The organism is Acinetobacter sp. Root1280 (assembly GCF_001425285.1).
GTDB classification, from domain to species: Bacteria; Pseudomonadota; Gammaproteobacteria; order Pseudomonadales; family Moraxellaceae; genus Acinetobacter; species Acinetobacter guillouiae.
In genome coordinates, this window is record NZ_LMED01000001.1 from 691,112 (window position 1) to 748,782 (window position 57,671).

52 protein-coding genes and 1 pseudogene (2 of these 53 running past the window's edge) are annotated in these 57,671 nt (G+C 37.6%); 27 read left to right on the plus strand and 26 right to left on the minus strand.

All coding sequences use genetic code 11. The annotated features are described in order from the left end of the window. The 8 genes from bamA to rimO form a co-directional block, all read right to left on the minus strand. Nucleotides 1-1,663, minus strand: partial view of an outer membrane protein assembly factor BamA gene (gene bamA, locus ASC84_RS03295; protein ID WP_056511703.1) — the 5' portion only. Its footprint begins 866 nt before the window's first position; the window shows 1,663 of its 2,529 coding nt (coding positions 1-1,663); the start codon lies at nt 1,661-1,663; its stop codon lies beyond the left edge, outside the window. A gap of 36 nt (nt 1,664-1,699) precedes the next feature. Further along, complete coding sequence (gene rseP / locus ASC84_RS03300; protein WP_056511704.1) at nt 1,700-3,055, minus strand: RIP metalloprotease RseP; 1,356 nt, start codon at nt 3,053-3,055, stop codon at nt 1,700-1,702. Between the two features lie 2 nt (nt 3,056-3,057). Then, nucleotides 3,058-4,254, minus strand: coding sequence for a 1-deoxy-D-xylulose-5-phosphate reductoisomerase (gene ispC / locus ASC84_RS03305; protein WP_004719735.1), 1,197 nt, complete (start codon nt 4,252-4,254; stop codon nt 3,058-3,060). Then, entirely contained in the window at nt 4,255-5,079 is an 825-nt protein-coding gene (locus ASC84_RS03310; protein ID WP_004719733.1) for a phosphatidate cytidylyltransferase, read from the minus strand. Next, nucleotides 5,079-5,831 (minus strand): polyprenyl diphosphate synthase, encoded by a 753-nt coding sequence (gene uppS, locus ASC84_RS03315; protein WP_056511707.1) that lies wholly within the window; start codon nt 5,829-5,831, stop codon nt 5,079-5,081. Before uppS ends, ASC84_RS03310 begins: the two co-directional genes overlap by 1 nt. Nucleotides 5,832-5,838: 7 nt before the next feature. Continuing rightward, nucleotides 5,839-6,393 (minus strand): ribosome recycling factor, encoded by a 555-nt coding sequence (gene frr, locus ASC84_RS03320; protein WP_056511709.1) that lies wholly within the window; start codon nt 6,391-6,393, stop codon nt 5,839-5,841. A gap of 125 nt (nt 6,394-6,518) precedes the next feature. Then, nucleotides 6,519-7,247: a UMP kinase gene (gene pyrH, locus ASC84_RS03325; protein WP_004719725.1), complete on the minus strand. Its 729-nt coding sequence runs from the start codon at nt 7,245-7,247 to the stop codon at nt 6,519-6,521. A gap of 65 nt (nt 7,248-7,312) precedes the next feature. Further along, a complete protein-coding gene (rimO, locus tag ASC84_RS03330) occupies nt 7,313-8,656 on the minus strand; it encodes a 30S ribosomal protein S12 methylthiotransferase RimO (protein ID WP_004719723.1) in 1,344 nt (447 codons plus the stop codon). A 363-nt stretch (nt 8,657-9,019) separates the two neighbouring features. On the opposite strand from rimO, the gene glnL reads away from it, so the two are divergent. The 3 genes from glnL (at nt 9,020) to ASC84_RS03345 (ending at nt 12,437) form a co-directional block, all read left to right on the plus strand. Continuing rightward, nucleotides 9,020-10,126, plus strand: coding sequence for a nitrogen regulation protein NR(II) (glnL, locus tag ASC84_RS03335; protein WP_034613940.1), 1,107 nt, complete (start codon nt 9,020-9,022; stop codon nt 10,124-10,126). Further along, nucleotides 10,116-11,600: a nitrogen regulation protein NR(I) gene (gene glnG, locus ASC84_RS03340; RefSeq protein WP_004719719.1), complete on the plus strand. Its 1,485-nt coding sequence runs from the start codon at nt 10,116-10,118 to the stop codon at nt 11,598-11,600. The genes glnL and glnG overlap by 11 nt, the downstream gene beginning before the upstream one ends. A 120-nt stretch (nt 11,601-11,720) precedes the next feature. Beyond that, the gene (locus ASC84_RS03345) at nt 11,721-12,437 is read left to right on the plus strand and encodes a hypothetical protein (RefSeq protein WP_056511712.1); all 717 of its coding nucleotides are present in this window, start codon (nt 11,721-11,723) and stop codon (nt 12,435-12,437) included. A 56-nt stretch (nt 12,438-12,493) separates the two neighbouring features. Here the strand turns inward: ASC84_RS03345 and ASC84_RS03350 are convergent, their stop codons facing one another. Further along, the gene (locus ASC84_RS03350) at nt 12,494-13,096 is read right to left on the minus strand and encodes a YidB family protein (protein ID WP_004719714.1); all 603 of its coding nucleotides are present in this window, start codon (nt 13,094-13,096) and stop codon (nt 12,494-12,496) included. A gap of 125 nt (nt 13,097-13,221) precedes the next feature. Then, nucleotides 13,222-13,692 carry a DUF6231 family protein gene (locus tag ASC84_RS03355; protein ID WP_004719712.1) on the minus strand — a complete coding sequence of 157 codons (471 nt, stop codon included), beginning with the start codon at nt 13,690-13,692 and terminating at the stop codon, nt 13,222-13,224. A 32-nt stretch (nt 13,693-13,724) separates the two neighbouring features. Here ASC84_RS03355 and ASC84_RS03360 point away from each other — a divergent pair, with 32 nt between their 5' ends. Then, the gene (locus ASC84_RS03360; protein WP_004719710.1) at nt 13,725-14,597 is read left to right on the plus strand and encodes a DUF2797 domain-containing protein; all 873 of its coding nucleotides are present in this window, start codon (nt 13,725-13,727) and stop codon (nt 14,595-14,597) included. A gap of 161 nt (nt 14,598-14,758) precedes the next feature. Here ASC84_RS03360 and lpxB read toward each other — a convergent pair whose 3' ends face one another. Next, complete coding sequence (gene lpxB / locus ASC84_RS03365) at nt 14,759-15,934, minus strand: lipid-A-disaccharide synthase (RefSeq protein WP_056511715.1); 1,176 nt, start codon at nt 15,932-15,934, stop codon at nt 14,759-14,761. Nucleotides 15,935-16,163: 229 nt separating this feature from the next. On the opposite strand from lpxB, the gene ASC84_RS03370 reads away from it, so the two are divergent. The 5 genes from ASC84_RS03370 (at nt 16,164) to ASC84_RS03390 (ending at nt 22,700) form a co-directional block, all read left to right on the plus strand. Beyond that, the gene (locus ASC84_RS03370; protein ID WP_056511718.1) at nt 16,164-18,323 is read left to right on the plus strand and encodes a TonB-dependent siderophore receptor; all 2,160 of its coding nucleotides are present in this window, start codon (nt 16,164-16,166) and stop codon (nt 18,321-18,323) included. Nucleotides 18,324-18,383: 60 nt separating this feature from the next. Further along, nucleotides 18,384-18,662, plus strand: coding sequence for a hypothetical protein (locus tag ASC84_RS03375; protein ID WP_056511720.1), 279 nt, complete (start codon nt 18,384-18,386; stop codon nt 18,660-18,662). 3 nt (nt 18,663-18,665) lie between these two features. Further along, a complete protein-coding gene (locus tag ASC84_RS03380) occupies nt 18,666-20,228 on the plus strand; it encodes a PepSY domain-containing protein (protein ID WP_056511723.1) in 1,563 nt (520 codons plus the stop codon). Continuing rightward, entirely contained in the window at nt 20,225-20,512 is a 288-nt protein-coding gene (locus ASC84_RS03385) for a hypothetical protein (RefSeq protein ID WP_056511726.1), read from the plus strand. The genes ASC84_RS03380 and ASC84_RS03385 overlap by 4 nt, the downstream gene beginning before the upstream one ends. Before the next feature lie 316 nt (nt 20,513-20,828). Then, nucleotides 20,829-22,700, plus strand: coding sequence for an ABC transporter ATP-binding protein (locus ASC84_RS03390; protein WP_162242518.1), 1,872 nt, complete (start codon nt 20,829-20,831; stop codon nt 22,698-22,700). Nucleotides 22,701-23,108: 408 nt separating this feature from the next. Here ASC84_RS03390 and ASC84_RS03395 read toward each other — a convergent pair whose 3' ends face one another. The 3 genes from ASC84_RS03395 to ASC84_RS03405 all read right to left on the minus strand — a co-directional run bounded on the left by ASC84_RS03395 (nt 23,109) and on the right by ASC84_RS03405 (nt 28,229). Next, nucleotides 23,109-24,257 (minus strand): phospholipase A, encoded by a 1,149-nt coding sequence (locus ASC84_RS03395; RefSeq protein ID WP_004719690.1) that lies wholly within the window; start codon nt 24,255-24,257, stop codon nt 23,109-23,111. A 27-nt stretch (nt 24,258-24,284) separates the two neighbouring features. Next, nucleotides 24,285-27,224, minus strand: a complete 2,940-nt coding sequence (locus tag ASC84_RS03400) for an insulinase family protein (RefSeq protein ID WP_056511732.1) — start codon at nt 27,222-27,224, stop codon at nt 24,285-24,287. A gap of 537 nt (nt 27,225-27,761) precedes the next feature. Next, the gene (locus tag ASC84_RS03405; RefSeq protein WP_056511734.1) at nt 27,762-28,229 is read right to left on the minus strand and encodes a GNAT family N-acetyltransferase; all 468 of its coding nucleotides are present in this window, start codon (nt 28,227-28,229) and stop codon (nt 27,762-27,764) included. Nucleotides 28,230-28,542: 313 nt separating this feature from the next. On the opposite strand from ASC84_RS03405, the gene ASC84_RS03410 reads away from it, so the two are divergent. Genes ASC84_RS03410 through ASC84_RS03420 form a run of 3 tightly spaced genes read left to right on the plus strand, consistent with a single transcriptional unit; the run spans nt 28,543 to nt 30,506 of the window. Further along, a complete protein-coding gene (locus tag ASC84_RS03410) occupies nt 28,543-29,547 on the plus strand; it encodes an adenosine kinase (RefSeq protein WP_056511736.1) in 1,005 nt (334 codons plus the stop codon). An 18-nt stretch (nt 29,548-29,565) separates the two neighbouring features. Next, nucleotides 29,566-29,877: a Rieske (2Fe-2S) protein gene (locus ASC84_RS03415; protein ID WP_162242519.1), complete on the plus strand. Its 312-nt coding sequence runs from the start codon at nt 29,566-29,568 to the stop codon at nt 29,875-29,877. A gap of 14 nt (nt 29,878-29,891) precedes the next feature. Beyond that, complete coding sequence (locus ASC84_RS03420; protein ID WP_056511924.1) at nt 29,892-30,506, plus strand: OB-fold-containig protein; 615 nt, start codon at nt 29,892-29,894, stop codon at nt 30,504-30,506. Between the two features lie 71 nt (nt 30,507-30,577). On the opposite strand, the gene ASC84_RS03425 is transcribed toward ASC84_RS03420, so the two are convergent. Further along, nucleotides 30,578-31,174: an NAD(P)H-dependent oxidoreductase gene (locus ASC84_RS03425; RefSeq protein WP_056511738.1), complete on the minus strand. Its 597-nt coding sequence runs from the start codon at nt 31,172-31,174 to the stop codon at nt 30,578-30,580. A 546-nt stretch (nt 31,175-31,720) separates the two neighbouring features. Between ASC84_RS03425 and cydP the strand changes: the two genes are divergently transcribed. The 5 genes from cydP to ASC84_RS03450 are packed head-to-tail and all read left to right on the plus strand — an operon-like array spanning nt 31,721 to nt 35,072. After that, the gene (gene cydP / locus ASC84_RS03430) at nt 31,721-31,912 is read left to right on the plus strand and encodes a cytochrome oxidase putative small subunit CydP (protein WP_056511741.1); all 192 of its coding nucleotides are present in this window, start codon (nt 31,721-31,723) and stop codon (nt 31,910-31,912) included. Beyond that, complete coding sequence (locus ASC84_RS03435; protein ID WP_004719676.1) at nt 31,912-33,498, plus strand: cytochrome ubiquinol oxidase subunit I; 1,587 nt, start codon at nt 31,912-31,914, stop codon at nt 33,496-33,498. The genes cydP and ASC84_RS03435 overlap by 1 nt, the downstream gene beginning before the upstream one ends. Beyond that, complete coding sequence (gene cydB / locus ASC84_RS03440; protein WP_004719675.1) at nt 33,495-34,640, plus strand: cytochrome d ubiquinol oxidase subunit II; 1,146 nt, start codon at nt 33,495-33,497, stop codon at nt 34,638-34,640. Before ASC84_RS03435 ends, cydB begins: the two co-directional genes overlap by 4 nt. A gap of 30 nt (nt 34,641-34,670) precedes the next feature. Beyond that, on the plus strand, nt 34,671-34,772 hold the full coding sequence (gene cydX, locus ASC84_RS03445) for a cytochrome bd-I oxidase subunit CydX (protein WP_002120988.1): 102 nt from the start codon (nt 34,671-34,673) through the stop codon (nt 34,770-34,772). A 3-nt stretch (nt 34,773-34,775) separates the two neighbouring features. Further along, nucleotides 34,776-35,072, plus strand: a complete 297-nt coding sequence (locus tag ASC84_RS03450) for a cyd operon YbgE family protein (RefSeq protein WP_056511744.1) — start codon at nt 34,776-34,778, stop codon at nt 35,070-35,072. 47 nt (nt 35,073-35,119) lie between these two features. Here the strand turns inward: ASC84_RS03450 and ASC84_RS03455 are convergent. The 3 genes and pseudogenes from ASC84_RS03455 to ASC84_RS03465 all read right to left on the minus strand — a co-directional run bounded on the left by ASC84_RS03455 (nt 35,120) and on the right by ASC84_RS03465 (nt 36,771). Beyond that, nucleotides 35,120-35,668: pseudogene (locus tag ASC84_RS03455) on the minus strand (GNAT family N-acetyltransferase). Beyond that, nucleotides 35,658-36,044, minus strand: a complete 387-nt coding sequence (locus ASC84_RS03460; protein ID WP_162242515.1) for a hypothetical protein — start codon at nt 36,042-36,044, stop codon at nt 35,658-35,660. Before ASC84_RS03460 ends, ASC84_RS03455 begins: the two are co-directional and overlap by 11 nt. A 61-nt stretch (nt 36,045-36,105) precedes the next feature. Continuing rightward, nucleotides 36,106-36,771 (minus strand): DUF2057 domain-containing protein, encoded by a 666-nt coding sequence (locus ASC84_RS03465; RefSeq protein ID WP_056511748.1) that lies wholly within the window; start codon nt 36,769-36,771, stop codon nt 36,106-36,108. A gap of 279 nt (nt 36,772-37,050) precedes the next feature. On the opposite strand from ASC84_RS03465, the gene ASC84_RS03470 reads away from it, so the two are divergent. Together ASC84_RS03470 and ASC84_RS03475 are read left to right on the plus strand one after the other, a co-directional pair. Further along, nucleotides 37,051-38,244 (plus strand): hypothetical protein, encoded by a 1,194-nt coding sequence (locus ASC84_RS03470; RefSeq protein ID WP_056511751.1) that lies wholly within the window; start codon nt 37,051-37,053, stop codon nt 38,242-38,244. 128 nt (nt 38,245-38,372) lie between these two features. Further along, on the plus strand, nt 38,373-38,636 hold the full coding sequence (locus ASC84_RS03475) for a hypothetical protein (RefSeq protein ID WP_004719666.1): 264 nt from the start codon (nt 38,373-38,375) through the stop codon (nt 38,634-38,636). 137 nt (nt 38,637-38,773) lie between these two features. On the opposite strand, the gene ASC84_RS03480 is transcribed toward ASC84_RS03475, so the two are convergent. After that, nucleotides 38,774-39,034, minus strand: a complete 261-nt coding sequence (locus tag ASC84_RS03480) for a DUF6678 family protein (protein WP_081409309.1) — start codon at nt 39,032-39,034, stop codon at nt 38,774-38,776. A gap of 170 nt (nt 39,035-39,204) precedes the next feature. Here ASC84_RS03480 and ASC84_RS03485 point away from each other — a divergent pair, with 170 nt between their 5' ends. The 3 genes from ASC84_RS03485 (at nt 39,205) to ASC84_RS03495 (ending at nt 41,917) form a co-directional block, all read left to right on the plus strand. Further along, on the plus strand, nt 39,205-40,359 hold the full coding sequence (locus ASC84_RS03485) for a hypothetical protein (RefSeq protein ID WP_004719663.1): 1,155 nt from the start codon (nt 39,205-39,207) through the stop codon (nt 40,357-40,359). 9 nt (nt 40,360-40,368) lie between these two features. Then, nucleotides 40,369-41,235, plus strand: a complete 867-nt coding sequence (gene thiM / locus ASC84_RS03490; protein WP_056511754.1) for a hydroxyethylthiazole kinase — start codon at nt 40,369-40,371, stop codon at nt 41,233-41,235. A gap of 61 nt (nt 41,236-41,296) precedes the next feature. Further along, a complete protein-coding gene (locus ASC84_RS03495; RefSeq protein ID WP_056511758.1) occupies nt 41,297-41,917 on the plus strand; it encodes a DUF4240 domain-containing protein in 621 nt (206 codons plus the stop codon). Between the two features lie 38 nt (nt 41,918-41,955). Here the strand turns inward: ASC84_RS03495 and ASC84_RS03500 are convergent, their stop codons facing one another. The 6 genes from ASC84_RS03500 to aceI form a co-directional block, all read right to left on the minus strand. Then, on the minus strand, nt 41,956-42,339 hold the full coding sequence (locus tag ASC84_RS03500; RefSeq protein WP_056511760.1) for a 5-carboxymethyl-2-hydroxymuconate Delta-isomerase: 384 nt from the start codon (nt 42,337-42,339) through the stop codon (nt 41,956-41,958). Nucleotides 42,340-42,886: 547 nt separating this feature from the next. Then, nucleotides 42,887-44,341: a SulP family inorganic anion transporter gene (locus ASC84_RS03510; protein WP_056511767.1), complete on the minus strand. Its 1,455-nt coding sequence runs from the start codon at nt 44,339-44,341 to the stop codon at nt 42,887-42,889. 397 nt (nt 44,342-44,738) lie between these two features. Further along, nucleotides 44,739-45,152, minus strand: coding sequence for a hypothetical protein (locus ASC84_RS22600; RefSeq protein WP_105712450.1), 414 nt, complete (start codon nt 45,150-45,152; stop codon nt 44,739-44,741). Between the two features lie 23 nt (nt 45,153-45,175). Further along, entirely contained in the window at nt 45,176-46,891 is a 1,716-nt protein-coding gene (locus ASC84_RS03520; protein WP_004822190.1) for an AAA family ATPase, read from the minus strand. Nucleotides 46,892-47,022: 131 nt separating this feature from the next. After that, entirely contained in the window at nt 47,023-49,092 is a 2,070-nt protein-coding gene (locus tag ASC84_RS03525; protein WP_056511770.1) for a hypothetical protein, read from the minus strand. Between the two features lie 886 nt (nt 49,093-49,978). Then, entirely contained in the window at nt 49,979-50,404 is a 426-nt protein-coding gene (gene aceI, locus ASC84_RS03530) for a chlorhexidine efflux PACE transporter AceI (RefSeq protein ID WP_004822192.1), read from the minus strand. A 147-nt stretch (nt 50,405-50,551) separates the two neighbouring features. Here aceI and ASC84_RS03535 point away from each other — a divergent pair, with 147 nt between their 5' ends. The 4 genes from ASC84_RS03535 (at nt 50,552) to ASC84_RS03550 (ending at nt 55,208) form a co-directional block, all read left to right on the plus strand. Beyond that, nucleotides 50,552-51,442 carry a LysR family transcriptional regulator gene (locus ASC84_RS03535; RefSeq protein WP_034618362.1) on the plus strand — a complete coding sequence of 297 codons (891 nt, stop codon included), beginning with the start codon at nt 50,552-50,554 and terminating at the stop codon, nt 51,440-51,442. Nucleotides 51,443-51,530: 88 nt separating this feature from the next. Then, complete coding sequence (tal, locus tag ASC84_RS03540; RefSeq protein WP_056511773.1) at nt 51,531-52,514, plus strand: transaldolase; 984 nt, start codon at nt 51,531-51,533, stop codon at nt 52,512-52,514. A 149-nt stretch (nt 52,515-52,663) separates the two neighbouring features. Beyond that, on the plus strand, nt 52,664-53,317 hold the full coding sequence (gene leuE / locus ASC84_RS03545; RefSeq protein ID WP_056511776.1) for a leucine efflux protein LeuE: 654 nt from the start codon (nt 52,664-52,666) through the stop codon (nt 53,315-53,317). Nucleotides 53,318-54,035: 718 nt separating this feature from the next. After that, the gene (locus ASC84_RS03550; RefSeq protein WP_056511779.1) at nt 54,036-55,208 is read left to right on the plus strand and encodes a benzoate/H(+) symporter BenE family transporter; all 1,173 of its coding nucleotides are present in this window, start codon (nt 54,036-54,038) and stop codon (nt 55,206-55,208) included. Nucleotides 55,209-55,557: 349 nt separating this feature from the next. Here ASC84_RS03550 and map read toward each other — a convergent pair whose 3' ends face one another. Further along, a complete protein-coding gene (map, locus tag ASC84_RS03555; RefSeq protein WP_056511782.1) occupies nt 55,558-56,352 on the minus strand; it encodes a type I methionyl aminopeptidase in 795 nt (264 codons plus the stop codon). A gap of 335 nt (nt 56,353-56,687) precedes the next feature. On the opposite strand from map, the gene brnQ reads away from it, so the two are divergent. Then, on the plus strand, nt 56,688-57,671 hold the 5' portion of the coding sequence (gene brnQ / locus ASC84_RS03560; protein WP_056511784.1) for a branched-chain amino acid transport system II carrier protein. 309 nt of this gene lie beyond the right edge of the window; only the first 984 of its 1,293 coding nucleotides appear in the window; it begins with the start codon at nt 56,688-56,690; its stop codon lies beyond the right edge, outside the window.

Genomic DNA, 57,671 nt, shown 5'->3' on the forward strand with positions numbered 1-57,671 from the left:
AATAGTCACGCACATAAGTTGAAACATAAGCACCGGTGGTTACTTTAGTTTGGTCAACGTTTAGACCCGCACTAATATTTTGATTTTCATCAATTGGATAACCAAATGTAACACCACCACCGATACTGTCCGTCACATAGTTGTTAACGTTATAATCATCATTTAACTTGGTCTTACGGTAGTACATGTTATAACCGCGGCTGACACCATCAATGGTAAAGTATGGGTCAGTCACACTTAAGTTATAATAATCTTGGGTTTCTGAACGAGACAAATCGATAGCAACACGATTACCTGTCCCCATAAAGTTGGTTTGACTTAAACCCGCTTGGAATGTGATACCACCATTCTGAGAGTAACCCACTGCCAATGTACTGGTACCAGAATGCTGTTCTTCAACATCAATATTCAAGTCCATTTGATCTGGCAAGTTCGGTACGCGAACAGGTTTAACATCAACTTTACTAAAGAAACCAGTACGTTCTAAACGAACTTTAGACAAGTCAATTTTTTCGTTACTTGCTAAAGCACCTTCCATTTGGCGCATTTCACGACGTAATACTTCATCCGCAGTTTTAGTATTACCGGTAAAGTTAATACGACGCACAGTCACTTGTTGACCAGGATTAATATAGTAATTTAAGTCAACAATATGGGTTTCATTATTGATTTCAGGGACTACATTTACTTCTGCATAGTAGTAACCTGCATTACCATATTTACGGAGTAGTAACTGCTTTACAGCATTGACTTTTTCTTGAGAATACGTTGTGCCATCTTTATAGATTTGCAGTGCTTTTAAATCTTCAGTTTTATAAAGGGCATCGCCTAAAAATTTAGATTCGCCAAATTTAAATTGCTCGCCTTCATTGACTGAAACTTCAATAAAGATATGTTTTTTATCTTCACTAAGATTTAAATTTGAACTGTTAATATCAAAATTGATATAACCTTTATTGAGATATAGCGCACGCAATGATTCTAGACTTGCTGACATTTTTTCACGTGCATAACGGTCATTTCGAGAAATAACAGATAACCAGCCACTTTCTTTTACCGCAAACGCCTGTTTAATGTCGTCTTCTTTAAATACGGTATTACCAATAATATTGATATCAAAAACCTTTGCAGGCTTACCTTCATTAAAATTGATATTCAATTCAACGCGGTTATTTGGTTGAGCAACTTGTTCAACTTTAATATCTGCATCATAACGGCCTTGTTGAGCATATTGCTGCTCTAACTCAGTTTCTAAAGTTTGTAAGGCAGATTTTTTAAGCACTTCGCCTTCGGCCAAGCCCATTTTCTTTAAACCATCCGCCAAAGCTTCTTTCGGAATTAGTTTATTGCCTTTAAAATTAATTTTTGAAATTACTGGACGTTCAATCACTTTAAACACCAAGACACCGTCTTGGTTCGATGCTTGTATATCATCAAAAAGATTTGAAGCATATAAAGCACGAATTGAATCCGCAATTGCAGGATCATTGACACGGTCACCACTATTTATTGGTAAAAGTGCAAGAACATTTTGTTGCGTTAAACGAACCAAGCCATCCACACGGATATCACGTGCAATGAACTCATCTGCCGCTTGTACTTGCTGTACAGCTGCCATCGCACTAACGAGCGCTAATGGCATAAATAAATGTGAGTGCTGCATGCCTATTATTTTCCAGTAAGTTAATCCACAATTGCGTTATAAACGCATAAAATCATTAAATATTGCAAGAAGCATCATGCTACCAAGCAGTACCATACCAATTTTCAACCCAACCAATTGTATTTGTTCAGAAACAGGCTTACCACGAATTGCTTCAATAATGTAATAAACCAAATGACCGCCATCTAACATCGGGATAGGCAATAAATTTAAAATCCCCAAACTCACACTCATCAAAGCCATAAATGAAATGAATGTCTGCCACCCCATTTCAGCACTTTGACCGGCGACTTTTGCAATAGTAATTGGACCTGATAAATTATCTAAGCCAATTAAACCACGCACCATCTTCACCATCGAATTCAAAATCATTGCTGAAAGTTGCCCGGTCTTTTCAACAGCAACAACAAAAGCTTCAGCAGGATTATATTGAATTGTTTGTTTATATTCAGTAGGAATTGTCAGTTTATCAGTCTGTGCTTGCACACCCAACATACCTGTTACATTTCCCATATTGTCACGTTTACCTTGCGGCATTACTTGTAAATGTACAATCTGCCCTTGGCGCAACACATCAACTTTAAGTAATTTTTCAGGTGATTTTTGTACCACATCCACCACATCAAACCAATCTTTCATTTTCACCTGATTGATTGAAATGATTTGATCACCTTCTTTCATCCCTTGACGAATCGCAGCGCCATCACTACTTAACTTATAAACAGTTGCAGGAATCTGTGGACGATATGGGGTAAAACCTAGCACATCAAATGGTGACTGACTTTGGTCTTTTAAGAAATTCTTGATCGGTAAAGCAAAACTCTGCGGCTGACCATTGCGCTCAACTTGAACATCGATATGACCTGTTTCACCAACACGATCAACAATGGCATAGTTGAGTTTTTCCCAAGTGCTGACATCTGTTCCATCTACAGCAACAATTTTATCGCCAATCTGCATTTGAGCTGTTGCAGCAGGTGTATTGGGTAGAATTACACCAACACGAGTATTTAATTGCTCTTGTGCAGGAAGAAATAGAATCCAAAATAGGACTATTGCAAAAATCAAATTGATCAATGGACCTGCAGCAACAATCGCAATACGCTTCCATGGGGCCTGACGGTTAAATGCAAACGGTAAATCTTCAGCACTAACATTCCCCTCACGCTCATCCAACATTTTGACATAACCACCCAGTGGTAATGCTGAAAGTTGATATTGGATGCCTGATTTTTTCGATGTCCACTTCAACAAAGTTGGACCAAAACCAATCGAATAGACCAGTACTCTTACACCGAGTTTACGTGCAACCCAATAATGTCCAAATTCATGAATCGCAATCAGGGGACCAAGTAAGAATATGGCAGCAACAATGATAAATAGAACACTCATGATCAGCTTCCCAATTGTGTAATGCGTTGTGAAGCAACTTGGCGCGCAAGTTGATCTGTCTGCAAAATCGTGTCAATCGAATCTGCCAAACCATTTTGAACGTGATTTAAGGTATGTTCAACCACTTGTGAAATTTCTAAAAATGCAATTTTTTGCTGTAAAAAAGCACTCACAGCAATTTCATTGGCAGCATTGAGAATAGACGGTGCCAATCCACCCGCCTGCATAGCATTTCGAGCCAGTTTAAGCGATGGAAAACGCGTAATATCTGGCGCTTGAAAATCGAGTTGTGAATGGACAAATAAATCCAGAGGCGGGACATGAGTTTGAATCCGCTCAGGCCATGCAAGTGCATGCGCAATCGGCGTACACATATCAGGATTACCCATTTGAGCCAAAGTTGAACCATCCACATATTGAACCATTGAATGAATGATACTTTGTGGATGAACAACAACTGTAACAAATTGTTCTTTAATTGAAAATAAATGACATGCTTCGATCAATTCTAAACCTTTATTCATCAGGGTTGCAGAATCTACCGAGATTTTTTGTCCCATCGACCAATTTGGATGTTTACAGGCTTGTGCAGGTGTTACGGTTTTTAATTGTTCTAAACTAAAATTTAAAAATGGGCCGCCTGAAGCAGTCAACAAAACTTGCTTGACCCCCAATTGAGGCTCACCATTGGATTGAATCTGTAAATAATTTTGAGGAAGACATTGAAAAATAGCATTATGTTCAGAGTCGACAGGCAGTAACAAAGCATGATGATCTTTAGCTGCTTGAAGCATAATATCGCCAGACATCACCAAGGCTTCTTTGTTGGCAAGTAAAACGCGCTTACCTGCTTTCACTGCGGCTAAAGTAGGCAACAATCCTGCTGCACCAACAATTGCTGCCATCACTACATCTACATCAGGATGTTCCGATACGGTGATAAGCCCTGCTTCATCTGTGAGGATTTCGATATCAAAAATATGATGTATAGCAAGTAGCTGTTGTAACTCATCTACTTTATCCGATGGTACAACAACACATTTCGGTCGATATTGTTTGCATATTTCACTGAGTTCTTTGATTCGACTAAATCCAGTCACTGCAAAAACTGAATACTGGTCCGAATGCTGTTGTAAAATTTTTAAAGTACTGCGCCCAATAGAACCTGTAACACCTAATATACAAACAGATTGTGACATCTATAAATCTACACCAATAAGTTTTAAAACATACATGCCAGCTGCAAAAAACGGAGCCGCAGCAAGCAATGAATCTATACGATCAAGCACCCCACCATGTCCTGGAAGGATACGACCTGAGTCTTTAATTCCTGCACGACGTTTAATCATAGATTCAAACAAGTCGCCAAGCACAGAGCTAAACACAGTCACAATAGACAAAACTAGGAAAAGAATATGTTGTGGAAGCGTTAAATGTAGATAAATCGATTGAACCACAATGATCACAATCGCAACAGTGACAATCCCACCAATTAAGCCTTCGATTGATTTGTTTGGACTCACATCTGGCGCAAGTTTACGCTTACCAAATTTACGCCCAACAAAATATGCACCACTGTCCGCGCCCCAAACCAACAGGAACAGATACATCAACCACCAAGGTGAGCTTTTCCAAACTTCAAAAATAGCGGTAACTGCTGCACTGATTAAGACCAAGCCAACAATATTTAAAGTGATATTGTACCAGCCATCATATTCAGGATAATGTTTTACCCAGTACAGACTACACAACCAAGTGAGAATAGAGGCACTCCAAAGAATAAGCGCCAAATCATTAAAATATAATGCTAACCCTGAAAAAAAAGCGGTCAATACACCGAATCCAGCAGCTTTTATTTTCTTCACATGGTCAGATTCATGTGGCATGAGTTTAAACCACTCATAACCTGCTGCCCCAGCTGCGATAATCATTAACACTAACATTGGATATTGAGATTTTGTTGCAAACATACAACTCAGTACAACTGCCACCAATACCAATGCGGTTATAATCCGCTCTAACATTATAAATTCTCTATATGTTCTTGTTGAATTTGTTCAGAGGTTTTTCCGAAACGTCTTTCACGCCCTGAAAAAATATTGAACGCATGATCCAACTCTTGCACTGTAAATTCTGGCCATAATGTCTCAGTAAAATATAACTCAGCGTATGCAGCCTGCCACAGTAAGAAATTAGACAGTCGGTAATCACCGCCTGTACGAATCAATAAATCCACGGGTGGCAAATCCCCCAAACTTATTTGTTGTGCAAATAACTCAGTATTGATTTGATTCACATCAATTTGTTGATCTTTAACCTGTTGCGCAAGTTTACGTGCAGTATCTGTGATATCCCACATACCACCATAGCTAATTGCAATTGTTAAAGTCATATTACTGAACTTAGCAGTCCTTTGTTCAGCATGCAACATTAATTCACGTAGCTCTGGAGAAAGCCGACTACGATCACCAATAAATCTCAACGAAATTTCGAATTTTTCCATCCGTGGAATTTGCTCATGAATTGTGTCTTCCAACAATTTCATTAACAAATCAACTTCATACTGTGGTCGATTCCAGTTTTCACTTGAAAAAGCAAACACAGTAAGCGCCTGAACGCCAACTTTACGACAATGCTCTACAATCGGATCAAGGACATTTTTACCTTCACGGTGTCCGTCACCTTTTTGCAGTTGTTTCTTTTTTGCAAAACGATTGTTGCCATCCATGATGATGGCAACATGTTTTGGAAGATGGTTGTCTTCAGATGTGGTCATTTAAATCTTAGACCTTCATCAATTCAGCTTCTTTCGCAGCAAGACGTCTGTCCACTTCAGCAACAAATTTATCGGTGATTTTTTGGATATCATCGCCTGCACGACGCTCATCATCTTCAGAAATTTCTTTATCTTTTAATAATGATTTGATATCACCTAAAACATCACGACGAATATTACGAATCGCAACTTTGGCATTTTCTGCTTCATTACGTGCAACTTTCTGCATATCTTTACGTGTTTCTTCTGTCAAAGCTGCCATTGGTACACGAATCGCATCAGCAGTTACTGGGTTTAAGCCCAAATCTGATTCACGGATTGCTTTATCAATTGCAGAAACCATTGAACGTTCAAATGGTTGCACCAACAAAGTACGTGAATCTTCAACACCCACGTTAGCCACTTGGTTTAACGGCACGTCAGAACCATAGTAAGGAACCATAACTCCATTTAGGATCGATGGATGCGCACGACCTGTACGAACCTTTGCAAAACCATGTTCCAAAGACTCCAATGACTTATTCATACGGTCTTCTGCGTCTTTTTTAAGATCGTTAATCATATGATCTTCCTTACTTATTTATCTAAATGTGTATGGGGTCTAGTGACATTTCATAAACAGGCGAAGTGTCAATACACCCTAATCTAAAATTGCAGTAGTATAAAGAGCTTTACTACCCACGTACATTAGTTTGTAACGTGAGTGCCCTCTTTTTCGCCCATTACCACAGAAAGCAAAGCACCAGACTTGTTCATATCAAATACTTGAAGTGGCACATTGTGATCGCGGCATAAGCAAATTGCAGTTAAATCCATGACACCAAGTTTCTCATCTAAAACTTCATCAAAACTTAAATGGTCATATTTAACAGCATCATCATATTTGCTTGGGTCTTTATTGTAGACACCATCAACTTTAGTGGCTTTTAAAATAAGGTTTGCTTCAATTTCAATACCACGTAAGCATGCTGCTGTATCCGTTGTAAAGAACGGATTACCTGTTCCAGCAACAAATACGCACACTTCACCTTGAGTTAAGTGGCGAATTGCATCACGGCTTGAATATGCTTCAACTACTGCACCAATTGGCAATGCTGACATTAAACGCGTTTTGATGTTACGGCGAACCAAAGCATCACGTAATGCCAAACCATTCATTACCGTAGCAAGCATACCCATTTGATCACCCGTTACACGGCCAACCAAACCATCTTTTTGTAATTGACTACCACGGTATAAGTTACCACCACCCACCACGATACCCACTTGCACACCCAAACCAACCAAGTGAGCAATAGATAAAGACATTTGATCTAAGACTTGGGCATCAATCCCCATGTCTTTATTACCCGCAAGCGCTTCACCCGAAAGTTTCAGCAAAATTCGCTCATAGCGTGGCTTTTTAGAATCTAACATCACAAAACTCCAATACTTATATCTACAATTTTATTCGTATTTAATCAAATCGAAATCGGCAACACTTAAGCTGATTTAACGCGAATCAACTTGGCAAACAAATCGTATTCATCTGCATCTGTAATTTCGACTTCAAGTAAATCACCAGCTTTAATCACTGACTTATCAATATCTTCAACAAAAACATTACCATCAATCTCAGGTGCATCTGCATAAGAGCGTGCAACTGCGACTGGGAATTCTTCTTCAAGATCATCCACTAAAACAGTCATAGTTTGACCAATACGACTTTGCAGTTTTTCAGCAGAAATTGCTTGTTGAACTTCCATAAAACGTTCATAGCGTTGTTGCTTAATTTCTTCAGGAACATGATCAGGCAAATCGTTGGCTGTTGCGCCTTCTACAGGTGAGTAGGTAAAGCAACCCACACGATCAAGTTTCGCCTCTTGTAACCAGTCCAATAACATTTGAAAATCTTCTTCAGTTTCACCAGGGAAACCCACGACAAATGTTGAACGAATAACCAATTCAGGACATTTTTCACGCCATAATTTTAGACGTTCCAAGGTATTTTCACTATGAGCTGGTCGCTTCATCAATTTTAAGATGCGCGGACTGGCGTGTTGAAAAGGAATGTCTAAATATGGAAGAATTTTACCCTGTGCCATTAAGTCAATCACCGCATCCACATGTGGATATGGATAAACATAATGTAATCGCACCCAAATCCCTAACTGACCGAGTGCTTCGCACATGTCATAGAATTTGGTTTTAACAGGCTGACCATTCCAGAAATCCAGCTTATATTTGGTATCTACACCATAAGCGGAGGTGTCTTGAGAAATCACCAAGACCTCTTTTACACCCGCTTTCTTTAACGCCTGTGCTTCATTTAATACAGAGCCAACAGGACGTGACACAAGATCACCACGCATGCTTGGAATAATGCAGAATGTGCAACGATGGTTACAGCCTTCTGATATTTTTAAATAAGCATAATGTTTAGGTGTTAAACGAATACCTTGTTCAGGTACAAGATCTACAAAAGGATTGTGTTTTGGTGGTTCTGGAACATACTGATGGACTGCTTCCATCACATCTTGATACGCCGCCGCACCTGTCACTTTTAAGACATTTGGATGCATCTGGCGAATTTTATCTTCATCTTTACCCAAACAGCCTGTGACAATCACACGACCATTGGCGCTCATGGCTTCACCAATTGCGTCTAAAGACTCTTGTACTGCAGATTCAATAAAACCACAGGTGTTCACAACAACTAAATCAGCACCTTCATAATCTGATGCAACATCATAACCTTCAGTCTTTAACTGCGTTAAAATGCGTTCAGAATCTACCAATGCCTTAGGACAACCTAAAGATACAAAACCGACTTTGGGGGACTTCATGAATCTGCGCTCCACTATAATCCGCGTATTGTATGACTTTTCAAAAGATAAAAACAGGTGGAAACTGCACTCTTTGTATAATGCACCAAAATACATCCAATCAAATAATTAAATTACTACAATGCACCATTTTGGAACAATATAATGATAGCGTAATATGAATGCTGGTTTTTACACTTGAATAAAGCGCAGTAAATGCGCAATTTTTATCATTCATGTAAGAAAACTGCGCAGTATATAAAAGTTGGCGTGCATCTTGCTTTATATCAGGACGATTTAACCGATTCAATCACCCATGTTCGGGAAAATAGAAAACGAGGTGCAGATGCCATTGCGCTATTTAAAGACAGGAAAGCTCTGCTAATGGATCAATACCCAACAATTGATTATAGATTGCTGGTGGATAATTTAACCACTGCAATTCTTTTGGTCGATTGTAATTTAAATATTTTTTATCTTAATTCATCATGCGAAGCATTGTTTGATATTAGCTTGCTTCGTGCGGCAGGTCAGCCAGTGATTAATATTTTACATGCACCAAATGATAGCTTTAATACCTTGGAAGCATTAAACAACTCAATAAAAACAGGTCAAGCTTATACACGCCGTGAAGCGATTATCAATGTTAACTTTAAAGACATGCATGTTGATTATTCCGTGTCGCAGTTAAATACAGGAAGACCCTATCACCCATTACTATTAATTGAATTAAATCCGATTGATCGGATGCTTAAAATTTCTAAAGAAGAAAACCTGATTCAACAACATCAAGTTGCACGTCAACTAATTCGAGGTGTTGCACATGAAATCAAAAACCCATTAGGTGGAATTCGTGGTGCAACTCAACTGCTTGCTCGTAGTTTAAATGATCCACAGTATGCAGAGTTCACCGATATTATTATTAGTGAAGTCGATCGTTTAAGAAACCTTGCTGATACTATGCTGGGTTCGCGTCAACTCCCGAGCTACGAATTGGTCAACGTGCATGAACCGCTTGAACGTGTTCGCTCTTTAATTGTCAATCAGACCAAGAAAAAAATTAAAATCACACGAGACTATGACCTTTCATTGCCTGATGTCAAAGCAGATCGCGATCAACTAATTCAAGTGATGCTCAATATTAGTGTCAATGCGGTACAGGCGATGACTGAGAATCGTGAGTTTTTTATTGATCATCAACCTGAACTGATGTTGCGTACACGCATTCAACGTTTGGTTACGATTAATGGCGTACTGAATAAATCAGCCATTCGTATTGATATTGAGGACAATGGCCCTGGTGTTCCTGAAGAAATTTTAGAATCCGTGTTTTATCCGCTTGTGACTGGCCGTGCCAAAGGAACAGGTCTTGGCTTAAGCATCGCACAAAATATCATGCATCAACACAACGGAATGATTGAATGCCAATCCGTTCCTGGAAAAACAGTATTTAGCTTATATCTACCTTGGGAGTCTAACCATGTCGCATAATAAAATTTGGGTGATCGATGACGACCGTGCTATGCGTTGGGTCTTGGAAAAAACATTTAAAGAAGAAGGCTTCGATGTCACCAGTTTTGAAGAAGCACAATCTGCTTTAGATCAGCTTCCAAGCAATGCGCCAGATGTCATTCTCACTGATATTCGTATGCCCGGCATTGATGGTTTAACCTTCCTAGGAAAAGTCAAAGGAAGTTATCCTGATCTGCCTGTGATTATTATGACAGCACACTCAGATTTAGAATCTGCAGTATCGAGCTATCAAACAGGTGCTTTTGAATATCTACCAAAACCTTTTGATATTGATGAAGCACTTGCGTTGGTGAATCGTGCCATTTTGCACATCAACAAGCTACAACAACAAGAATCTGCCAAAGTCACCCCAATTCAATCTACTGAGATTATTGGTGAATCCCCTGCAATGCAGGAAGTTTTCCGTGCCATTGGACGTTTATCTCAATCGCATATTACCGTATTGATCAACGGGGAGTCTGGAACAGGTAAAGAGTTAGTTGCACATGCTTTACATCGCCACTCACCAAGAAGCAGTAAACCATTTATAGCTTTAAACATGGCCGCTATTCCAAAAGATTTGATTGAAACTGAATTATTTGGCCATGAAAAAGGTGCATTTACTGGTGCCAATACTCAACGCCAAGGTCGTTTTGAACAAGCCAATGGTGGAACCTTATTCTTAGATGAAATTGGTGATATGCCCTTTGAAACCCAAACACGTCTACTTCGTGTTTTGGCAGATGGTGAGTTCTACCGTGTTGGTGGTCATATTCCAGTTCGTGTTGATGTTCGTATCGTGGCAGCAACACATCAAGATTTAGAAAAGTTGGTCAATGATGGCCGTTTCCGTGAAGACTTATATCACCGTCTAAATGTCATTCGTATTCATATTCCTAAACTTGCCCATCGTTCTGAAGATATTCCGATGTTGGCACAACACTTCTTGGCACGCGCGGGTAAAGAACTTGGGGTTAGTCCAAAAATTTTACGCCCAGAAACGCAAGAGTATATTCAAAAACTGCCTTGGCCTGGCAATGTACGTCAACTAGAAAATACCTGCCGCTGGTTAACTGTGATGATCACAGGCCGTGAAGTTTATCCAGAAGACTTACCGTCAGAATTAAAACAAATTCCAATCAATAAATCTGATGATCAGGGTCAAGCGCAAGCTGGTATCGACCGTGTTGCATTACATCATTGGGATGAGTTACTGGCGCAATGGGCGATTCAAAAGCTTAAAAATGGTGAAATGAAAATTTTAGACATTGCTACCCCAATGTTTGAACGTACTTTGATCATCGCAGCACTTCAACAAACCCGTGGTCGTAAACGTCATGCTGCTGAACTCTTAGGTTGGGGGCGTAACACTTTAACGCGCAAACTCAAAGAATTAGGCATGGATTCTGCTGAAGATGATGAAGAGGAAGACAAAACTGTTTTAGCCGAATAATAAGCCATTCATAAATATAAAGTTTACTCCAACCATATTTCGTAAGAATATGGTTGTTTTTTATTGGCTCATGGTGAAAAATAGCCTCGTGAAATTTAAACTTTATCGTCTAGGATAAAAATGAACAAAACTGTTGTTTTACTTAGCTTACTTTCTATTTTTAGTGTTGCTTGTTCTAAAAACAAACCGCATGACAGTTCTGAACATCAAGCAGAAGCACCAGTGGTTAAAAAAGTACATAAAGCAGCCAATTCAGATAATTGCTTTAAGTTAGAACCCAACAAACAGTTTACTCTAAACAACAATGAAGAGACAGAAATCCAGATTGTTCCCACAACCTTTAACAATCAGAATGCGATAGCAATCGTTAGACAAGGCGCAGGTGTGCGCACAGATTATATCTACGATTTAACTGGCCGTACCATGCTTGCAAACTTAGACTATGGTATTGCTGCGCTCGGATCAAATCCTAATGATGTGCTGGTAAAAACCACCTATCAAGCCCCGCTTCCAACATTCCCATCCAATCTTAAACCACAGCAAAAGTTCCAAATGACGTATAACGCAGTCATTGAGTCGCAAATGGATAACAATGATAAGTCTGAAAACAATAAGACGATTGACTTAGTATTTGTAGGGTTTGAGGATCTGACTTTAATTGACAATGATGACAATACCTTAAAGTTCGATAATGCATGTCATTTCATTTCTCAAATCGGAGATGAAACATTGGATGAATGGTATGCTGAAGGATATGGGCAAATTAAATATGTTAAAAAGAAACAGAATGGCGACGTAAAAAGTAGCGAAGCAATTGGGGATGACCCACAGCCTTAATTTAAATCAGCCAGTCAACATCTATTGACTGGCTTTGATCATTTTTATGTTCGATTTTACTTTAAAAAGCCTGATACCAAATTCATCACATTTTGAATATCACCATTGGCTTCAGTGTGATCTGTTGCATCACCTTGTGGTGTGAGTGAATCAATAATTTGCGGTAATACTGTAGAGATTGCACCATACACTTCATTGGTCGGAACATTGGCTTGTTGAGCAACTTGCTCGACTTGCTGACCACCAAATAAACTCTGGATTTGCTCAACATTTACAGCACCATTACCTTGTGACGGATCGACCCAACTTTGAACCTGCCCACCTAAGCCTGCACCTTGCAATTTAGCCAAAGCACCCTGTAGGCCACCATTTTGTTGAATCCAACCCAAGACTAATGGCACAACTGCAATCAATAAAGAAGAAGCATTAAAACCACCCGCTTGTGGTGCTTGTTGTTGTTGTCCACCTGTCAAACCACCTAAAACTGAACCGAGTACGCCACCCAATCCACCTTGTGATTGTTGTTGCTGCCCACCCAAGCCACCGAGTACTGAACCAAGTACCCCGCCCAATCCACCACCAAGCCCACCTTGTGATTGTTGTTGTCCGCCAAGTGCTTGTTTTGCCAGAATTTCCACAATATTGGTTAAATCTGTCATGAGTTTTCCTTTTTTAAGTTTTATGAGACAAGTACAGCATACTTGGCTTTAACCTATTCACCAAAATTGGAATTGTTAAATTTTGCAATAGCTTAAGGCTGATTTTTATAACCAAAATAAAACCATTACCAACGAAATTTATTCCAGTTTTCTGGGTTGGCCCAGAACTTAGAATTAAACCAATCTGGTACATGTTTATAGGTCAAAATATTAAACTGCCAAAGTGCAAAATCATTTTGATGTAAGGTTTTATCAATCAGTTGAGTAAAACCAAGCGATCTGAGCAACTGTTCATCTTTTAACTGACATGCCACGACGATTCGTTTTGCCAGTAAATCACGCAACTTAACCAATAACTGGGATTTCTGCAAATCAGTCACCCCAGACATTTCATCTGTATCTAAAAGTACAAATCCTAAATCATATCGTTGCGTAAAAGGCAGACTTAAAAACTCAGATACGTTAAAATAGGACCATTGAATTGAATAATTTGTAGGGTATTGCGCCAAATTTTGCCCAATACACAATGCAGTTTGAATTGGCTGTTCTTGCGATAAATCGTCTAGCATTGAAGTGATGACATTTTGCTCAGCCATAACTGCACCTTTTTTGAAGCGAGTAATTAAACATGGAACTACAAGGCATTTGTCATAAAATGCATGCAGGTCTTAAAGACCTTAGTGTAACTGATCAACAAACACATAAGGCAAATGTTGAATATAAATTTATATTAGATCGCTCAGAAACCGAGCTACCATTTAGTTTAGGCCAGGAAATTGAGATTGAAGCGACAGGAAATATTTATTGTGTTTCTTGTGGCGCAAAAACACCGAAGTCTTATTCGCAAGGCCACTGCTTTAAATGTATGAAAACCAAGGCGTCTTGCGACATGTGTATCATGAAGCCTGAAACTTGCCATTATCATTTAGGTACTTGCCGTGAAGATGATTTTGCTCATGAAGTTTGCTTTCAACCGCATATTGTCTATCTAGCAAATTCAAGTGCTTTAAAAGTGGGGATTACCCGTCTAGGTCAAATGCCAACACGCTGGTTAGACCAAGGTGCGACCCAAGCACTGCCTATTTTAAAAGTCGGTTCGCGCCGTCTTTCAGGTCAACTTGAAGTCATGTTTGGAACACAGGTTGCAGATAAAACGGATTGGCGAAAGTTACTTAAAGGTGAAGCTGAACCGATTGATCTGATTGAAATTCGTAATGAATTGGTTCAAGAATTTTCCCCTAAGATTCAAAGCATTCGCGATGAGTTTGCGCAAAATCTTGAATTTAATGAAACGGTTGAATTGTTAGAAAATGAATTACCTCGTGAATTCATCTACCCTGTCGATATTTACCCTGAAAAAGTTAAATCGCACAATTTAGATAAAACCCCAATCATTCGGGGCAAGCTACAAGGAATCAAAGGTCAATACTTGATTATGGATACGGGTGTCATCAATATTCGTAAATATACAGGTTATGAACTTAAAGTTCGGGCGGAATAATTTTTCACACCCAAACCCAGAAATTGATTTATACATACTCCTCTTTATCTTAGATTTAGAGGAGTTTTTATTGGTTAAATTTTTTCTAAACTGATTACAAGGTTTTCCAGCAGCTCGATAAGCAAACGAATATTTGCTTAATCAGTTGCTAGCGTTAAAAATCAAGCTGTTAAAATTGCTAAAATCGCCTGAACCGGATCTTCACTATTTCCAGCCAAAAGTTGCTTGTGCATGGTGATCAATTGCATCACCTGAATTTGTGCAGTTTCAATATTCATTAATTTTTCAATTTGATTGGCCAAATTTTCTGCTGTGGCATCTTGTTGAATAAGCTCTTGAATCACTTTTTTACCCGCAATAATATTCGGCAATGAATAATACGGAATTTTCACTAAAAATTTAGCAATCACATAAGTTAACCAATTCAACTTATAAAAAGTCACCATTGGGCGATGTAACAATAATGCTTCAAGTGTCGCTGTCCCCGATGCCAAAGCCACAATATTGGCAGCATTCATGACCTGACGACCAATTTTTGATTCTTTATCAGTATTTTCCAGTAAATGAATTTTTGCAACCAAATCACTTGGATAATGCTTTAATAATTCCTGAATTTGCTGTTTGCGTAAATCATTAATGGCAGGAATCAGGAACTGATAATCTGGATATTTTTGATAAAGAATTTTTGCTGCATCCAACACCAACGGCCCAAGTCGTTCAATCTCACCACGTCGACTCCCCGGTAACAAGGCAATATGCTTTTGACTGATATCTAAACCAAGCTCTTGCTTGGCATCCAAAATTGGATTTTGTAATGGCAATTGACTTGCCAGTGGATGCCCAACAAAGGCTGCTGGTACGTCATACCGTTGATAAAAGCCTTTTTCAAAAGGAAATAGACAAAGCACTAAATCAACACTGGCTTTGATGCCATGCACCCGTCCTTGTCGCCAAGCCCATACAGATGGACTGACATATTGCACCGTTTTAATAGGCAAGTTTTTCTGTTTTATACTTTTTGAAAGGCGTAAGTTAAAGTCTGGCGCATCAATACCGATAAAAACATCTACGGGATTGGCAGACCATCTCTCGACCAGACCATCACGTACTGCAAATAATTTTTTTAAATCTTTAAGCACTTCAACAATCCCCATCACAGATAAAATATCCATTGAATAAAAACTGTTAAATCCTTCTGCAATCATTTGAGGACCACCAATCCCCTCAAATTCAGCATCAATACCCTGTTCACGAAAACGACGAATAAGTTTTGCGCCTAAAGTATCCCCCGATACCTCACCTACGACAATTCCAATTTTAAGCTTTCGATTTTGCAAGATATTCTTCCTGATCAGCACTATAAGTGCATGATAGCATATTCATAAGATTTAATTGTGAATAGTCAAAACAGGATACTGGTATGGCAAATGCGTGAATTTATATAACAATTCATCTAATTTTCTATCGTTATTTTATTTTCTATTTATATTTTCAATTGCACGACTATTGTAAGCTCATGCTACTAACAATAAACTAAGCGATAATTATTATCATTTAAGATAAGCAATGCTGAATTCTCTCCCACACAGTTTTAAGTTCTCTATTCTTAGTTTAGCGGTACTCAGTGCTCAGCAGAGTTTTGCTGCAGATATTGAAAATCTACCCACGATTTCAGTTCAAGCCACAGCTGATCAAACTGAATTAAGCTCTGAACAATCAAAATCTTATATCGTTAAAAAATCTGCAAGCGCTGCCAAGCTGAATATTCCAGTCAAAGAAACACCACAAACAGTGAATGTTGTGACACGTCAGCAATTAAATGATTTTGCACTCAATAGTGCACGTGAGGCTCTAAGTAATACACCTGGTATTACTGTCAGCAGTCAAGAAACCGAACGTTCAACCTACACTGCTCGTGGTTTTGAAATCTCAAATATTTTAACTGATGGCGTCGGCTTCCCTTCTAGCAGCTACAATTATAATAATACCAACCCTGATACATATTTTTATGATCGTATTGATGTGATTAAAGGTGCAGATGCCTTAACCAATGCTTTTGGTGATCCAAGCGCAACAATCGATTATATCCGTAAGCGTCCTACCCAAGAATTTCAAGCCAATGCTGGGCTAAGTTATGGCTCTTGGAATACCCAACGCTATGAAGCAGATGTTTCAGGTGCATTAAACAAAGAAGGCAGCATCCGCGGACGTTTGATGGGTTATGAACAAACTGGAGATTCTTATCTAGATCGCTATTCATCCGAGAAAAATGGATTTTCTGGCATCATTGATGCGGATTTAAGTGATAGCACATTATTGACAGTCGGTTATAGCCAACAACAAAACAAACCTAATGCAAATAATTGGGGGGCTTTACCACTTCTCGGTGCAGATGGGAAGCAACTTTCTTATAACCGAAATTATAATCCCAATCCAGATTGGGCCTATTGGGACAATAAATCACAAAATGCTTTTGCTGAGCTAAAGCAAAAAATTAATGATAAATGGACAGCAAAGCTGAGCTATAACTACACCCAAACCGACCACAACAGTAACTTACTCTATTATTTTGGTTACCCTGATCAAAATGGAGCGGATGTAGCCCTTACCGCTTGGGGCGGAAAAGAAAGCCTAAAAAGACATTTTGCTGACTTAAATCTACAAGGCTCTTATTCATTATTTGGCCGAGAACACGAAGCGACACTGGGTTATAGTTATCTACAAAGTAAACAGTTTGATCAACAAACTTCAGGTATGATCAATGATATTAATATCTACAATGATTATTCCCAAGGTTATTTACGTCAGCTCACCACAAACTGGGCAAGCTGGACACCCCAATCAGTAACTTGGTCTGCTTTTAGTGATGCTGCAAACTATACTCAAAAGCTCAATTCTGTATATGCTGCAACACGCCTACACTTAAACGATGATTTAAAACTTTTACTCGGTTTAAATTATGTTCAAGCTAAAAGTGAAGGTGAAAGTTATGGTTCATCAATGGCCTATGATGAAAACAAAGTATCTCCTTATGCTGGCATTACCTATAACTTTAACCCTGAATACACGGGTTATCTAAGCTATACCTCTATTTTCCGCCCACAATCTGGATTAGGTACTGATAATAAAGCACTCAAACCAGTTGAAGGCGAAAGCTATGAGGCAGGTATTAAAAGTTCATGGCTAGATGACAAACTCACTGGAACTTTGGCGGTGTTTCGTACAGAACAAAGTAATTACCCATTACGTAACTCTGACGGAAACCCTCTCAATCGAAAAGTTGAAACCAGTGACTTACGTTCTCAAGGGGTAGAAGTTGGACTGGCTGGACAATTAACAGATCATTTAAATCTGGCATTCGGTTATAGCCAATTTAGTTTAAAAGATTTAAAAAATGGTGGAGAGGCACGTACTTACAACCCTAACCAAACCATTAATCTTTTAACCACCTATACTATTCCAGCTATACCTAAACTGAAAATTGGCGCAGCGTTACAATGGCAAGATGCGACCAAGCTGTATGACTCTTCTGTAAAGAGTACAATTACCCAAGATGCTTATGCTTTAGTGAATTTGATGGGTAGCTATGACTTGAATAAGCATATTTCGCTACAGGCAAATGCAAACAATGTGACAGACAAAAAATATTTATATAGCTTCCCAGATGGTCAGGCTTTTTATGGCCCATCTGCAAACTATAGTGTTGCTGTAAAATTTAAATACTAATCTGAATTCGCCTTAATCTTTTAAGATTAAGGCGTTTTCAATTGCAAGAAAGTGATCGTTATGCAGATTGTGCTCTACCCTTTATCAGTGCTCTATCGTTTTATACTGGCTTTTGGTATGGGCTATGTGTGCAGTTATTTAGTATCCTTAGCTTTAATTGATGTGTTTTATCCTTATTTTGCCAAAGCTGAATCTATTTACTTGGCGGCATTTAGCGCACTTATTTTTTACATTATTTTTGTGATTCTAAGCTTTTGTATACATTCTTTAAAAAAACTTACGCTGATCAGCCTAGCTCTGGTTGCTACTTTTTTCCTATTTTCCAAGTTTATAGGTTAACTCATGCATAAATCTGTTCGTCAATCTATGGCATGGTTACACTCTTGGATCGGGCTTACCTTCGGCTGGCTGTTATTTGCAATTTTTTTGACGGGTTCTGCAACATATTATCGCCATGAAATTAGTATGTGGATGCAACCACAATTCGCGAGTATGCAAATCAAACAGGAATCCGCTATACAGTCTGCGTTTACTTATTTGCAAAAAAATGCGCCAGATGCAAAAAGTTGGTATATCGGTGTTGCAAACCAGAATACCCCTGCAAATAAAATTTATTGGCAAAAAGCAGATGGTGGTTATGAAAGTAAAACTTTAGATGCCAATACAGGTAAAGAATTGAGTCTTTCTGCCACACAAGGCGGTGATTTCTTTTATGGATTTCATTATCAGCTTTATGGAATGCCTTATTCGATTGGGCGTTTGATAGTCACCTTTGCAGCGTTAATTATGTTTATAGCCTTGATTTCAGGCATTATTACCCATAAAAAGATATTTACCGATTTCTTTACCTTAAGAGCATTTAAAGGTCAGCGTTCATATTTAGATTTTCATAATGTAAGTTCGGTAATCGCATTGCCCTTTTTCTTAACCATTACATTTACCGGCTTAGCGATCTTTTTCTATCTGCTTTTCCCCGCAGGGATGAAAAAAGCCTATCCAGATAATCCATATCAGTATTTTGATGAAATTCGTCATGTTTCAACTGCAAACAAGGTTCAACAAGCACAGCCGAAGAATATGTTATCTATTCAACATTTCCTGCAACAAACCCAACAGCAATGGGGAAAAACTAATATTGATAACATTACCTTAGATCAACCAAATACACAGCTTGCCAAGCTCACGATTACTGCCTTAGAAGATCATTCGATTACACGTAATCAAGCACAACTTAGCTTTAATGGCGCTACTGGTGCTTTAATTGGGAATACTCGTAATAACAGTGCAATTGCAACATTAAATGCCAGTATGTATGGGCTGCATATGGCGAATTTCGCCCAACCTTTATTACGTTTAGGCTTGTTTTTCTCTGGTCTTCTGGGCTGTGCAATGATTGCTTCGGGCTTATTGCTCTGGAGTTTAAAACGACAATTACAAAAGAAAAATGATCATTTTCACTTTGGGCATTATCTGGTAAATCGACTCAATACCACGATGATTATTGGTTTACCTATTGCGATGTTGGGTTATTTATATGCCAATCGTTTTGTGCAACTTCAAGCAGATACACCGAATTATGAAGTCTATACATTTTTCACTTTATGGTTATTCAGTTTTATAATTGCGCTCTGCACAAAACAACAATATCTCTGGAAAACTCAGCTCAAATTACTGATTGCCATGACATTAGCCTTGCCTATTTTAAATGCCTACTATCTGATTTCTAATCAATATATTCATTCATTACAGGACTATTGGTTATTTTTACGTGTGGACTTAATGATCTGGTTATTTGCCATTTTAGCGATTTTTTTACATCAAAGAATCACACCGATTCAAAACAAAGCTGTGGCGAAGATCAAGAAAAAGCTGGAACAAAAACAAGCGCAGGAGTCTGTGTCATGATATTGGCATTTGCATTTCTCCTGATCCTGATTGCCAGTTATAGCTTGTATTTGGTCAGCTCAAAGCAGATCACCAAGACTCAGAAAAGTAAATTGTCTGTTTTAGCGCAACATGTGAAACTGGTAAAAGTTATCGCATTTGCGTTAATCATCTCGGCTTTATTTTTATTCAGTGTAAATTATGGCAATAGCATCTCTTTTGTGGCCTTATGCATACTGAGTAGTCCAATACTGTTTGGATTGATACTCTTTGTAAATGATTTAAAACCCAAAATAAAAAAGTAGACATTTAGCGTTTTAACACTGTGCTAAGTAAATTTGATCAGTTTTTTAGGATGCTCAATGGCTAATCTATATTCATTGGGCAATCCTGATTGAATCGATAAGTTTTTTTAAAAAGCTTTAAGCACAGTATAAATCGTTTTTATTCGATATAAATAACTGGTGTAATTTCCACGAAAACTATACAATCTACATTACCCCACTATTCTCCCAATTTCTGCTGAATTTGCCTTAAAATAATTTAAGCTGTTCAGGTTGTAACTTCATTTCAATATTTTACAATTTAATCAATCTATAAAATTTCCACGAGGATTTTATGTTGCTGCAATGGTTTGAAAAGTTAGTAGATCCATATCCGTCGAAAGGTTTAAACGAACCATTACCCACCAAGTTCTTTCCATTTGTTTGGCAAGCTGCGACTGGTGTTAAGCGTTATTTATTGATTTTAATATTATTCACTGCTGCAACAGCTAGTTTTGAAGCTTTATTTTTTTCACAAATCGGACATTTAGTCGATTGGTTGACACAGTCTAAACCTCAAGACTTTTTAGTAAAGCATCGTGAAAATTTGATCTTTTTAAGTTGTATTTTATTGGCAAATATCTTTTTTGCCAGTATGCAATCCATTATCAGACATCAGATTTTATACAGTAGTTTTCCAATGCGTTTACGTTGGAGATTTCATAATCTAATGCTACGCCAAGGCTTAGACTTCTTCCATAATGATTTTGCTGGACGTTTATCAGCCAAAGTCATGCAGACGGCGCTAGCGGTACGTGAGTTTTGGGTGATTTTGGGCGACATGGTGACTTATGTTGTCATCTATTTCATCACCATCAGCATTGTATTGGGATCAATTTCTCCTATTTTATTGATTCCACTTTTATTATGGTTGGCGTTGTTTGTTAGTGCAGCGTTATATTACATTCCAAGATTAGGACGAATTTCCAAAGAACAAGCCGATGCGCGTGCGGTGATGACTGGGCGTGTAACCGATGCCTATACCAACATTCAGACAGTAAAACTTTTTGCACATGCAGGACGCGAAAGCCAGTATGCAAAAGAGTCAATGAAAGAGTTTATGCGTACAGTGTTCAAACAAATGCGTTTAGGCACTGCATATGAACTTTGCATCAATTTGCTGACAGCCGTTTTATTCTTTGGGGTTTTAGGTACTGCCGTTTGGTTATGGTTACAGGGTCAAGCAGCGATTGGTGTGATTGCAGCAACAACAGCCATGATTCTTAAACTTAACAGTATGGCTGAGTTTATGATGTGGCAAACCTCTGCCCTATTTGAAAATGTCGGAACAATTCAAGATGGTATGCAAACTTTAGGTCGTCAGATCAATATCCAAGACAAAGAAGATGCCAAACCACTTGTTGTGACTCAAGGTAATATTAAATTTAGCGATGTCACATTTGCTTATAACAGCAAAAAAGTCATTGATCACTTTAATTTAAACATTCAACCGGGTGAAAAAATTGGGATTGTTGGACGTTCAGGCGCTGGAAAATCTACATTAATTCAATTACTTTTACATTTTTACACCATCAATAATGGAAAAATTACCATTGATGGTCAAAATATTGAAGAAGTCACTCAAGACAGTTTAAGAAAAAATATTGCGCTTGTGACCCAAGATACCTCTTTATTACATCGTACAGTTGCGGAAAATATCAAATATGGTCGTCCTGATGCGACTGATGAAGAAATGTATGAAGCAGTAAGAAAAGCCAAAGCAGATGAGTTTATTCCGCAACTTTCAGACTTAAGAGGTCGTACTGGCTATGATGCTTATGTTGGTGAGCGTGGGGTAAAACTTTCTGGTGGTCAACGTCAACGTATTGCCATTGCACGTGTATTTTTAAAAGATGCGCCTATTTTAATCTTGGATGAAGCAACCAGTGCTTTAGACTCCGAAGTTGAAGCTGCAATTCAATCGAGCTTAGATGAGTTAATGCAAAATAAAACTGTGATCGCGATTGCTCACCGTCTTTCAACCATTGCTCAAATGGATCGTTTGATTGTGTTAGATCAAGGTCAAATTGCAGAACAAGGTACTCACGAGGAACTGATCGCACAAAATGGTATTTATGCACACTTATGGCATAGACAGACAGGTGGTTTTTTGGTTGAACCTGAACAAAAAGCCTCAGAGGATGAAGATTCAACAGTCAGCACTTCGTAAATAAAGCCTTTAAATAGCTAAATTATAAAAAACCACGTTAAAAATAGCGTGGTTTTTTATTGCGTCTATTCTATTGATTAAGCGCTTATTTCATCAAGCATAGCTTTATCTGGATATATTTTAGGTACTGTATACAGTTCTATGATTATATTTATTGAAACAAGAATTAGTCGGCTTCATGAGGCAATAGAAGTGGTTGTTTCGCTACAATTAAGTGCCCTCCATCATTCGTACTTAGATTGTTGCCATACTTAATCTAGTATAAAAATAGTGCTATAGGATCTCCCTTTATTTACCCAAATAAAACTACAGCTACTCCCTATAACTCAATAATCAGAAGCAAAAAAGCTGCCTTGTATAAAGACAGCTTCTTATTTAAATCTAGCCAATCAACGCTATTTTAAATGATTAATACCAATTCATTAACGAAACACCTAGACCAACATAGGTCGCACGGTGATTATAATCAATCAAGCTTTCACCATAACCATCAAACAATTGAAAATGCCCACGTAACTTGCCCTTAATTGGAAATGCCCAATCAAATTGCATTGCACCATGCGAGTCATCCCCACCTTTTAAAGAGTGACGTAGCATCAAAGAAAAATCATTGTCATTCCAGCGATAGAATGCGGTCAAATCACCACGACCGATATAATTTTTAATATCAGGGTTATTGTCATCCTGAAAATCTTCTTCAATGCGATACCACGGACGTACCATTAAGGCAAAATTATCTTTTTCAAAACCAAGATTTAAAATGACCCTATTCCAACTACGTGATAGCGGATCAGAACGTCCGTTTGACTGATGATTCAAAGTCAGACCCAGTAAGCGACCATTTAAACCTAATAAATTATAATTGGTTCTAAAAATCAAACTCGCTTCAGGTTCGTAATTTGTTTCACGAAATGGACGAGACTCTTCACTGTTATAAACTTGCCAGCGAGAAGATTGGGTATAACCGACCCAAACATCACCATTGTTCCCAAACAGATTTTCGGCAGCTTTGGTTTTTAAAGAAATCTGGAATTTCGCTTCCATCGACTTTAAATTTTGATCTTCATCCACGGTGTTTTGAGGATTTGGACTCTGTGGAAATTCATTTTTCTTACTGGTCCAAAATGCGGGAAGTAAATATACAGGTTGGTTCGCTCGAATATTCCACGTACCTAATTTACTGTCTTGAGAAAGCTCCCAACGTCGATCAAGTAATGAGGTATTCGGATCAATTTTATCGCCATGAATCGCAAATAAATTTTCTGCTTTCTGGGTGATTTTATCTTTGAGGGTTTCAGGTTCAACATCGGCTTTTTGAATATCTAAGGCAGCACGTTGCTCTGACACCAAAACTTGCGGAGCAACTGTAGGTATTTTAAATATTTTATCGTAACAAGCCAAACGGTCAGCATTAGATTCGAGTGCAACACAGGCTTGCGTACTTGCAGGATTCACTTGTGCAGTATCATCTGCATGAGCAATGGTCACCAAACCAAAACTGAGCATCATTAAGATGCTCAGATTCAATGGTGTACGTTCAAAATTTTTGAACGACATAGAATTCTCCAGAAAGAATTTATAGGGTTAATTTACTTTCTTAATTTCAAAACCTAATTGTTCCAACACTTCTTTTTTGGCAACTGGAGCGACTACAGCTCTTACAGGCTTTTGCTCAAGTAAATAAGTTTGTGTGACACGCTTAAGGTCGTCAATAGTAACGTTTAATAAGCGCTCGCGTAATTGCTTTCTAAACGCAGGTGTGCGTCCATGAAGCAATGCATAGCATGCAGTAATGGCTTCACCTGCTGGTGAACCAGGTTTATCCATACTGGAAACCAGACCGAGAATAGCTTCTTCAAGCTGATAATCATGCTGCTCTTTGTTTAACAACCAATCTAAACTTGCTTCAAAGTCTTGGAAAGTTTCTGCAAGGCGTGGATCACGATAACTATAGAATCGGAACGAACAAGCATTGCCATCATAACTTGCGCCCCCACCATATGCACCACCCTTTTCACGAATAGCACTATGTAGGAAACCATTGCGTAAATAGCCTGCAAGCACCATCAACGGCGCTGCATCTGGATGGGCAACATCTACAGCTTGGTAAGCAGAAGCACAAAATTGAACATTGGCTTGAATTAACCAAGCTTGATCTGCATTGCTCTCATCCATAGCCACTTGCGTTAAATAGACAGGAGATTGATCAACTGCAAGTTTATCCCAAACCGTTTGCACTTCTTCAACTAAACGCTCTGAATGATGCTCTTCACACACCAATAAAAATTGTTTTGGTGCAAGCATTAAGCCTTTATGAATTGATTTTAACTCATCTATAAACGCATCATATGCCGCATCATCTTTTTCAATTTTTGCGATCAAATCACCTAGCCAATTCAATGCGCCTAGGCCTGTATTGTCATAATCGCGTTTTGCCAACGCACTCATATGACGTGAGGCAATTTGCATTGCATAACTATGTCCAGAACCCGATAAACGAGAAGCCCAACGTGTTTTACGTTGTTGTAAAAGTTCGATAATACGATCTTTTTCATCAAAACGTAGTTGCTCAAAAGCCAATTTAAGCAACTGAATTGCATCAAACTTATCCGTTAAAGATTTGGTTGTTAAGGTCAACCATGCACTAATTTGACCTTTGTCATCGGTTTTAGAACGAAGTGAAGCGCCCATTCCCAAACCGCCACTGACTGCCGTCTGTAACTGTTGAAGTTCAAGATAATCATATTCTCCCGCACCGACTTCTCCCATGAGAACAGACAGTAAGTTAAAATAAGGCGATTTTACAATTTGATCTGGTATTTGAATCAATACTTGTTGGTAGTAAATTCCATTTGTACCTGCATGGTACAGATTTAATGGTGTATCTACCCCATTGCAAATCACTTCACGCAATTGGCCTTGAACAATGGCCAATTCAGCTGGAATGTCTTCCAAACCAACTTTAGGTAATAAGCTCAAATCATCTGGTGTTTCTTGACGAATTTTTAAAGCTTCTGTCTGGGCGATAATTTCAGCTTTATCTGCTTCTGACAAAGCCTCACCAATTTTCGCCAAACGTGCTTTTTCATCTTCTGCTTCTTGAGCAGATTTATTTGCATCTGGAACTAAAGTCATTTGTACACGATGCGGGTTATCCAATAAATGAACTTGAATCAAGTTGGATAACCACATCGGATCTTTGAGTTCTTCTTTTACTTCTGCAATGGCAGTATCTACATCCCAAGCATGGATTGGATCATTATGATGAATTGCATTGCCCAAACCATTGAGGATCAGTGTTAAACCATACGGCGTACCATCACCACTGATTTCACGTTGATGTAATTCAATTTGATGCAAAATTGCATCAACCATGTCTTTATCGATAGGCTTAGAAGCAACATCTTGAAGAATATTAAGCACGCCATTTTTAAATTCTTCAGTATGCTCAGGATTTGAACCTTGAACTCCACAATAGAACGTCATTTCATAGTTAGAATCATCTACACCCATGATTGGACCTGTAGACTGTGCATAACCACATGTTTCTAAATAATGGCGCAACGGCGAAGCAGAGTTTTCTAAAAGAATGCCTTCAACCAAACGCATACCCAAGCGAAGTTTAACATCACTGGTTTTTGGCAATAACCAAGACAAAATATGATAGGTCTTGTCTGTTAAATCTTCTGCATCAACAGCATAGGTTTCTTGTACTTCAATCGGAGCTGTTAGTCTTTGCTCTTCTTTAGAGTAAATCGTTTCACCTTTGCTGAATTTAGACAGCGCCAACTTTTCAAATTGTTCTTGCAGTTTATAAGCAGGCTCATCACCAAAAGTCATAAATACTGCATTACTCGGATGATAATGTGATTTGTAAAACGCCACTAACTCATCATAAGTTAGGTCAGGAATATCCTTCGGATCACCACCAGAATTATAATGATAGGTTGTTTTCGGGAACAAATGATGCGCAAGCTGATGATAAAGCTGATCTGACGGTGAACTCATTGCCCCTTTCATTTCATTAAATACCACGCCTTTATAAACAGGCTCACCATTTTCCAGCTCAATACGAATACCTTCTTGAGCAAAATCCAATGGATTTAAATTGGCCGCAAAAGCCGCGTCCAAATAGACTTCCAAAAGGTTTTGGAAATCCTTTTTATTTTGGGTTGCAAATGGATAAGCGGTCCAATCAGCTGCTGTAAACGCATTCATAAAAGTATTTAATGAACGACGAATCATCAAAAAGAATGGATCACGTACTGGGAATTTCTCTGAACCACACAATGCTGTATGTTCAAGAATATGTGCCTCACCTTTGGAATCCATCGGTTGAGTACGGAAAGCAACAAGGAACACATTTTCGTCATGATCTGTTGCTAAATGGTAGTGCATTGCACCAGTCACTTTATGTTTATATTCAGACACTAAAATGTCTAAAGCTTCTACATGGTGTTGACGTACCAGCTGAAACGCAGGATGAACAGTTTGAGATAAGGTTTCAGTGACATCTACAGTCATGCGATCTCCAATATTAAATGTTTATCTATACGTTTAAGTATAACCGAAACTTTAATAAATGCGATTCATTCCTAACACTAATTCTTAGTAAATCAATCAGGATTCATCACGACTTGCTGTTCAAATATCAAGAATCAGCAATGAGCTAAATAAAAAAGTGATGATCAAAAGATTCCATCATCACTGTAAAACTTAACTTTTTTTAACTCAATATTTTAATTAGTGATGCTTCGAGCCTTTTTAGGCTAATGTTTTCTATGTATTCCGATAATGAGTAAAGGTTGTGAACCAATCTAAATAGGCTTTCCCTGAAAATGATTAAACAAGTGTTATCTGTATTAAGAGCTTTTTATAGAAAAGAATTGCTTAGGCTATTTTTAGTATGTTTACCAAGAAAACTTTTTTGGAGATCAACATGGATTCATCTCCAAAAATAAGAAGTATCTTAAAGCCTATAGCTATAAACCAGCAGCACCATTTTCAAATTATGCTGTTGCTCAGAGTTAAGCGCTATAGAGCAAGGGATTTCCAAACTCACTAAATTAAATATTTGAAGTAATTATAATTTGGGTGATTTGAGACAAAAACATAATTTTGCTTTTGATAAAATGGCGCTGCATCTTTTTCACTACTTAAGCACAAGGCAGAAAAATTAGATTTTGCTCTTTTTTCAAGTTCGAGCAATAAACTTTTACCCAATCCAGTTTTTCGGTATTCAGGCAACACATAGAAACGGCGTACCCGACCAATTTTATGCTGAGTTTCAAGGTTCTGCTTTGTTTCACCATCTTCACTGATTTGAATATTTAAACCACCGCATGCAACCAGTTTATCTCCATCAAACGCAACCAATAAAAATTCACCATGTCGATTAAATTTATTGCTGCCTTGCTGAAACTCATCAACCAAACGTTGAATAAAATGAAACCCTTCTTTTTCAGCAACTACGGCTAAATCTTGAATTTGCGCAGGCAATTGATCTACCTGTTGAATTAAAATATTCACTCAACCTCCAATATATTTAGGGTCTGTAGACAGTTTTAACTTTATGCCTATGTTTATTTCTAAACAAAACCTAACCCAGCGATCTCAATCAATCACCGTGAAACAATCTAATTTAATCACGCACACTGATCAACACAATGGCTTAAATTACGCAATAATCATCTCAAAAACAGGTTTTGTTCAGTACACCATCAAGTTATAAAATTCCAACAAACCATATTTGACAAATGTAATTGAAATTTTTTCAACAAACTACTGTAAAGCTGAGCATTCGTGTAAACTTTATGTTTTTAACATTGATGTGATGAAGAACATGGCTATAGTTGACCTTTTTGCAATTGGTAACGCGCTCATTGACCAAGAATTTAAAGTATCAGATCTCTTTTTAGCTGAACAAAATTTGCAAAAAGGCACCATGCAACTCGCAGATGGTGAGTCTCAAACTCAGCTATACAATAATTTAAAAGCCAGCCAAAATTATAAAGGTCAAGCATCTGGCGGTTCAGCTGCCAATACCACAGTGGCATTCAGTGCATTAGGTTCTTCAGCATTTTATGCGTGCCGTGTTGGAAATGATGATCTAGGCACAATTTATCTCGACGGCTTAAATGAAGCAGGCATCAAAACTTCGAAAAAATCGATCAGTGAAGGTGTTACGGGTACATGTATGGTTCTGGTCAGTGAAGATTCAGAACGTACGATGCAAACTTATCTCGGCATTACTGCAGAACTTTCAGATCTACAAATGGATTTTGAACCTTTAAAAACAGCGCAATGGTTATATATCGAAGGTTACTTGTCTACAAGTGATTCAGCACGCGCAGCCGTAAAACAAGCACGTCAAATTGCCCGTGATCACAAGGTTAAAATCGCATTGACCCTATCTGACCCGGCAATGGTGCAATATGCACGCCAAGGTCTAAATGAACTAATCGATGATGGTGTGGATCTAATTTTCTGTAATGAACAAGAAGCCATGATGTATACAGAAACTGACTCTGTTGAAGCAGCGCTGAATAAATTAAAAACACTAAGTACTGATGTGGTGATTACACTAAGTGAAAAAGGTGCATTAGTCGCAGATCAAAAACAGCATTTTTATGTTCAAGGTCGTAAAGTAAATGCAGTAGATGCAAATGGTGCTGGTGATGCATTCTCAGGTGCTTTCTTATATGCTTTAAATAATGGTGAAAATTTACAAACTGCGGCACAACTTGCTATTCTTATTTCAAGTGAAGTGGTGTCTAAGTTTGGACCACGCCTAGACGTTGCAGAATACGCAAATCTACTCGAAACGTTCAAAAAGGAATGTGCATAAATGTCTGAAAAAATTGCAATGACCGATGAAATTGAAGAGCGTAAGGCACGTGCGTTTGACACAATGACTGGCGACACCATTTTTATCACTCAACGTGATGGTGCATTTTATGCCTACCAAAATGTCTGCCCTCACCTACAAACTGAACTAGAATTTCTTGAAAATCAGTTTTTAGACCAAGACGGCGAATATATTCAATGCTCTACGCATGGTGCTTTGTTTGAAGTTGAAACAGGTGAATGTATTTCAGGGCCATGTCTGGGTGATAAACTTGAAAAAGTAAATATTTCAGTCCATTCAGATGGTGGTATTTACATCGAGGACGAATAAGGTTGGAAACTGCCATGCTTGGATTCTTATTTGAACATGAATTAATGCCCTTTCACCTCAGTGTCTTGGCTTTAATTCTGCTGAGTATGGCAGAAACTTTTGGCTACTATATTGGCTTACGGCCAAGTACCTTTCTGAAAAAAATTTCACCAGATTGGCTCATTGAGTCGCCCCTGTTACAAGTCAAATTTTCTAAAGTACTTATTTTTGTTTTTTTATTATTGAATTTTAGTTTTGCAGGCTATTTTTTACAGCTCTCTATCTTTGCAAGCAAACAAGTATTTGCCGCTTGGTATTATGTGGTTTTACCCGCATTGGTGATTGCAATCTTCTTTACCGTGTTTATGATTCATTGTTTGGATCAGGTGATAAAACCTAAAGTTACGTTGAATCAAGTTGACTTGCTTGGACGATTGGCTACAGTCTCTAGTGGTAATGCACGACCAGGATTTTCAGCTCAAGCACGGGTCCGTGATGAAAATGGACAACTGCACTATATCCAAGTCGAACCAGAATTTGGTGAGTTAGAATTTCAATCTCAAATCATCTTAATACGTTTTAGAAAATCACATTATATTGCCAAGAAAATTTCGACCTCAAATCACCTATTTAGTTCAGATCAGTATTAAAAGTCTAACTCGGTGTTAGCACATCCAATACCTTTATTACTTCACTACCTTAAGTCAATCATAACTTGCCCTCATTTTGGCCAAGTTGCAATTTTAGCTTCAATCCGTGCACAAAATGACGCAATTTGAACTTGAGTAACTGATTCAGCTTTATACAGTGACAACATTTGAAAATGGCATTTTGGTGCGCAGGTACTCAATAATGCGATTTTCAATATGCGTTTTACTGGTTGCCAAAGTACCAAACGATCTACCCACCAAGCTGAACCCAATGAAGTAATCGCCAATGTGTATTTTAGGTTGTCGAGTTTAGGTTGAATTGCACCCAAATCGTTTGCATGATCATAAGCAACTCCAGGAGCCCAAATACGATCAAACCAGCCTTTCAGCATTGCAGGAAAACCAAACCACCAAGTCGGAAAGACCAGTATTAAAGCTTCTGTGGAAAGTAAATCATCTATATTCTCTTTGACAACAGTTTGATCAAATGTAGGACTGTAATAACTTTGACGTTCCTCATCTGTCAGTGCGGGTGAAAAACCAGAAGCGTACAGATCTTCAATCACAACTTCATGACCATTGGCAATTAAAGTCGCTATTGCGGTCTTCGCCAAGCTTTGACAAAGACTATCAGTTACAGGGTGAGCAATAACAACTAAACATTTCATGGTGATTTCCTTTCAGCTCAACCAGTTATAATTTATTAGATAAAATGAACAGGAATTTAAATCATTGAACTTCAGCAAAAATCCAAATATAGATGAAGTTGTACATAATCAAATAAATACCCAACTATCAAAATAGAAACATCTTTCAACTTTTAATTATGACTAAAATTTAAGCATAAATCACGATTATTGTTCCCCCCATATTTGTTACTCAATTGGATTTTTTCTAAAATAATAAACTCAGCAAAAATTTAAACCAACCATTTTAATCGGAATATTTTCTCACCAAACTTAATTCAAACCAATTTAGTTGGTTTAATAAAATCTAAACAATACTATTTTACTAGGTTTTATTTTTATTAATTACAAGTGTTTTAATCAACTTTAAAATCAATAAAAATTAGTATATTTTTTAACAACACAAATTTTTAAGTAATTGTTTAATTTATATTTAATAATATATTTTTATTTTAACTGTTTTATCTATTTATTTCTTGTTGCGTTTTGTTTAATAATATAAGCATATTTAAATAATAGGCTTAACGCATGAGCTTAAAACCTAACGATTTAAACCGGCGGCTTGTCAGGGAAATTGCAATCATATTAATAATTAAGATTGCACTTTTAATGACGATCAAACATATCTGGTTTGATGCGCCGACTATTCCTAAAAATTTTGATAACCAAGTTGCTGAGCGTATTGCTGGCAGTCCTTCCCAAATCAAGGAGACACGTTGATGATTTCTGAAAGCGTGGTCGATCTTTCGCGGTTCCAATTTGCAATGACCGCGATGTATCACTTTATATTTGTACCACTTACTCTAGGTCTGGCTTTTATTCTTGCCATTATGGAAACCACTTATGTGATTTCTGGTAAAGAAATTTATAAAGACATGACCAAATTCTGGGGCAAACTTTTCGGTATTAACTTTGCTTTAGGTGTAACCACTGGTCTGACCATGGAATTCCAGTTCGGTACAAACTGGGCGTACTACTCTCACTATGTGGGTGATATTTTTGGTGCGCCACTTGCCATTGAAGGATTGATGGCATTCTTTCTAGAATCAACTTTTATTGGTTTATTCTTCTTTGGCTGGGATCGCCTTTCAAAAGTTCAACATTTAAGTGTGACATGGTTAGTTGCGCTGGGTTCGAATTTATCAGCATTATGGATTTTAGTTGCCAATGGTTGGATGCAAAATCCTGTCGGTTCAGAATTTAATTTTGAAACCATGCGTATGGAACTTGTCGACTTTGGTGCTTTGATTTTTAACCCAGTTGCTCAAGTGAAATTTGTTCACACGGTGTCTGCAGGTTATGTGACTGGTGCAATCTTTGTTCTCGCCATTTCAAGTTATTACTTATTGAAAAAACGTGATTTACCATTTGCGCGTCGCTCTTTCGCCATCGCTGCAATCTTTGGTTTAGCGTCTACACTTTCAGTCATCTTATTGGGTGATGAATCTGGTTATGAGCTTGGTGATGTTCAAAAAACCAAGCTGGCTGCAATTGAGTCTGAGTGGGAAACACATCCAGCACCTGCGCCATTTACTTTATTTGGTATTCCAAATCAGGAAGAACAACGTACTGACTATGCCATAAAAATCCCGTATGCGATGGGTATTATTGCCACACGTTCACTCGATAAAGAAGTCACCGGGCTTAAAGATTTGATGGTTCAACATGAGGCACGTATCCGTAATGGTATGGTGGCATATAGCGAACTTGAAAAACTTCGTGCTGGTGACCGTTCGCCTGAACTTATGGCATCGTTCAAAGAAAACCAAAAAGATTTAGGTTATGGCTTACTTCTTAAAAAATATACTGAAAATGTAACAGATGCTTCTGAAGCACATATTCAAGCAGCAACAAAAGATACCATTCCAAATGTAACTGCATTGTTCTTCTCTTTCCGTGCAATGGTCGCTTCTGGTTTCTTGATGCTACTTCTGTTTATTCTTGCAACATTTGCTGTGGCAAAACGTAATGCAGAAAATAAACCATGGTTACTTAAATTTGCATTGTTTGCACTGCCATTACCTTGGATTGCAGCACAAACAGGTTGGTATGTAGCTGAAGGTGGTCGTCAACCATGGACCATTGGTGAAGTGTTGCCTACACATCTCTCTGCATCGAGTTTAAGCACTGGCGATGTATGGGGATCAATCATTGCATTAGCCGCGTTCTATACGGTGTTATTGATTATCGAAATGTATTTAATGATCAAATTCTCACGCTTAGGACCAAGCTCTTTACACACAGGTAAATATCACTTCGAGAAACTTGAAGCTCAGCAAGCTCAAACTGGGGAGAATCAATCATGATCGAATATGAACTTCTCAAAATTATCTGGTGGGTTTTAGTCGGTGTTCTACTGATTGGCTTCGCCCTCACAGATGGTTTCGATATGGGCTCAATGGCACTGATGCCATTTGTAGGTAAAACTGATGATGAACGCCGTGCAGCAATCAATACCATTGCACCGCATTGGGAAGGCAACCAAGTGTGGTTCGTGACTGCGGGTGGCGCACTATTTGCTGCTTGGCCTATGGTTTATGCAACGGCTTTCTCAGGTATGTATTGGGCGCTCTTGCTGGTCTTATTTGCACTCTTCCTTAGACCTGTTGGCTTTGACTATCGCTCTAAACTGCAAAATACCCAATGGCGTAATTCTTGGGATTGGGGCTTATGTATCGGTGGTGCTGTACCCGCGCTGGTTTTCGGTGTTGCATTTGGTAATATGTTCTTGGGTGTACCGTTTACTTTAGATGAGACTGTACGTTCGACTTATACAGGTAGCTTCTTTGCCCTACTCAATCCATTTGCACTGGTTTGCGGAATTGTAAGTTTGTCGATGCTGTGTGCACATGGTGGCGCATGGTTAATGCTACGTACAGATGGTGTATTACGTCAACGTTCTGCTAAAGCAACACAATTGATGGGTATACTCTTCTTAGTCACTTTCTTGGGCGTGGGTGCTTGGTTATATTTTGGTGGCATCGAAGGATATACTTTGGTACAGCCATTTAATACCAATGCTGTTGCCAATCCGCTTGCGAAAGAAGTATTAACAACAGGTAACCATGGTTGGATGAATAACTATTCAATTTACCCAATCACCATGCTTGCACCTATTTCTGCAATCCTTGGCGCAATCCTGATTATCTTTGGTGCTGGTAAAAACAAAGCTGGCGTGAGCTTTACAGGTTCTACCTTAGCGGTGACTGGATCAATTTTAACTGCTGGTTTTGCACTGTTCCCATTCCTAATGCCATCAAGTATCAACCCAACTGTAAGTTTAACCATGTGGGATGCGGTTTCAAGTAAGAATACATTGACAGTAATGACTGTGGTTGCTTCTATATTTGTGCCAATTATTTTAATCTATACCACATGGTGTTATTACAAAATGTGGGGCGTTATCACCAACAAACATGTTCAAGACAACTCACACAGCCTATACTAAGGCTGTGTCTAAGCAAATAGGAGAATATTTATGTGGTATTTCGCTTGGATTCTTGGGATCTTGATGGCGTGTTTTGCAGGTGTTTTAAGTGCACTCTATATTGAACATCATCAAGATTTGGATGAGGAATAAACCATGACAGAGATCGCAATGACAACAAAAGAAAGAAAGCCGAATAAGTTTGCAATGGCCATTTCGTTTTTGATGGCATTGCCTCTTGCTGCGGTATTGTTGATTCACCCTGGGGCAATGCTTGATGCCAATGGTCACTATAACCATAGTGCGCTCATGATGGTAATGATTGGTATTTCAGGTGGCTTTATACATGGGGTAGGATTTCTGCCACAGTTTTGGTTATGGAAATGGTTATTTAGTCCCTATGTCGCATGGCCACTCATGCTATGGGGCTATTACACTTGGTTCTTTAGCTAAGTCCTAAATTTGAAAAAATAAGACCCTGATTTATTCAGGGTTTTATTTTAATTGGATGAAACTTTACTGGGCACCCTCTTTCTCATTTCAATTAAATGCAAATCTACAACAGGTATGCCTACATTTGCATTTAAAGGATAATCCGCCACTACACCCGTTTGTACATAGCCACGGCGTTGATAATAAGCAATCAATTCATGACGTACACTTAAAACCCACATAACGAAATGCGTGGAATGACAATGGTTAGATAGGACTTTTTCATGCAGATACTGTTCAGCAAAATCTAAAACATATTTGCCAATACCTTGATTTTGGAATTTAGCTGCAATACAAAATGTGCCGATTTCCACATCATGCTGGATAAAAGTCAGACCAATACATGCGACAATTTGCTCATCTAATTCAGCAACAAATAACTGAAAATTATTCTGAGCCAATGTTTGTTTTAATTACTTGGCATTTATGCGATCACCTGTGACAATTTGTGACTCACTTGTCCAACTACGACCTTCTTGCTGTCGATAAGCAGAATTAATCAAATCAACTAAATTTGTAATGTCGGATATTCGTGCTGTTCTAAAATTAAGCTGCATACAGTTTGCTTTTTAAAAACTTGAAGATAAATAAGACCAATTCAAAAATGACCAGTGATAAAGCAACCTCCAAGAGAATCAGCAATTCTCCACTTCGACTACCCGAACAATGCATTTGGGCAGTGCCGGCAATACATTTAAAGATTAGCTTATAAAATGAGCTTGACCAGATATATAAAATACCTAAACTAGCAAAGAAAGCCAGAAAATGGAAAATATTAGATTTATTCTGAAAGAGTTGCGCTGTAATACAATAAGCTCGATATGGAATCCAGCTAAAAGCAAATAAGCCAATAGCGGTAAAAATGATCGCTACTGTATAAAGAAAATCATCTGACATCAAAAAACTTTCAAACATTTTTATTCTTTTTTTCAAAAATACACTTTGTTATAACACAAAAAAGACCATCGAAATGGTCTTTTACATGTACTTCAAATTATTGCTCAGCTAACCAAGTCATAAACTTCTGACGTTCCGCCTTGCTTGCATTTTGCCAGATTTGAATCAATTGGCGATCTGCCGAATTGGCATCACTCACGGTTTGAGTAGTCTTAGCAACTGAGGTTGTTGCTGGCGATTGGCTTGTCGTTGTTGCATATACAGCTGCTGGTTGATTTACTGGCGCTTTCTTACTTGAAGTTAAATCAATCACTTTGCCGAATAAACCAGAACCTAACCAAGGCTTCGCTTCAGTATTCACACCAGTCTGTTGCACCACGAGACGGTTTTTATTGTCATAAATCGCAATCGTTGGTTGTTCTGCATATTTTTTTGCATCTTCAAAACGCTGAGGTGGATTTACCAAAGCAATTTTATAAGTTTGACCATCTTTTAAATCTGGCGCTGTCACTGTGACCACACCCGATTTTAAAATGTCGTGTTCACCATTTAAATGTTCAAAATATTGTTGATAACGAACACTTACTGCAACTTGACCAGCATCGACTTTATATTCATTCTTTTTACGGATTAAACCTGAATTCACTTCTTGATCGTTCACCGCCAATACTACAATTTCTTCTGGCGCAGATAAGGTGACTGCTGCAAAAACTGATCCGCTTAGCATTAAAGCTAATGCAGCAACGCCGTATTTAAATGCCATATTGCTCTACTCTTATGTCAAATATATGTAAAATTTATTGCACTATGCAATGTCGTGATGACAGTTTTATGACAATGGCGATTTGTTCTGATTTTTATAATGAAACCATTTTCATTTTACTTGTCACATAATTTTGTCATTTACTGGAAAAACCATTCATCTGCTTGTCCTGAACGCACATTTTAAAATTATTTTTTCTTATTTATAACTACAGCATTTGAATAGCACACATTCAAAATAAGCATAATTCTAAAAAAACAAATTAACAGGATGTTCCCCATGAATAAGAAAACCATATCCAGATTTAAAGCAATATTAACGAGATGTATCATCGGTATTACAGCTGTTTTGGTCGTACCTTATGCCACACAAACAATGGCAGCAACCAGCTATGCCACTCAAGCGAGCCCAGCACAACTCTCAAAACTTGCCTACAATATGAATGCCAATATGGTACAACGTAACCTCAACACATCTGAAAAAAACCTGTACCAGCAACTTTACAACATAGCCAATAATCAAACCTCTTTATACAACCCGTCTATCACCTCCACCATTCAACAATACGAAAATATTCGTAGCAAAATTCGTCAACAATTTTCCACAGTTACGCAGCTTGCTATAAATACTTATGGCAACCAGTCACAACAAAAAATATTACTTGCAACTAATGCTTTTATTTTAATGTATTACGATGCACTCAGTCGTAACAATCCAAAATTCTTCTGGCCAAATCTGGGTATTTTTGTAGCCAATGATGTCCGTTCTACGTATGCATTAACCTTCTCATTGTCCAATGCTTTAGATCCCTTAAATGTCACCAATGGTCAAAGTGTTATTATTGCAGGGATGAATGTACCCACATTACAGTCCACCATTGCTCAAGCCAATAATGAATTAATTAATGGGCAAGCCAATGTGATGGCAGATATTGGTGGACTCAGTATTATGCATCAACACTATGATGCTTTGGTGTTAGCACAACAACTGACTGGCTATGGATCTACCCTGACACAAGCGTTTCAATTACAAAAAATCGCGGATGAAGAAGCGCTTAGATCAGGTATTTATTCATCAAAATTTAAAAAGTTGGCTACAGATGCAGCTATCAGCTTTGGTATTCATGAACAGGAAAAAATTCTACAGCCGATGTGGGATAAGCCAATAATGCGTGATTTTGCTAAAATTAATAATTTTATGCTCTCGCTGAGTTTAGAGAATTTAGGCTTACGTGGTGATATCTTTGTGGGCATCAATAAATTTAAATTAATTTTCACCCCCTATCTGATTATACGCGCACCATTCACAGCAACCAATCTGGCCAATGTACAACATCGTATCGCAATTGCACGTAACGGTTTTAATGTGCTAAATGAATGGAAACAAAATATATTCTTCGCACCATGGATTCCAATCTATCAATCACATATTGGTAAGGGTAATGGATTGTACCAACCTGTAGGTGCGCGATAAATCATTAAACACCTCGATGCACAACATTACACTTTTTTCAAAGCGACTACATTTTGAGCACAGTTCTTGCTTGTTTAATATTGTGTATATCGCACAATAAAAATACTCAACAAAAAATGAGGTGCAACATGATTTTTAAAGACCATATAGTCCGTGTTGAAAACATTAAAACGATGCAAATGCTGGATAAAGCGAAGTTAGATCATCAGGTTATTGCGATGTTTATGACTTGTGAAGGCATTCCTTTAAAAACCAGTGAAGTGACTGCGCTTTTAAAACAATATGAAATGCTAGGACAGCACAAAGTTCCAGCTAAAAAAGCCAAGGCATTGCTTCAGGCTAAAATGGAGCATTTTGAGGATTCTGAATTACCGTGCCCTGCTGCTTACTAAGGCAGCTAAGCGTTAGGATTATTGTTTAAATCACCTTTTATCGGTAAATAGAATCAATAGATACGTTCTATTTACCGCATTTAAACCATATAAACTGCTAAACCATACAAGCTTCATTTCCCCAAAGCCCCACATTGTTATTTTTGCAAAGGAATTACGAATATTTGCTTTTCAAAATGATAATGTAAACCAGACTGCGCTATTTTATCCTGCAATAATTCTGAATGGTCAATATGTTTTGACGCAACGAAGCGCCCCATATAACGGTTCTCAATCGGATCAATTTGAATGTTTTTAAGTGCTTTGAGCAAGAAAATACCATAACGGCATTCTACGTACAGTCCAGATGAAAAGATTAAAAAATGATCCCATTCCGAAACATCTAAACTTGCACTCAACTGGATTCAATCGTTGAGATTTAGTCTTTGAATATCATTGAATAATCATACAATGGGTTCAATCATCATCGAATATGTATATTTTATAAAACATTCATTTTAAGCAATCAGCTTTCATCTATATAGATGTGTATAATGAAAAGTCCTTAATAATTTATATATTTATCTCTATGCTTCAAATTCTGCAAAAACAGCTGGATGAAAGTACATTTTGCCCACTTTGTCAGGCAAGTATGTATTATGTTGAAGCTGAAGAATTTGAGAAAGAAGTCAGTTTTCACCAATGTAGCCATTGCAATCATCAAGTTTTTCAAAACAATCAACGCAACTGTCATTGTGAAACATGCCAAAGCAAACGGCGTAAGCTGATTAAAGAAACTCGCTTGCAAGAAACCCGTAAGCTAAAGAAAAAAGATAATTTTGAATTAGGTTTAGACCAGCTCAGTTTTTTACATAAATTATTTTTACTGAGTATTTTAGACAATCAGGTGCATGAAAATACCAACCATCAAGAGTTTATTGATTGGGAAGTGATTAAATATCATCCCATTACCCCCAATTACTATTTTCAAAGTCAACTTCTCAATCAACTGATTAAAGACAATGTTTTTGTTGCCAAAGATTTTAGTGATGATGCACACCAATACTATATCAATGTCCGTTTGGATGGTTATTCCGAACCGAGTATGTTTAGTATCGCAACACAACTACGCCATTGGTTCTATGAAAATCTAAGCCAAGGTATCCCATTTAAAACATCCGAAGAAGTGAAAAATGCACTCTATGTTGTGCTGTATCAAGAAATTGTACAGTTTACCCAACATTATTGTCGCACGTGGGGTATCCAGATTTCGGGCAATAAAAACTTCCAAATCTTCTGTTATCACCTACTCGACACATTGGCCGTTGGGCAAATTTTCTATCTAATTCAAACTGCGCTTGAATATTTATATCAAAAAAAGGCGCTACAAGTTCGTAACGAAAACTTTATTAATACCAATATTCTCAAAAAAACAGTGCAACAATATCGAGAACGCGCAATTGCAGAAAAATGGGAAACCTCAACCCTGCCACGTCCACCGAATATTCCATTAAGTAGGATGAGTGAAATACTGTTTTATCGATTTTTAGGCTACGATGAAGGTATCTTCTTTCAACCTGTGTGGAAATCTTGGAAAAAGATTGAACCACGCTTAAATTTCTATTCGCAAAAGCGCTGTATGTATTGTGGCTCAAACGAATTAACGGTTGAGTATGATGCACAAAATTATGTGACATTATTTTGTCGCAGTTGCAAACACCAAGACCACTACTTTACTCAGTAAGGAGCATTTATGAATCATCCTGAAAATATTACACATTCTCAAACGGATCAACTTCATACCCACACTGATGTCATTTTACAAAAAGTTGTGGATGCTTTGACTGAGTTGCAAACTCAACAGCCCTTAGTCCAGTGCATCACCAACAGTGTTGCAGCAAATTATGCCGCCAACGTCTTATTGGCTGCTGGGGCTTCCCCTGCAATGATTGATAACCCATTTGAGGCTGAAAGCTTTGCTTCTATTGCTGCGGCATTAAGTATCAATGTGGGAACACCAACCTCTGAACAAATGCAGGCCATGCAAATTTCAGCGCAAACTGTAGCAAGTAAAAATACACCGTGGGTGCTCGACCCTGTTGGTTATGGTGCATTTCTCAAATGGCGCAGTGAAATGGTTGATCAATTGGTTTTGCTTAAACCAAATGTTATTCGTGGCAATGCTTCAGAGATCAGTGCACTTGCCGGAAATCAGGTTGAATCGAAAGGTGTAGACAGTACTGTGTCAAGCAATGAAGTGTATTTACAGGCTTTAGCACTTTTAACTCATACCGAATGTGTTGCAATTTCTGGTGAATCTGACTTTATTCTATCTAAAGAATTTAATAGTGTGATTCAGGTCAATGGCGGAAGCTTTTTACAGCCGAAAGTCACGGCAACAGGTTGCGCTTTAGGGGCATTAATTGCAGCTTATAGTGCAGTCACAACAGCCACGATCGCAACAATCTCTGCACATATCCATTTTGCGATTGCAGGAAAACTGGCTTTTGAAAAAGCCCAATCTGTTGGGAGCTTTAATGTCGCATTTTTAGATGAAATATATCAAATGAGTGCAGATAAAATTTGGCAATATGCTGATATAGAAGTCTTAAGTCTTTAAACTAAACAGATAGACTTGCTTTTTAGCATTAAAATTAAGCTTAAACCTTATGGAATCACTTATGTCATTACGAGAAGAAGAAAAATTATTTTGGGACGCAATAGACCAGTCGAACCACAACAAAAATGCTCACTGGTCTGATTATGATATTGACCAGCATTTACAAGATCTTGTGCAATATTTATCTCAATTAGATAAACAACAACTGATTACTTTTGAAAAAACACTTCAGCTCAAACTATCACAACTCTATAGTGCTGAAATCACAGAACTCTCGACAATTCTAGAATCTGATTTCACTGAAAAAGATGGTATTTTCAATTTCGATGCCTATTTATCAGATGATGGTTTTATTTATTTTAGATGTTGGTTAATCCTCAAAGGCAAGGAATTCTTTGATGACATACAAGAAGATATTCAAAACTTTGTTAGCGGGAAATATAGTTTTGATATAGGCGACACTTGGGCTGAGGGTCTACTCTATGTTGCTGATGAAGCATATAGCGTCCATCATGAAAATGAAGAAGAGTCTGAGATTCGTGATGCGGTATATTTACAACATCCAGAACATCACTATGATTTTGCGGCGGGCGAGATTGAAAGAGATTTACTCAATGGTGTTGAGTTACAAGCGCGATATCCAAAACTGGTTAAAGCAATATGCGAACTCAGAAATGAATAAGTAAAAGATTGGGGCCTATCTTTTAAGCCCCAAGTTGATTATTTTTGCACGAAAACTTTTTTATAAATTTCTCGTGGCATTTCAGCAAACTCTACACAGAGCTGAATTTCTAAACCCTGTGCAGAATAATCTTCAAATGACTGTAAAAATTGCGATAAATTTTCAGTCATTAAGTCTTTTTGTGGTTCAGTACGTCCACTTAGACCTTGTAAACGTACAAAAATAAATGCTTGATTACTCTGCTCGCCACTTTCATCTCCAAAGCCAATTAAATAATCCGAAACTGATTGAATACGGGATTTAATATCATGCGCGTGCCCCACTAAACCTGTATCAAACAGTGCATGATTTAAGCCCAACATCAATTTCTTTTTATCTAAATTCTGAATATTGTCAGAATAATCAATAAACATTTGTGGCATGGTATTAACCGTTTGAAAGTACTGGATATTGGTCAGAATTATAGCATTAACATATAAAAAAACTGTAAAATTAACGCGAAATTAGCATTTTAGCGCTTAGATTTATGAGAACTGTAAAAGAAAAAGCAAGTCGTAGAGGTGTTATTTTTTTTAGCTTACTTTTAGCTCTACAGATTTACTTCCAAATACTAAATTTTCTAAATGATAAGGAATTCGAGATAAATCAAATACTAATCTATATTTCGTTGATTTTAATCTGTAAATATTACTTTAAGTTTGAATCTTTTTTAAAAGCTAGACATTGGGCTTAAGTTAGCATCTTAATTATTTCAAACATTTTATTTTTTTACACTACATTGATTGTATTTTTCAGCTGTATCAATATTTCACAAGCTAAAACTATTGTCCCTCTCTTGCTGATTTTAGTTTTAGCATTTGTGGCATATATCCCATAAATGAATCTTAGCTAATTCATATTACGAAGTACTTGCATAATTAAGATTATACCGATTTTAGAGACTCTACATAAATATAGAGTCTCATTAATTTAAATTCTGGCATGTGTGCCATACTTATCGATCATAATTGAACTCGCTTCATTTAAACCACGTACTGTGACGTTGATTCCATTCTTACGAAATTTGCTTACAACAGAATCCAACATCGCAACAGATGTGACATCCCAAATATGGGAGTGAGTCAAATCGATAATTACATTTGAAATTTTCTCATTGAAGTCAAAACTTTGCATAAATTTTTCAGAAGAGCTAAAGAAAATCTGACCGCTTAAATCATATAAACGTGCTGAACCTTCAAAAGTAGACTTCACCTGAATATCATCTTCTAATTTAATGGCAAGAAATAGCGCTGAAAGCAAAACGCCACTGAGTACACCTAATGCGAGGTTATGAGTAGCCACGACCACTATGACGGTCACGATCATCACAGCATTACTACTTTTAGGATTTGCTTTAAAGCTAGTTAGAGAACGCCATTCAAAGGTACTAATAGAGACCATAATCATTACAGCAACCAATGCAGCCATCGGAATCACTTTGAGCCAGTCACTAATAAATACAACAAGAATAAGAAGAAAAATACCCGCTGAAAATGTTGATAAGCGAGAAAAACCGCCTGATTTCACATTAATCATAGATTGACCGATCATTGCGCAACCCGCCATTCCTCCCATAAAACCAGATGCAATATTCGCGATTCCTTGCCCTTTGCATTCCTGATATTTATCACTTGGTGTATCAGTCATTTCATCCACGATCGTCGCTGTCATCATAGATTCAAGTAAACCAACTGCCGCTAATGCGAATGAATACGGCAAGATAATTTTCAATGTTTCAACATTCAAAGGGATGTCTGGAAGTAAAAATATTGGAAGCGTATCAGGCAAAGCCCCCATATCCCCAACTGTTCGCACATCAAATCCAAGACTCATTGCCAATATCGTAATTGCAATAATACACACAAGCGGTGAAGGCAGTATTTTTCCTAATTTTGGAATGAGCGGAAATAAATAAATGATTACCAAACCTAATGCAACCAAAGCATAAACATGCCACGTCACATTCACAAATTCAGGCAACTGAGCCATCAAAATTAAGATAGCTAAAGCATTCACAAAGCCAATCACTACAGATTTAGAAACAAACCGCATTAACTTCGCTAACTTCAAATAGCCTGCAAATATTTGAATCACACCCGTTAAAATTGTTGCAGCAAGTAAATATTCAAGGCCATGCTCTTTTACTAAAGTGACCATAAGCAATGCCATAGCGCCTGTTGCTGCCGAAATCATTGCTGGCCGTCCCCCAACAAACGAAATCACGACGGCGATACAAAATGATGCATATAAACCCACTTTTGGATCTACACCAGCAATAATTGAAAAAGCGATAGCTTCGGGGATGAGTGCAAGCCCCACAACAAGTCCAGCAAGCACATCCCCACGGATGTTAGAGAACCATTGTTCTCGGATATTAGATAACATAAATAGCGCCTATTTTTTTGATTTTTTGATAGGCTAGTGATGTGATATACGACACACAAACGACTACACCACATCACTAGACAGTGATGAGTTATTTACAGATTAGAAGAGGTAAATAAACTTAAGGTGGCGTAAGTGTCATAAAAAAGCGCTGGTTTTGAAGGAAGTTAAAGTGCGAGTATAGCATCCAAATTTACTACACAGCTATACGATGCTGAAATTCACTTTAATTTTAGAATATGAATAACCATGAGATGAAACATTTCTGGACTAGGGCGCTTTATGGTTCTTTATCTCATTCAAAGCACGACATCTATTGTATTCTATTGATAGACCTTAACAAAATCATCAATAAGCATCTGTGTTAATTCATTCTTTTTCACTTAAAACGATTGAATCATAAGATCTGAGATGCAACAGTAGCATTGATCACCAATTCTAGATTTTCAAAATCATCAAATTGCTCAAACTCAAAATCGATCTTGATTTTCGCAATCACTTTTAGATAACCGTCACGACTTTCAATAAATGCCAATTGGTATAAATCGACAGGATTGTGGATACTTTTAATGGTAAAACACCCATTAAATGCATCACATTCATTTTCATCAAAAACCAACGTCAACCCAAGCAAATCTTTTAAAAATGGAGATGGTAGCTCCAACCCTTCAAAAGAAATATTTGAATCTATCAATTCATGCGCATAATAAAATGGGCACAACTGAAAGCAGAGATTATAACTATTAGAATATTTGCATTTAGACAAAATAGCTAAACGTGGACTTAATAACTTTTTCTCAAATTTAGCCATTAATTCATCACTAAAAACATCTATCACTCAACAAATAACAATGCCAAACGTACCTGATCATAGCCCATTTTGGGACTGGTTAAATCAACGATTGGACGCAATTTAATCGCACCATCATCATTAAAATGACTTGGATCTTGGCGTTTCTTTAATTTTTTATAAATCACACGAATTTTTTCTACAACTTCTTCACCGGGATTTGCAATCGAGATATCTAAACCTTGTTCTCGATGTAAACGAGCCAAATGATTGATAATCGTCGCAGGAGTTAATCCACGTTCAACCGCAATATCCTGAATCTCATAGCCACTTTCAAACAATTCACGTGTTTCATCAAGTGTTGCCGAAGCATAATTGGTTTTACCACTATTACGCGCCAGCTTCTTTTCATTACGTTCAATTTCAGTGGTATTTAACGTCCCGCCACAATGACGAATAAAGGCATTGTGCTGTGTGGTTAAGTCTGAATCTGCATAATGCACTTCGGCTTCATTGGATAACTCTTGAAAACGGCGATCTGCTTTAATTGCAAGACTATCCAGTTCCAACGCCTGATCATTAAAACCCAATAATCTTAAACCTTGAATCGATTTAAGCCGGGATAAAGCCACATAACCCTGACCTTTTTCAAAGGTATGGCTTAAGTTGATTTCCGCGGCTTCCAAGGTCATCCCTTGTGATTTATGAATAGTAATCGCCCAAGCTAACCGTAATGGCACTTGTTGTAGACTGGCGATGGTTTTACCACCTTCATTGTCAACAGACCATGTTTCTGGCGCAACCAATAAGGTTGTACCATCGGTCATTTTGACTTTAGGCAACATTCCCAGTTCATCGTCTTCTTCAAAACCAATGACTTCACCTAAACTACCGTTGATATAGCCCATATCGAAGTTATTTTTAACGAACATGACTTTGGCATGCTTTTTAAGCGTCAACTCATCAGGTGCACGTACAGAAGATTTCAATGTCTCAATCAGCTTTTCATTACCATCTGTGACCGCTACAAATTGATGATCATCGCCTTCAATCGCATTGAGATGCTGAAAGTTGATGCTATCCACGTCCATATTGTGGGTATATAAACGTGTGTAGGTATCACCAATGTCTTGATTACGGGTATCTTGTAGCGCTTGAATATGCTGTGGCTGAATATTCTGGGCACGAATCGCATTGAGTACATCATTCAATGCCGAATCATCTTGACGATGCTGCTCTGTCAGGTAGCAAACACGAAATTTTGCTTCAACCCAAGCGGTTGACATAAAACAAAATTTATCTCGATTTAGTTCGCTATTTTTTCCTACAGGCGGCAGCTGAAAAAAATCACCAGCCGCAATTACTTGAATACCACCGAAAGCATCATCAGATTCTTTAAAATATTTTAAAACTTGATTGACTAAATTAAGCTGTTTGGCATGTAACATTGAGATTTCATCAATGATCAAGACTTGGGCATTTTCTAAATGCTCTTTTAAGTATTTACGCTCTTTCATACGCTTTAAATCATCATCAGTCAGCGTATCTTTGATCCCAATGCCTGCCCAAGTATGAATCGTCATGCCATTCATATGTGTTGCTGCAATCCCCGTAGATGCTGTAATTGCAACAGGGACTTTGCGTGCTTTTAAATAATTGATGTACTGATTAAGCGTATAGGTTTTTCCTGCACCAGCAGATCCAGTCAAAAAGACATTTTCACCCGCTTTCATAAGTTTGAGTGCAGTTTCTTGTTTCATAACAGCCTTGAATTACCTAAACAGGATGGGACGGCTATAGCCTAACGATTTTTGCATAAAAAGTTAAGCCAAATGCATCATGAAAAGTGAATTAAAGCCAAGTCGCTCACTCAAAAATGATCTGCGTCAAACTATAAATTCCCCAATTCTTCATTGGGTTGAATACTGCTTTTCCATTTTAAATGCTGATTTACATCATCAATAAAAGCTTGAGCTTTCAATATATAAAACTCATCAGGAATATGATTATTGGGTAAACGCAATTGATCAAAGACCAAACGTCCTAATTTATAATAACAACCCAAAGTCATTTCCTGAGTCGCATCATCAACTTTCGATACATGAAATGCTACATATTCACGATCTACAATCCGCGCACAATAGGACAATGCCAAACAGTGTTTAAACACCAACGACTCTTGAATAATTCGTTTTAGGCTATTCAGTTCTTCATAGCACCACTCTTCAAAATAAATCTTTTGCATTGGTGCAACGCGATCCCAATGCTCTACATCTATTTTTTCTTTAAGTGTTGATAAGGTATCAACAAAATAATGATGTTGATGCCAACGCTGTGCTTGTTGATATAGACCAGACCAAGTGACATTCCGCTCTATATCGTGATGATCATTAAATAAATGCATCACATAGTCCAAAACAAAGCTGTCATAAATACTATGGTTAGATGCACGACCAATCTGCATGTGTTTCAGTTTTTTACGGAAATCATCGACTGTTATATTGTGCTTTTGCAACTGAATAAAAAATTCAGCATGTTGTTGTCGTTGCGGATCAATAAACTTAATCAGTTGCGTGGGCAAGCCCTGAGCAATGTGTTGTACAAACAGCATAAATGCTTGAATGATACGATTTATCTTAAGGTATATTTTTTTATACGTCTGTGGTTGATCCGCCAACATCAACGCAGCGAAATCCAACCATTCTTCGATATATAAATAAGAATTAGAAATTATTTTCTTATTCGATTTATTTTCAATCTCTGTTTTTAAAAAACTATAACGATTGTTCTTTTGGTGATTTTGCCATTCATTTGTAATTGCAAAGGAATGACATTCAATTAAAAATAGCCGCGCTGCAATATTTTTAAAATACTTTAAAACACTTATAGTGACTTCAGGATAAATCTTTGAAGTATCAATCAGACTTAATGCTGTGATCGTGATCCTGACATTGGGATCCTTTATATGTCGACTAATCCAATCATTGACCTGTTCATCTTGTTTAAATAGCCAATTTGCAGTGCGCTTAAGGCTACAAATTGGAAATTGTGGAACTTGATCCTGTTCCCAATATTCAGCATCTTTTTGTAAAAAGTGCTGCTTGCTCAATAAATCCTGATATTGCCAAAAGCCCCGTTTCATATATTTTGCATAAGCAAGCATTTGCGGTTGTTCTTGAGCATGTACAGCCAGTAATTGATAACTTGCAAAATACTGACTGAGTTCATGTAAGCGTAATGTTTCTGGGTGGAAAATCTTTAAAATACGCAAATAATGCGCTGGAATAAACTGATCTAAAGAAAAAATGGCCTGTTGAAATTTGGGTAGCAATGACTGAATCGGTAAAAACTCTTGACCCAATACAGAATTAATCAGCACTAAATGCTTAATGTTAATTTCAACACTTAAAGGAATCGCTTTACCATATTTGGCAAAATCAGAAACATAAGGATAATCAAAATATTCATAGTGCAGCAAAATTTGATCAATACGCTCTGCATCTGCTTCACTAATATTATATAAATACTGCTCTACCCGATTTTCACCATCCACCCACTCGAAAACCTGCTCAATCAGCGTTTGGCGGATGATTTGGGCTTTGGTCTTTAAATCAGTTGGATGTATCTCATGATATTTTGTTGTATAAAAATAAATATTTTCAGAGAAATATTGAACAAAACGATTGATATTGATTTTATTTTCTAAAGAACGCGGTAACTTTTCAAAATTTAAATCAAAAATTAAACCCTTTTCTTCATCAAAATAGATATTGAGTAACTGATTTGCCAGACTGAATTTATGCTGTTGTGGATCAAACTGGAAAAAGTTGTGCGCAGTAATCTCGGACAAATAGTCAAATTGATCAAGATAAATCTTATTTAAATTTGCTGAAACCTGAAGTAATTCTTGAGCAGCAAGCTGGTGTCTATGTGGCAGCTGCTCCTGAACTGTCTGCACCATATTTGTTTGCCTCAATCCATCTCTTATATATATTGAATTTATTAGGGTCTGTTGACACTTCTTCTATGTTTGCGACAACGAGTTTTTTTAAACGATTCGAGGCACGAAATACGAAATTTAGTCAGCTAAATGAGTAGTTCGTAACGACGTAGCGACAAAAAAACTCTAGTCCCGAAGGGTTGTGGTTAAAATTATCTCAGTCTGTGTTATGAAACTCGAAAATAGTCTCGCTATTCTCTTCGTTTCATGCCTTGCCTGCTCAATTTTAGCCTACAACGCAAGCCATTTATGAAATGTTAACAGACCCTATTGTAGGCGAACAATTTTACAAAACAAATTGAATTCCAATTATCTTTTGCAAAAGTTTGTTTAAACTGAGCTGTGATCGTGTAACGGTTTTTTATCTTTATTGATTATGTTTTACCTAGTTTTTATTCCTTATAGTCAAACCACCTAATTATTTATACAAGTGACTTCTATCAAGCAACTGATCATAAATGAAGCTTATGTTTTTATATGAACTTTGAGTAACAATTGATTATCAATTCATTTTTGTACTTTTGAATCATAGATGGTGATCCTATCGTGGGGCGACAGGGATGTCGCCGTTGGGCGGGGGTAAAGGACGTACCCCTCGTCAAACAGAAGATTTTTGTCACTTTTCATCTCTGAAAAGTGAGGCATTGCCTACGCAAAGCTATTTAAACTTTGAATGTAAGGTGTGGCATTGCAGTTTTTTTATAATCAAACAATTTTTCCAGAAAATTAATTTAATTAAATTTTTATAAAAAAGATCCCCTTACTTTTCAATAAAACTAAGGGGATCTCTATCGCAACACATTTGAAATTTTCACTAAAATTTAAAATAAATGCATTGCAGGCTTAATTAAGAATGTACAGGTTTTGCCCCCATACGCTCTTCAATCAAGTCATAACACCATTGGAAAATAAAGGTATAAACCAAAATACAGGTGGTCATTCCGAAATCCAATAAAATTGCTTGCCACAAAGACATATCCATTGCGTAAGCAACCATTGGAATCGTGGCTAACATCAAACCACCCTCAAAACCAATGGCATGTAAAATACGTACACCAATGGTACGTTTAAGCTTTCTCTTACGTTCAAATTGCTCAAAGAAATGGTTAAAAACCATATTCCAAACCACTGAAGTCACAGCCATTGCAACACCTAATACGCCGGTAACTTCCATTGGCACTTCAAAAATAAAACTTAATGCAATCGCTATGATCACCAACAGGATGACTTCATAGCTTAATGCATGAATAACCCTTCTTTTGGAAATCATCATTTAAAACTACTCTTTCTTGATTCGATGGTTGCATTATATTTTTATAATATTGATCAATCGAGTCAGGTTCTTTCAATTTTATTGAAAGGTTGCGTGAATTGGAGTAAATTTAAAGACTGAAAAACTAAACATAATGGTGCCAAGCGCATGAATATCAACCAAGAACAACTCACCATCTTTAAAACGGTGATGGAAACAGGTTCATTTTCAGCAGCAGCACGACAGCTTGGCAAAGTTCCCTCCGCTGTCAGTATGTCTATCGCCAACTTGGAAATAGACTTAAATCTAAAACTCTTTAATCGTGTAGGGCGTGAACCAATACCCACACCTCAAGCTCAACGCTTATATGAAAAAACTGAACAACTGCTGGTAGAAATGAATCAGTGGAAACAACAAGCGATTGCGCTTAGCGAAGGCTTGGAATCCTCATTAAATATCGTGGTGGTTTCAGAATTATTGCATACAGACTGGGCTGAATACATTGCACTGCTGGGAGAGCACTTTCCAACTTTAGAAATTAATATCTTCTCAGCACCACAAGAAGATGCGCTGAAAATGCTGATGAATCAGACGGCACAACTGGCATTGATGTTTGAACGTGAAATACTTGAAAGCCGTGAGCAATTTGTCGAATTTAAAAAAGAAGCCTTGGTTCCTGTTTCAGCTATTCATCACCCATTATCAGCACATAAACAAGTTACTTTTGAACAAATCCTACAATCCAGACAAATTGTCGTGGCAAGTCGTGATCGAACCATTAAACCCGAATTACTCTATTCTAAAAACTATTGGCGTACTGACAATCACCACTCAGCATGTGCTTTAATTTTAAAAGAACTGGGTTGGGGGGTACTTCCCTTAGAAATGTTTAATGAAAATCCAGAGCTCAAACATAAGTTAAAAATCTTAGATTTGCTCGATTTCACACCAAAATTTGAATATTTTGTCGACTTAGTCTGGAGTCGTGAGAGCAACTTAGGCTCAGCTGCTCGTTTTTTGATTAATCACATTCGAAATCAAAGAATTCATACAAAATAATAGGCCTTTCAGTACATTTTCCTGTTTTGCTCAAATCGCATTGTGTTATAAATAAATCACAAATATTTTAACTAAGAAATAATCGGTAATGACACAATCTGCATTAGATCAATTAAAACGCTTAACCACTATCGTTGCTGATACAGGTGATTTAAACGCAATTCAACAATTTCGCCCTTTGGATGCAACGACTAACCCTTCACTCATTACAGCAGCAGCACAACAGCCTGAAAGTCGTGAGCTGATTGAAGATGCCTATGCTCAAGCAAAAAAAGAAGGTTATGAATTAGATGCACTCGTCGAACGCACCATCGATATTCTCACCGTCAAATTGGGTGTCGAAATTTTAAATATTGTAGAAGGTCGTGTTTCAACAGAAGTGGATGCAGCCCTTTCCTATAATACCGAAGAAACCATTGCCAAGGCTAAAGAGCTACTTGCATTGTATAAAGAATATGGGATCGACCAAGACCGTATTTTGATCAAGATTGCCTCTACATGGGAAGGTATTCAGGCAGCGAAAGTACTTGAAGCAGAAGGTATTCATTGTAACTTAACCCTGCTTTTTGGTTTACACCAAGCCAAAGCCTGTGCAGATGCCAATGTTACTTTGATTTCTCCATTTGTCGGTCGTATTTTAGATTGGTTTAAAAAAGCTGAAAATGTAGAAAGCTATCCAATTGAGAAAGATCCAGGCGTATTGTCTGTTAAACAAATTTATCATTACTACAAGCAACATCAAATCAAAACTGAAGTGATGGGCGCAAGCTTCCGTAGCATTGACCAAGTTTTAGGTTTAGCAGGTTGCGACCTTTTAACCGTTGCACCGGGTCTGCTTGAAAAATTGAACAATGATCAACGTCATGTTGTTTCTCAACTCAGCTTAGACACTGATCAGACTGCTCAAGAACATCAAGAGATCTCTAAAGCAGAATTTAAACAACAATTGGAAGCTGATTTAATGGCATTCCAATTATTGCAAAGCGGGATTGACGGTTTTATCAAAGCGCGTGAACAACTTGCATTATTATTGCGTCAATCTTTTGGCCTAGATGCTGATTTTATTGACTAATCTATGTATTTAGAATGATTTATATAAATCTAAATTGTAGATGCGCTTTTGGTTAAAATTGCACTAAAATCGCTCACACTCTAAAGCCGAGTTTGTTATCATAAACACTCGGCTTTTTTATTTCGCTTTTCTTATACAGTGAGAATGTTGTGTTTGGTATTACCGATATTGTGACATATATACTTGGGACTATTTTTATCGTCATTTTACCCGGTCCTAACTCATTGTATGTGATGTCAATTGCCTCTCGATTTGGAATTAAAACGGGCTATATCGGTGCTTTAGGCGTATTTACAGGAGATTTAATCCTGATTCTCTGCACTGTTTTAGGTGCTGCCTCTTTACTACACGCCTTTCCTTGGTTATTTATCATTCTCAAAGTTGTAGGTGCAAGCTATCTGTCTTATCTCGGTATTCGTTTACTGATCGCAAGTATCAAAACTTGGCAAAGCAAACCACAAACGCTGCAAAAAAATACATCGAATACCACAACTAACGAACAATTCCATCCATTTCGAACAGCACTAACCATTAGCTTACTCAACCCAAAAGCAATTTTATTTTATCTCTCGTTCTTTGTTCAGTTTGTCGACCCTGATTACCCTTACCCTGCTTTAAGTTTTGCGGCACTTTCAGTGATTCTGCAAATCATCAGTATGAGTTATTTGACGATCTTGATCTTCTCAGGCGTTAAACTCGCCACTTTTTTCAATACACGCTACAAAATTGCTGCAGGTTGTGTTGCTTGTGTAGGCTTACTGTTCTGTGCTTTTGGAATAAAGCTTGCTGTTTCAACGATGTAAGCTGATTTAGCTCAATAAATCTCCCGATTAAAGCATTCTTTTTGGATCGTTCTTTTGGATAAACTGCGCTTTCTATTCAAGGCAATATCTAATCTTTATCAATGGGTAATCTATAGTCAAACCGCATAATTATTCATACAAATGATTTGCATCAAGTCATTGAGCATAAATGAAGTTTATGTTTTGTATGAACTTTTAGAAACTGTTGGTTATTAATTCATTTTTTTAGTTTTAATTCTAGATGGTGATCCTATCGTGGGGCGACATGGATGTCGCCGTTGGGCGGGGGTACAGGACGTACCCCTCGCTCAACATGAGCAAAAACAAAGCACTGCTTTGTTTGCAGCGCAAGGTTTGGCATCCCCTACGAAAAGTGAGGCATCGCCTACGCAAAGCTATTTAAACTTTGAATGTAAGGTGTGGCATTGCAAGCTTTTTATAATCAAATAATTTATTTTTCCATGTAATTGATTTGATTATAAATACTCATTAAGGGAAATTATATTCTTGTGTCAGCGTTTTTTGACAGCTTATCTATACATTGTTTTCAACTAAAACAGTTCTAGATTAAAAAAGCCAAATTCTCCCAAAATGAGAATTTATTCAATTTTATTTTTCCTTTTGCTATTTAATTCCAATTAACCCTATAAGCTTTAAAATGATCCATGTATGATGGTTGCATTTTCAACCATTCAATCAAATTTAAAAGCAAGGGATCATGCAAAAGTTACTCCAAGACTTCTCTATACCTGCTGTATTTGCAGGTTTCATTACCTTCTTAATTGGTATCAGTGTTTCGGCTGTACTCGTCATACAAGCGGCTCAATTACTTGGCGCAAACCCTGAACAAATTACCTCTTGGTTTTGGGCACTCGGTTTAGGTATAGGTCTTTCAGGATTAATTCTTTCTTGGAAATTCAAATATCCTGTTGCCACCTCATGGTCAACCGCTGCACTTGCACTCATCATTGCCACTGCCAGCGGCTACTCACTCTATGAAGCCATTGGTGCTTTCTTAGTGAGTGGTTTACTGACCGCCACACTAGGCTTTTTAGGCATATTTGAAAAAATTATTTCGTATATTCCTCAGAGTTTGACCAGTGCCATGCTGGCAGGTGTATTACTCAAATTTGGTATTGCTCTATTTGCCAGTATGCAAAACGACTGGGCATTTATTCTCAGCCTTTTGGCGGTTTATATCGTCACTAAACGGCTATGGGCTCGTTATTGTATTGTGATTACCGTGATCGCAGGAATTATCATTTGTCCATTTTTTATGGAGTTTCATGTTCCAACCTTACAGTGGGGATTGGCAAAACCAGTATGGATGACACCTGAGTTCACATGGTCTGCAATTCTCGGATTGGCACTGCCTTTATTTGTAATCAATATGGCATCTCAGTATTTACCAGGGATTGCGATGATTAAAAGTTATGGCTATAAACCCCATGTTAACCAACTTATTGGTTGGACAGGTACAGCGCAGACTTTGCTTGCACCATTTGGCTGTTATACCGTGAATATTGCCGCAATCAGTGCTGCTGTCAGTCTGGATGACCAAGTTCACCCAGACCCTGCGAAGCGCTATATTGCTGGCATGAGCTGTGGTTTCTTTTATATTTTGATGGGGCTATTTGCGGCAACATTGACAAGTCTATTGATGTCTTTTCCACATCTTTTTATTGTAGCATTAGCAGGAATCGCCTTGTTTGGTACGATTAGCCATAATATTGCAATTGCATTTCATGAAGTCAAAGATCGTGAAGCCGCACTGCTCACCTTCTTATTCAGTGCATCAGGTGTTCAGTTTTTTGGGATTGGTTCCGCTTTTTGGGGACTCCTATTTGGCTTCGCTGTTTCGTTTATTTTAAACTTCAAACTTAAAAAATAGCATTCTGATCAATAAGATGAATGGAGGCTCATTCATCTTATTTTAAATTTTCAATCATCGAATCAAAGCAAATCGAGAAGCGATAGACAAAAAAAAGCTTACCCTAGGATGGGTAAGCTAGAAAGCTTGAAACAACAATAGAAACTACAGCGAGAATCTGGAAGCTATCTTAGCGATTGGTTAATATTTAAACCAATACTTAAAAACACTTATTGGATATTTCTCAACCGAAAACATCCCCTAAAAGAACCACATTCCCAGTAAATAAAGTGAGAAAAATCTCATTTTCAAAGATAAAAAAACAATAAATCGCCGATCATAATTCATTCATTAGACCAAATTCTAAAGATTAAATCTCAGGGTAGTTGCCAGTACCTTCAGGCCAAGGTGTAAGCAATTCAAATCCTGTATCTGTGACAGCAACCATATGTTCCCATTGTGCTGACAATGACTTATCCGCAGTAACCACAGTCCAGCCATCTTTCAGCTCTTTGACACTGGATTTCCCCGCATTAATCATTGGTTCAATGGTAAAAACCATACCCTTTTTAAGCACTAAGCCCTGTCCGGGTTGACCATAATGTAATACGTTAGGTTGCTCATGATAAATCTTACCAATCCCATGACCACAATATTCACGAACGATCGTATAACCTTCACGTTGCCCAACTTGTTGGATTGCATGACCAATATCCCCGAGTGTTGCACCGGGTTTGACCATATGAATCCCAGCCACCATTGCCTCATAAGTCGTTTCAACCAGTCTTTTAGCTTCAGGTTTAACTGTACCTACATAGTACATACGGCTGGTATCACCAAAATAACCATCTTTGATAATCGCAACATCTATATTGATAATATCGCCATCATTTAAAACCTTGTGTTTTGATGGGATACCGTGACAGACCACTTCATTTGGAGAAATACAGGTGGTTTTGGTATAACCATAATATCCAATATTTGCAGGGATCACTTTCAGCGTATTGACAATAAAATCATTGCAAATATCGTCTAAATACTCAGTCGTCACCCCTGGCTCCACATATTCACCAATCATTGCTAAAACTTGAGCAGCTAAACGCCCCGACACTCTTAATTTTTCAAGGTCTTGTTCGGTTTTAATGGTGACTGTAGAAGCTTTCATTGGATCTGTCCGCAAAAGTGAAAAAATATTATATGCCTTTTCAATACGTTTAGGGCAATTTACCGCCTATCTTATTCAATAAAAATGCAAAATCAAACACATAAATTTTAGAATAAGTATAATCTTTCCATATGATGATTTTATCTATTCTATATTTTTTGAAAATTTTGATTTTTTCAATTTTTGAAAATTAACTGTGAATCATCCACATAAATATAATCAATATGACTAATTGGTTAAAATTTATAAAAAACGGGAATATTATCCATAAAATAAAATACAAAAAATAAGCTATTTCTACTAAAATCGCTGTTTTGCTTTTTCAACCACAGTTTATGACTAATCTCCGTACAAAGGATATTATTGCTTTAGGCTTTATGACCTTTGCCTTATTTATTGGGGCAGGTAATATTATTTTTCCACCCATTGTTGCTCAACAAGCCGGTGAACATGTATGGCTCGCAGCGCTAGGTTTTCTAGTCACAGCTGTAGGCTTACCTGTTATTACCATTATGGCACTTTCTAAAACTGAAGGTTCTATTGCGATTTTAAGCTCGCCTTTAGGTAAAGTCGCAAGCTTAGTACTGACTGTAGTGTGTTATCTCTCGGTTGGGCCATTATTTGCTACACCTCGTACTGCAACTGTTTCTTATGAAATTGGTTTTTCCTCATACTTTGGAAATGGTGGTACAGCATTATTTATTTATAGTGTTATCTATTTTGCATTTGTAACTTTAGTTTCTCTTTATCCAAATAAATTATTGGATACAGTGGGTCATATTCTTGCACCGCTAAAAATTATTGCACTGGCAATTTTAGGTATTGCAGCATTTCTGATCCCGACTGGTTCAATTTCTCCTGCGATCAACAATTACGCTACCAGCCCTGTTTCTGAAGGTTTTGTAAATGGTTATTTAACCATGGACACTTTAGGCGCTTTGGTTTTCGGTATTGTGATTATTCATGCAATCCACTCTCGTGGTGTCACAGATAAAAAGCTCGTAACCAAATATGCCATTATTGCAAGTTTGATTTCTGGTGTAGGTTTAACGCTGGTTTATCTCAGCTTATTTAAACTTGGTTTAGGCAGTCATGATGCTGCTCCAAATGCTGAAAATGGCGCAGTGATCCTGCATGCTTATGTTCAACATGCTTTTGGTGACTTAGGCTCTTTATTCCTGACAGCTTTGATTTTTATTGCATGTATGGTTACTGCGATTGGTTTAACCTGCGCATGTGCTGAATACTTCTCTGAACTGACAAAAATTCCATATAAAGTTTTAGTGGTTATTTTGGTGTTGTTTTCATTGGTGATTTCA

Coding starts and splice junctions, on each gene's coding strand:
- rseP (WP_056511704.1), bottom strand. CDS start 3,055: ATGAGTGTTCTATTTATCATTGTTGCTGCCATATTCTTACTTGGTCCC.
- ispC (WP_004719735.1), bottom strand. CDS start 4,254: ATGTCACAATCTGTTTGTATATTAGGTGTTACAGGTTCTATTGGGCGC.
- ASC84_RS03310 (WP_004719733.1), bottom strand. CDS start 5,079: ATGTTAGAGCGGATTATAACCGCATTGGTATTGGTGGCAGTTGTACTG.
- uppS (WP_056511707.1), bottom strand. CDS start 5,831: ATGACCACATCTGAAGACAACCATCTTCCAAAACATGTTGCCATCATC.
- frr (WP_056511709.1), bottom strand. CDS start 6,393: ATGATTAACGATCTTAAAAAAGACGCAGAAGACCGTATGAATAAGTCA.
- pyrH (WP_004719725.1), bottom strand. CDS start 7,247: ATGTTAGATTCTAAAAAGCCACGCTATGAGCGAATTTTGCTGAAACTT.
- rimO (WP_004719723.1), bottom strand. CDS start 8,656: ATGAAGTCCCCCAAAGTCGGTTTTGTATCTTTAGGTTGTCCTAAGGCA.
- glnL (WP_034613940.1), top strand. CDS start 9,020: ATGGATCAATACCCAACAATTGATTATAGATTGCTGGTGGATAATTTA.
- glnG (WP_004719719.1), top strand. CDS start 10,116: ATGTCGCATAATAAAATTTGGGTGATCGATGACGACCGTGCTATGCGT.
- ASC84_RS03345 (WP_056511712.1), top strand. CDS start 11,721: ATGAACAAAACTGTTGTTTTACTTAGCTTACTTTCTATTTTTAGTGTT.
- ASC84_RS03350 (WP_004719714.1), bottom strand. CDS start 13,096: ATGACAGATTTAACCAATATTGTGGAAATTCTGGCAAAACAAGCACTT.
- ASC84_RS03355 (WP_004719712.1), bottom strand. CDS start 13,692: ATGGCTGAGCAAAATGTCATCACTTCAATGCTAGACGATTTATCGCAA.
- ASC84_RS03360 (WP_004719710.1), top strand. CDS start 13,725: ATGGAACTACAAGGCATTTGTCATAAAATGCATGCAGGTCTTAAAGAC.
- ASC84_RS03370 (WP_056511718.1), top strand. CDS start 16,164: ATGCTGAATTCTCTCCCACACAGTTTTAAGTTCTCTATTCTTAGTTTA.
- ASC84_RS03375 (WP_056511720.1), top strand. CDS start 18,384: ATGCAGATTGTGCTCTACCCTTTATCAGTGCTCTATCGTTTTATACTG.
- ASC84_RS03380 (WP_056511723.1), top strand. CDS start 18,666: ATGCATAAATCTGTTCGTCAATCTATGGCATGGTTACACTCTTGGATC.
- ASC84_RS03385 (WP_056511726.1), top strand. CDS start 20,225: ATGATATTGGCATTTGCATTTCTCCTGATCCTGATTGCCAGTTATAGC.
- ASC84_RS03395 (WP_004719690.1), bottom strand. CDS start 24,257: ATGTCGTTCAAAAATTTTGAACGTACACCATTGAATCTGAGCATCTTA.
- ASC84_RS03400 (WP_056511732.1), bottom strand. CDS start 27,224: ATGACTGTAGATGTCACTGAAACCTTATCTCAAACTGTTCATCCTGCG.
- ASC84_RS03410 (WP_056511736.1), top strand. CDS start 28,543: ATGGCTATAGTTGACCTTTTTGCAATTGGTAACGCGCTCATTGACCAA.
- ASC84_RS03415 (WP_162242519.1), top strand. CDS start 29,566: ATGACCGATGAAATTGAAGAGCGTAAGGCACGTGCGTTTGACACAATG.
- ASC84_RS03420 (WP_056511924.1), top strand. CDS start 29,892: ATGCTTGGATTCTTATTTGAACATGAATTAATGCCCTTTCACCTCAGT.
- ASC84_RS03425 (WP_056511738.1), bottom strand. CDS start 31,174: ATGAAATGTTTAGTTGTTATTGCTCACCCTGTAACTGATAGTCTTTGT.
- cydP (WP_056511741.1), top strand. CDS start 31,721: ATGAGCTTAAAACCTAACGATTTAAACCGGCGGCTTGTCAGGGAAATT.
- ASC84_RS03435 (WP_004719676.1), top strand. CDS start 31,912: ATGATTTCTGAAAGCGTGGTCGATCTTTCGCGGTTCCAATTTGCAATG.
- cydB (WP_004719675.1), top strand. CDS start 33,495: ATGATCGAATATGAACTTCTCAAAATTATCTGGTGGGTTTTAGTCGGT.
- cydX (WP_002120988.1), top strand. CDS start 34,671: ATGTGGTATTTCGCTTGGATTCTTGGGATCTTGATGGCGTGTTTTGCA.
- ASC84_RS03450 (WP_056511744.1), top strand. CDS start 34,776: ATGACAGAGATCGCAATGACAACAAAAGAAAGAAAGCCGAATAAGTTT.
- ASC84_RS03465 (WP_056511748.1), bottom strand. CDS start 36,771: ATGGCATTTAAATACGGCGTTGCTGCATTAGCTTTAATGCTAAGCGGA.
- ASC84_RS03470 (WP_056511751.1), top strand. CDS start 37,051: ATGAATAAGAAAACCATATCCAGATTTAAAGCAATATTAACGAGATGT.
- ASC84_RS03475 (WP_004719666.1), top strand. CDS start 38,373: ATGATTTTTAAAGACCATATAGTCCGTGTTGAAAACATTAAAACGATG.
- ASC84_RS03485 (WP_004719663.1), top strand. CDS start 39,205: ATGCTTCAAATTCTGCAAAAACAGCTGGATGAAAGTACATTTTGCCCA.
- thiM (WP_056511754.1), top strand. CDS start 40,369: ATGAATCATCCTGAAAATATTACACATTCTCAAACGGATCAACTTCAT.
- ASC84_RS03495 (WP_056511758.1), top strand. CDS start 41,297: ATGTCATTACGAGAAGAAGAAAAATTATTTTGGGACGCAATAGACCAG.
- ASC84_RS03500 (WP_056511760.1), bottom strand. CDS start 42,339: ATGCCACAAATGTTTATTGATTATTCTGACAATATTCAGAATTTAGAT.
- ASC84_RS03510 (WP_056511767.1), bottom strand. CDS start 44,341: ATGTTATCTAATATCCGAGAACAATGGTTCTCTAACATCCGTGGGGAT.
- ASC84_RS22600 (WP_105712450.1), bottom strand. CDS start 45,152: ATGGCTAAATTTGAGAAAAAGTTATTAAGTCCACGTTTAGCTATTTTG.
- ASC84_RS03520 (WP_004822190.1), bottom strand. CDS start 46,891: ATGAAACAAGAAACTGCACTCAAACTTATGAAAGCGGGTGAAAATGTC.
- ASC84_RS03525 (WP_056511770.1), bottom strand. CDS start 49,092: ATGGTGCAGACAGTTCAGGAGCAGCTGCCACATAGACACCAGCTTGCT.
- aceI (WP_004822192.1), bottom strand. CDS start 50,404: ATGATGATTTCCAAAAGAAGGGTTATTCATGCATTAAGCTATGAAGTC.
- ASC84_RS03535 (WP_034618362.1), top strand. CDS start 50,552: ATGAATATCAACCAAGAACAACTCACCATCTTTAAAACGGTGATGGAA.
- tal (WP_056511773.1), top strand. CDS start 51,531: ATGACACAATCTGCATTAGATCAATTAAAACGCTTAACCACTATCGTT.
- ASC84_RS03550 (WP_056511779.1), top strand. CDS start 54,036: ATGCAAAAGTTACTCCAAGACTTCTCTATACCTGCTGTATTTGCAGGT.
- map (WP_056511782.1), bottom strand. CDS start 56,352: ATGAAAGCTTCTACAGTCACCATTAAAACCGAACAAGACCTTGAAAAA.